Genomic DNA, 57,671 nt, shown 5'->3' on the forward strand with positions numbered 1-57,671 from the left:
CGGGGGCCCCCCGGGCCCCCGAACCCCCGAACAAACGGAACCGGGGCCCCCGCCCCCGGAGGGGACCGGGACCGGAGCCCCGGCCCCCCCCCCCCCCCCGGGGGGCGCCGGACGCGGCAACCGATGTCCCCGCAGTCGCCGATCCCGGGGAGGTCCCCGAGGAGACGCCTCGCCTCATGGTCAAGTTCACCGAACCCTCGGACGAACAGGGCAGCAAGGAGGCTCTGGTGGCGGAGGCCGCCGCGTCCGCCGGGGTGGCCGATGAGGCCGGACTGGCCGAGGCGGAGACTCCCACCACCGTGAACACCCTCGACGACGGCACCGACGTGCTGGCCTTCGATGAAGCACTGACCGCTGAAGAACAGGCCGACGTCATCCACGAGCTCGAGGCCGATCCCCGCGTCGAGTACGCCGAACCGGACCGGCTGGCCGTTGCTTCCGCTACGCCCGCAACCAATGACCCGCTGCTGAACCAACAGTTCGGGCTGCTCGGACGCAACGTTCCGGCGGCATGGTCCACCAGCACCGGAGCGGGGCAAACCGTGGCCGTGATCGACACCGGCCTGGCTTCGCACCCGGACCTCCGGGGCAAGACCGTTCCCGGTCGGGACATGGTGTCCAACTGGCCGGACACCTTCGCGATCGACGGCGACGGCCGCGACGCCGATCCCTCGGATCCAGGCGATCGCCCTGGTGTCTCCGGCTGCTCCGCGACCTGGCACGGCACCCACGTTGCGGGCATTGCGGCGGCCGGCACGAACAACGGAATCGGCATGGCAGGTGTGGCCAGGGACGCCAAGATCATGCCCGTACGCGTCCTGGGTTTCTGCACCTACGGCTACGAGTCAGACATTGCCGCGGGCATCCGGTGGGCGGCCGGCGCGACGATCGACGGCACCACGGCGGCAGCACCCGCCACGGTCATCAACATGTCCCTGAACCTGGAGGGACGGTGCAGCGCCACCATGCAGGGCGCCATCGACTACGCGACCAACCGCAGCATCCCCGTCGTGGTGTCCGCCGGCAACGCCAACAAGGACGCGGCCAACTACCCACCGGCCAACTGCACCAACGTCATCGCGGTCGGTGCAGCCGACCAGAACGGCGCCCGGACCGTGTATTCGAACTGGGGCCCCGCCGTCGACGTCCTGGCACCGGGCGGCACATCGACCGTGCCCGTCATCTCGACCATGAACTCGGGGAGCACCACGTACGCCACGGCAAACTACGGACACAAGTACGGGACCTCCATGGCCGCCCCGTTCGTCGCCGGGACCGTGGCCCTCATGAAGCAGGCAGATCCGTCGCTCACCCCGGCGCAGATCGAGTCGACGCTCAAGTCGACGTCGACCGGTCAACTGGGCTCGCGCCAAGTGGCGCCGGCGCGCGCGGTGGCCTCCGTGGCCCCCGAACCGCCGTTCCGGGACGTCTCCCTCAGCAACCAGTTCGCCACCGAGATCTCCTGGGTCAAGGACCGCGGCTACCTGAAGGGATGGCCCGACGGCACGTTCCGGCCCCTCACCAAGATCGACCGTGACGCGATGGCGGCAGTGGCCTACCGGATGAAGGGCTCCCCCGCCTTCACCCCGCCCAAGACCTCGCCCTACAAGGACGTGCCGACCACGCACCAGTTCTACAAGGAGATCACCTGGGCTCGGTCCAACGGGATTCTGACGGGATGGCCGGACGGCACGTTCCGCCCCCAGAACGACATCACCCGGGATGCCACGGCGGCGATCTTCTACCGGATGGCGGGATCACCGGCCTACACGGCGCCGTCGACCTCCCGGTTCACGGACCTGCACCCCGGTCAGCAGTTCTACAAGGAAGTCCACTGGTTGGCCTCCCGTGGTATCACCACGGGGTGGCCGGACGGCACGTTCCGGCCGCTGAACACCACCAACCGGGATGCCATGGCGGCGTTCATCTACCGCTACTACAACTGAGGGCCACCCCCACCTGAGTCCGCTCACTCTGGTGCGGTACCCCGGGATGGTGGGCCTCAGCGGCCCACCATCCCCATGTGGAACTCGTTGTACCGGTCCCCGTGTACTCCCACGCGGTTGGCCAGGTCGTCCAGATCGGCCTTCTCGTTAGCCGAGAGGGCGACCTGGGTGGCCCCGGCGTTCTCCTGGATCCTCTCGGTCCGGCGCGTGCCCGGGATCGGTACGATCCACGGCTGCTGGGCCAGCAGCCAGGCCAGCGCCACCTGCCCCGGGGAGACGCCCTTGAGTTCGGCCAGGTGGGACACATGATCGACCAGCGCCCGGTTGGCCGTCAGGTTCGCTTCGTCGAACCGCGGGATCGTCGAGCGGATGTCTCCCTCCGCCAAGGGCGTGTCCGTGGAGACCGTGCCGGTCAGGAAGCCCTTGCCGAGCGGGCTGAACGGGACGAACCCGATGCCGAGTTCGGCGAGGGTCGGCAGGACTTCGGCCTCCGGGTCGCGGGTCCACAGTGAGTACTCGCTCTGGACCGCAGTCACGGGGTGGACCGTGTGGGCTGCACGGATTGTTGCCGCGGAGGGCTCCGAAAGCCCGAAGTGCTTGACCTTGCCCGCCTGGACCAACTCCCCCACGGTCCCGGCCACGTCCTCAATGGGCACGTCGGGGTCCACGCGGTGCTGGTAGAAGAGGTCGATCCGATCCGTGCGTAGCCGCTTGAGGGATTCGTCGGCGACCTGACGGATCTGCTCCGGTCGGCTGTTGAGTCCCTTGACCTGCCCGTCCTGGATGTCCCACCCGAACTTGGTGGCGATCACGACCTGGTCGCGCAGCGGTTCGAGGGCTTCCCCCACCAGTTCCTCGTTGACGTACGGGCCGTACACCTCGGCCGTGTCGAAGAAGGTGACACCGGCGTCGACGGCGGAGCGCAGCACCGCGATCATGTCCTCCCGGCTCCCCGGGTTGGGTCCGTAGCTCTGGGACATGCCCATGGCCCCGAGGCCGACTGCTGAGACTTCCAGTCCTTGTCCAAGTGTTCTGGTGTGCACGGTCAGACCTCCTTGACGTCGTCGTGCACCCCAGGCTACGACGGCAGGCGCCGGTCGGCGTGGCCCTGACGGTGCCTGGATCAACTCCGGCGTCGGGAGCGCAGGAGCGCAACCATGAGCGCCAATCCCCAGAGCAGGAACAGGGGATCCCACAACCAGGCGTGGCCGATCATTGCGTTACGGTCGTAGCCGCCGACCGGATCCACGATGCCCGCGAGAACGGCGCCACCCGCGGTCGTGTTGAGACCGCCCCACAGGATGAGGACCACTGCGCCCAACCAACACAGACCGCGGCTGACCAGCGCACCTGGCCAATGCTTGACCGCCAGCCATACGGGTACCACGGCGGCCAAGAGCTTGACGACGGCGACCGGGTACAGGAGCCACAGACGGTCACCGAAGCTGTTGATGATGCGCTCGCCGAGGGTCCACAAGAGCCATTCGCCACCCGATGCCCAATGGAAACTCGCAGCGGAGTGGAGGACCCCCGCCGCCGCTGCAGCAATTGCCCAGGCCAAACCTTGCGGCCTCGGGCGGCGGCTGTCGGCGGGGTCATGCGTCCAGGAGCTTGAGGCTGACCGTGGCGTGTGCCTTACGTTGTAAGTCATCCTTACACTGTACGTGACACTGGCGGCTGGCGTCGGCAGCGATTGAAGGGAGAGCCCATGGTTCGTGTTCGCGAGCCCCTGACCCGTACGGCCGTCCTGGAAACGGCGATCCGGCTCATTGACCACGAGGGCCCGGGCGCGGTGACCATGAGGAGGCTGGCGGCCGAACTCGGTGTCGAGGCGATGTCGCTCTACCACCACGTGAAGAACAAGCAGGACATCCTCGACGGCATGGCCGCGCTGTTGATTTCCCGGATGCCGACACTCACCTCAGCGGATGATGCGTCTTGGCGTGAGATCTTGCACGATGTCTGCTGGTCCTATCGGAACCTCATGACGGCACACCCGAATGTGTTCGCGGCACAAGGTGGAGGGCGCCCGCTCATCTCCGGAGAGGACCAGCTGGCAGCCCAACGCATCATCGAGGTTCTCGAACGGGCGGGGTTTCCGCTGGAGATCGCACTGGATCTGTTCCAGGTCGGTTCCTCCTTCACGCGCGGATTCGCGCTCTCCGACGTCGCCTACCGGGACTCGGAGCGCACTGTGCCCGACGAGTGGGCTTCTGACCGCGCGTTCGACCGTGGATTGACCGCCATCATGGACGGATTTGCCCGCTGGTTGGACTAGGGGACGCCGTCGACGACCGCTGTGGTCACCGCGTTGCGTAGAAGGCCACAGCAGACGATGCCGCGACGTTGAGGGAGTCCACCCCGTGCATCATGGGGATCGTGACTCTCCGATCCAGCCGGCGGTCCGCCCGGTCGGTGAGGCCGTGGCCTTCGGTTCCGAAGACCAGGGCCAGGCGTTCGTGTTCCTCAGTCACCAGGTCGTCCAGGGTGATGGCGCCCTCCCCCAGGGTCATGCCCGCCACCACGTAACCGGCTTCCTGGAGCACGTTCAGCCCGGCGGGCCAGGGGTTGATGCGGGTCCAGGGGATCTGGAACACCGTGCCCATCGACACGCGGATGGACCGCCGGTAGAGCGGGTCGGCACAGCGAGGGGTCACCAGGACGGCGTGCACGCCCAGGGCGGCTGCCGAACGAAACACGGCACCCACGTTCGTGTGGTCCACCAGGTCCTCGAGGATCGCGATCCGCGGGCGGTCCGGCAGGCTCGCCAGCAAGTGACCCAGTTCCAACGGCTCCGGCCGTTGCATGGCAGCCAACGCACCGCGATGGAGGTGGAACCCCGTCACAGCTTCCAAAACGTCCTCACCGCCCACGAACAGCGGCACGTCCGGGTGCGCGTCGATCACGTCGGCCAGATCGGTGACCCACTTCTCCGCCATGAAGAAGGACCGTGGGCGGTGGCCCGCCTCCAGCGCGCGACGCAGCACCTTGGAGGACTCCGCCAGGTACATACCGCGTTCGGGCTCGAGTTTGCGGCGCAGTGCGACATCCGTCAGGGAGGTGTAGTCGGCCACCCGTGGATCGTCGGGATCGGTCAGCCGCAGGAGCTGCGGGAACCGTGCCTCGAGGGCGCCGTCGTCGTTGATGGTCACAGAAGCTGCCTCACCATGTTGGCCAGGGCGACCACACCCAGGATCACGATCACCGTGCGCAGGGCCACGGGTGACAAGCGCTGCCCGATCTTGGCCCCCATCCAAGACCCGACGGTCGACGAGACCGCGATCAGCAGCACCACCCACCAGTCGATACGGTCGGCGGCGAAGATGATGTAGGAAATGGCGGCCACGATGTTGACCACGGCCACCAACACGGTCTTGACCGCATTGGCCGACTGCATGGAGGCCAGGAGAAAGACACCCAGGATCCCCAGCAGCAACACTCCTTGGGCGGCCACGAAATAGCCCCCGTACACACCGGCCAGGAACACCAGGACGTAGAGGATGAACGGCTGCGACCCCCGGTCCGGGTCAACTGAACCCGGATCCTCTCCACGGGTGCGCGCAAGCTCCGCCGCACGTTCTGCCTGCCGGTCCTTCCGCGCTCGGACGGCCGCCTGCAGTCGTGGCTGGAAGACCACGAACGCCAACGCCACCACGATCAGCACGGGGGCCACGTAGGCGAAGACCTCTTCGGGCAACAACATCAACAGCGCGGCCCCGACCACACCACCCAGTACAGAGCACGGCACCAGTTTGAGGAGAGTGTGCTCCACGCCCTTGAGCTTGCTGCGGTAGCCCCACGCGCCGGTCAGGTTTCCGGCGATCAACCCCATGGCGTTGGACATGGTCGCGGTGACGGGGGGAACACCCATGGTCACCAGGACGGGGAAAGTGACCAGCGTCCCGGAACCCACGATCGTGTTGATCAGACCGGCCCAGAGACCGGCAAGCAGAATCAGCGCAACCTGCCACCACTCGAAGTGGAAGCCGGCGAGCGCGTCAGTGAACCATTCCACCTAGCGCCGGTCAGTCCTGCCGGAACGCAGCGAAGCGCTGGCCGACGCGCACGAGCTTGAGGGGAAGTCCGTAGGTCTCGGAGAGCACCTCGGGAGTCATGACCTCCCCGACGGGACCGGCGGCCACCACAGATCCCTCACGCATGAGCAGGGCGTGGGTGAAGCCCGGCGGCACCTCTTCCAGGTGGTGCGTGACCATCACGACGGCGGGCGCGGTCGGTGAGGCAGCCAGTTCGTTGAGGCGCTCCACCAGGTCTTCGCGGCCACCGACGTCCAGACCAGCGGCCGGCTCGTCGAGCAGCAGGAGTTCCGGATCGGTCATGAGAGCGCGAGCGATCAGCACTCGCTTGCGTTCGCCGGAGGAGAGGGAGCCGAACTTGCGGTCGACCAACTTCTGGAGGTCCCAGTCGCGGATGAGCTGGTTCGCACGCTGTTCGTCGTCGGAGTCGTACTGCTCGCGCCACCGGCCTGCCACGCCCCAGGCGGCGGTGACCACGGTGTCCAACACGGTCTCGCTCGCGGGAATCTGATCGGCCAGGGGCGCGGAGGTGAGCCCGATGCGCGGCCGCAGTTCGAAGACGTCCACCCGGCCGAGGGTTTCGTCAAGGATCTCCACGGCACCGCGGGTGGGATGCAGACGCGCCGCCGCTATGGAAAGCATGGTGGACTTCCCCGCCCCGTTGGGGCCCAGGACCACCCACCGTTCACTGGCGTTGACCGACCAGGACACCTGGTCCAGCAACTTCTTGGTGCCGCGGACGAGATCGACATCGGTCATGGTTAGAACGGTGCTCATGCGACCAACTCTAGTCGTCACCCAACCCCGTTCAGCCTGTGGCGCAGGCCGCGAGTCGGCGGCAGGGTTGAATTCGCGCTCACCGGAGCGGGCGATAGACTCCGCCCCATGACCGACGAACTCGCCGTGATCGCCCTGTCCAAGACTCCGCAACCCGAGGACGTCGAAGAGATCCTGGCAGAGGTCGAGGATTCGGGAGCCACCGTCGAGCAGCACGGCCGCGTCCGGGTGACCTCGACCGCCTCCGGCGGAGTCGACGAATCCGAAGCCACCGGGTACTCCGCCATGACCGTCCGCGTGACGGGCGCGGACCTGGAAAACCTGCGTACGCGGCTGCGTCCGGATCCCATGGGATTCCGCTGGCACAGTGTCGACGTGAACGTCATCCCCGGGCACCTCTTCGATCCCGAGGTCAAGAAGATGGTCATCATGGACGTGGATTCCACGCTCATCCAGCAGGAGGTCATCGAGCTGCTCGCCGCCCACGTGGGCAGGGAACAGGAAGTGGCCGAGGTCACCGAGCGCGCCATGCGCGGGGAGATCGACTTCGCCCAGTCGCTGCACGAACGCGTGGCGGTTCTCCAGGGGCTTCCGGAGAGCGTGATCGACGAGGTTGTGGCCCAGGTCCGTCCCAGTGTGGGCGCACGGGTTCTCATCGAAACCTTCCATCGCGCCGGTCACACCGTGGCCGCGGTCTCCGGTGGTTTCAACCAGGTGCTCGCCCCCCTGGCCGAGAAGCTCGGGCTGGACCACTACTTGGCCAACCAGCTCGAGATCGAGGACGGGCACCTGACCGGGCGCGTGACCGGCGCCGTCGTGGAGGCCGAAATCAAGGCACGAATGCTGGAGGAATGGGCCATCAACGACGGCGTCCGTCCCGAACAGGTCATTGCCGTGGGTGACGGTGCGAATGACCTCAAGATGCTGGCCCGGGCCGGGTTGGGGATCTCCTTCAACGGGAAGCAGGTCCTGCGGGAAGCCGCAGACGCGCAAATCAATCTGCCGAACCTCGACTCGGTGCGGTTCTTCGCCGACCTCTGAGTTCCGGAACCACGCCCCCCGTCGTCCTGGCGGCCGTGTTCAATGCCGAGAGGCCCGCTCGTCACAGGACGAGCGGGCCTCTCGGCCTCTGGCGGGTGCGGGCGCGACGGCCCGTGGCGGTCAGCCGACGGGCTGAGCGGCACCGCCGTCGGCAGGGAAGTCACCGGAACCGCCAGCCAGCTCCACGTGCCCCGTGGGGACGTCGGCGGTCACCATCTTGGCGATTTCCGTGGCGAACTCGTTGACGGACAGCAGTTTGCCGGCGGCCTCGCGTCGGGCTTCCAGAGCCCCCGGCTGCGCGCGGTTGAGCAGCGTGGCGGTCACCGTGCCTTCGATCATGTCCCCGGACACCACCACGAAGTCCACTCCGCGCTCGGTCATCTCGGGGATCCGTGACGTCAGCTGGTCCTCCCCCGCGCGCTTGGACTTGGCGACCTCCACGTAGGCGTCCATGGTCTCCACCTCGCGGATGAAGTGCGCCTGGTGGCTGGTCACGAACACCACGCGGCCGCCGTCGGACAGGTGCTTGAGGGCGGCGGTCAGGGCGGCGTCCTGGGCGTCGCGGTTCAGCCGCATGGCGTAGTCCTCGCCGAGGTCTGACTCCATGCCGCCGGAGGCGTTGAGGATCAGGACGTCCAGGGAACCGAAGGTGTCCACGGCCTGCTTGAACAGGTTCTCCACGGATTCGGTGTCCGTCAGGTCGGCACCCACCGCAATGCCCTTGCCGCCCGCCTCTTCGATCTCCTTGATGACCTTGTTGGCGCGCGGCGCCTTCTGTCGGTAGTTGACGACGACGTTGGCGCCCTCGCCCGCCAGGATCTTGGCGGTGTCGGCGCCCACGCCGCGGGAGGATCCGGTGATGACGACGGTCTTGCCTGCCACGGAATTCATGAACAGCTCTCCTTGCAATCGAGGGGGTTTTTCGACTGTGGGCGTTGGTGGTTTCGGGGTGCGGCGGTGTGGGTCACAGGCCCATGCCGAGGCCGCCGTCCACGCGGATCACGGTCCCGTTGACGTACCCGGCCCCGGGCGAGGCCAACCACTGAACGGCGCTGGCGACCTCGGCAGGATCGCCGAATCGCCCGGCGGGGATGCTGGCCATGTAGTCGGCCGTGACGTCCTCCGGCAGCTCCGCCGTCATGTCCGTGGTGATGTAACCCGGGGCAACCACGTTGGCGGTGACGTTCCGAGCGCCCAGCTCACGGGTGATGGCCCGCGCCATGCCGATCAGGCCAGCCTTGGAGGAGGCGTAGTTGGCCTGGCCGGGCGCACCCATGACCCCCACCACGGAGGAGATGAACACGATCCGACCGCGCTTGAGTTTGAGGAAGCCCTTGGTCGCGCGCTTGGCCACACGAAAGGCGCCGACCAGGTTGGTGTCAAGCACGGACGTGAAGTCGTCCTCGGTCATGCGCATGAGCAGGGTGTCCTTGGTGACCCCGGCGTTGGCGACCAGGACCTCCACGGGCCCCCAGGTACTTTCGATCTCCTTGAACGCTGCGTCCACGGACTCCGTGGAGCTCACGTCGCACCGCACGGCATCAACGCCCTCGGGTGCATCTCCGGTGCGGTAGGTGATGATCACCCGGTCGCCCTGCGCGCGGAAGGCATCGGCGATGCACTTGCCGATCCCGCGGTTGCCACCGGTGACCAGAACGACGCGAGGTTCTGCGGACTCGGAAGTTGCATCTGCCATGAGAGATGGTTGCCTTTCGATCAACGATGTCTGCAGTGCACCAGCGCCGCTGCGGGCTGCTGATGACCGGCTCAGACTACCCGCGAAACCGTCGGGACACCTTGGGCACGCCCAACCACGCAGGCCCGGCAGGCTTGTGTGAATCGTCGACCACCCATGCGCGATCAACGGTTGGGCGCCGCTTGAGACAGGTGCACAATGGAGGTCTGGCGTCCGGGGACCCGACGCCCATGAAAGGGAAGAGGTGGCTGCGTGGCGCATCGTTACCTCACCACCACGGACCTGGCCGACATGCAGCGAGCCGCCCGTTCCGCCGCTCCAGTCGGCACCGGTGACCTCCGGGGAACCCGGGACAAAGCGGCCGGGGGTCCCACCGTCCACTCCATCACGTCCACGCCGGAGGGCCGGTCGAAGGACATGGGGCGGCGGATGAAGGTCTACACAATCCAGATGGCTTTGCGCGTGGCCTGTTTCTTCGGATTCGTGCTGGTGGACAACTGGTGGTGGCGGATCGTCTGCGTGCTCGGCATGGTCCTGTTCCCGTGGTCGGCAGTTCTCCTGGCCAATGCCGGTGCCGACAAGTCCGAACGGGAGTCCAGCTACCTGGGACCGGAGCCCGTGCCGATGCTCACGAGCACACCCGAACCTGCCTCCGCTAACGCGGCCGAGGACTCCTGGGAAGACACGCGGGACGACAATGGCGAGTCCTCGAGTGAGGAGAGCGCCGCGGCGCACGGGCCGAGCGTCGTCGAAGGTCAGTGGAGCGAACACCCGGGAACGAACCCCGAGCGATAGGCTGGCCACCGGCCGTCAGGGCTGGATCAGCCCGAGTCGCCCCGTAGCGCCGGGTCAATTCGAAGTCAGTACGTCAGGAGCACCAGTTCCCCATGCCATTCGACCTCTTGGGTTCCCTGTCCCGGGGCGAAGACCACCCGTACGGAGAGTCCGAAAGTCATCAGGACGAGCGGCAAGTGGCCGCAGCCGGAGATGGCCAGAATGTGGATGCCGTCCAGTGCTCGCGCCGCGGTTGCAGGGACGCTGCGTCTTGGCTGTTGGAGTGGAACAACCCCAGGGTGCACACCCCTGACCGGCGCAAGACCTGGGCGGCCTGCGACGAGCACCGTGCGCACCTGGCGGCGTTCCTGACCGAGCGCGGCTTCCTCAAAGCCGTGCGCCCGCTCGAGCCGGAGTCCTCCACTGTCGCGAAGGAACAGAGCGGGGACCAGTCACCTGAGACCCGGCCAACCGGAGACCAACAGTGAGGCGCAATATCGCGGCCTACGCGTTCCTCCTCTCTGGGCGTTGGATCGCCTGGTTCCTTCTGTGCTGTGTGGCCGCCGTGCTCTGCCTGTACCTGGGCAACTGGCAGATGGGGCGCGCGGACGCGATGACCGAGCGCAACGACCTAATCACCGAGAACTACCAGGCCGAGCCCATCACCGGTCAGGCCGCGGTCACGGCCTTCACCGACACCGACCCCGGCCAACGGTGGCATCCGGTTGAACTGCGCGGCAGCTACCTGCCGGACGAGACCCTGTTGGTCCGCAACCGCGCCCACGACGGCGTGATCGGTTACGAAGTCCTGGTCCCCTTCAGGACCGCGCAGGGCACGACCGTGGTGCTGGATCGCGGCTGGATCGAGACCTCGGACGCGGGAAACGGGACTCCCAGCCAGGTGCCTGCCCCTCCTACGGGCGAGGTCACGGTCACCGCTCGCCTGCAACCGCCCGAGTCAACCGTCGCTCGGGACTCCCCCGACGGGCAGGTGGCCTCCATCTCGCTGGAGTCGATCGCGGACGTCTCGGGGCTGAACGTCGCCACGGGGGCCTACGGCCAGGTGGCCGACGAGGACCCTGCACCGCAGTCGGCCCCCGAACCGTTCTCGGAACCCGATCTGGACTACGGACCGAACCTCTCGTACGCGCTGCAATGGGACGCCTTCTCCGTCCTGGTGTTCGTGGCCTACGCCTTCTCCGCCCGGCAGAAGGTCCGCAACGATGCCTGGGACCGCGAGTACGCGGCCCAGATCGAGGCCGAACTCAGCCAGTACTACGACGACGACGGCAACTTCAGGTCCCGCGGCGACGGCATTACGGAGGAGGACGTGGTCCGACGTCTGGAGATGGTCGACGACATGCCGGCGCACCTGCGGGACATCATGCGGCCCAAACGCGTCAAGCGAACCTACGCGGTGCGTGACGCGGAGGAAGAGGACGCCCTGCTCGACGCCCACGGCGAACGAGGCTGAAACATGACTGTCGAGCCCGCCCCGCCCAACCTCGTCTTGGCCGTCGGACCGGACCGGTTCGAGGTGAAGGCCTCCGGACCCGAACTCTACGGGGCTCTGCGTCATCTCTGGGTGCGATGCCTCGCGCCCGGACAACCCGCGAGGTATTCCAACGGGAACTCCACCCGCGACTTACCCGATCACTCCGGAGGGAACGGGCGGGTGGACGGGAACGGGGCCGGAAATGGGTACGGCTCGGGTCCGGTTCTCTTGGAGAGCGAGGTCGGGGTGTCCCGCGTGACCAACGACGTCATCACGGCGCGACGCGGCCTGAGCATCGTGTTTCACGCCGCGGGCCTGGCGGATCGGGAGTCGGGATGCAGCGTGGCGCTCGTGGCCCCGAGCGGGACGGGCAAGACCATGGCCGCCCTGACCCTGTGCGACGAGTTCGGCTACCTCACGGACGAGGCGCTGGTGGTGGATCCGTCCACCGATGAGATCACGGCGTACCCCAAACCACTGGCAGTCCTGCCCCCGGACGGCACCAGGCCGAAGCACCTGGTGTCCCCCGACGACCTGGCACTCGAAATCGCCCCTCCCCACCCCGTCCTGACTGCGTTGCTCGTCCTCGACCGCGTCACCGCCGGCGATGGACAGGTCGAAGCGTCGGAACAACCGTTGGTCGAGCGGTTGACGCTGGAAAAGGCGCTCGCCGCCCTGGTCCCGCAGACCTCGGCACTCACGGCACTGCCCCGTGGCTTACGCGCCCTGTGCTCGCTCATCGATCGCGCGGGCGGGGTCCACCGCATTCGGTACACGACCACGGAACAGCTGCGTCCCGTGGTCCGTGACCTCCTGACGGGTCAGGACAAGGGGGCAGGCACCCGCGGGCACCCGTGGGAGCCCTACGACGTCGACCCGCCGAGGACCAGCCATACACCGGTGGAATCCGCGCTCCCGGTGCGCGTTCCGACCGCGTCGTCACGTCCAAGGGCGACGGGCGAGCCGGCCGCCGTTCAGCGAGCACCCGTGGACGACGCCGTCGTGATCGACGAACGGTATCTGGCCCTGCTGTGCGGTCAGCGGTTTGCGGTGGTGCAGGGACTCGGGTGGGCCCTGTGGGAGCAGGCCGCCGAACCGGTTGCCGGGGAAACCCTGGTGGACCGATTTGCCACCGATCCGGAGGCACCCGAGGACGCCGCCGACCGGGTGCGGTGGGCACTGGACGAACTTCTGCAACAAGGCGTGTTGACCGCGGTGCCCTGAACGCTGTGCTGGGCGAGGCCCGACAGCTCAGCCACGCCGCACGCGCCTCCTGCCGGGTGGGGAACGGGATCAGGCCAGGGAGATCAGGTCCCGGTACTCCTGCGACCACAGGTCTTCGATGCCGTCCGGCAGCATGACCACCCGCTCGGGATCGAGCGCCTCGACCGCACCCTCGTCGTGGGAGACCAGGACCACCGCACCCTCGTAGTTGCGCAGCGCAGCCAGGATTTCCTCGCGGGAGGCGGGGTCCAGGTTGTTCGTCGGCTCGTCCAGCAGGAGGACGTTGGCCGAGGAAGCAACCAGGGTCGCCAAGGCCAGGCGGGTCTTCTCACCACCGGAAAGGACGCCCGCCGGCTTGTCGACGTCGTCACCCTGGAACAGGAAGGAGCCCAGAATGGTGCGTGCCTGGGTGTCGGCCAGGTCGGGCGCAGCCGTCTTCATGTTCTGCAGGACGGTGCGGTCGGTGTCCAGTGTGTCGTGTTCCTGCGCGAAGTAGCCCAGTTTCAGGCCGTGACCGGCCTCGACCACACCGGAATCAGGGTCCGTGACGCCGGCCAGCATGCGCAGCAGCGTGGTCTTGCCCGCACCGTTCAGGCCCAGGATCACCACCCGGGAACCGCGGTCGATCGCAAGGTCGACGTCCGTGAAGATCTCCAACGAGCCGTAGGCCTTGGACAGGCCTTGGCCGCGCAGGGGGGTCTTTCCGCAGGCGGCCGGAGCAGGGAAGCGGATCGCGGCGACCTTGTCGGCCACCCGCTCTCCCTCGACCCCCGCCATGAGCCGCTCGGCGCGCTTGATCATCTGCTGGGCCGCCACGGCCTTCGTCGCCTTGGCACGCATCTTCTCGGCCTGGGACATCAAGGCCGAGGCCTTCTTCTCCGCGTTGGCGTACTCGCGCTTCCGGCGGTGTTCGTCCTGTTCACGCTGGAGCTTGTAGTGCTTCCAGTCCATGTTGTAGATGTCCACGACGGCGCGGTTGGCGTCCAGGTAGAAGACCTTGTTGACCACCATCTCCATGAGTTCGACGTCGTGCGAGATGACCAGCAGACCGCCGGCGTAGTTCTTGAGGAAGTCCCGCAGCCACGTCACCGAGTCGGCGTCCAGGTGGTTGGTCGGCTCGTCCAACAGCATGGTGTCCGCATCGGCGAACAGGATCCGCGCCAGTTCCACACGGCGCCGCTGACCACCCGAGAGGGTGCGCAGCGGCTGGTTGAGCACGCGTTCCGGAAGGTCCAGGTTGGCCGTGATGGTGGCGGCCTCCGACTCGGCGGCGTATCCACCACCGGCCACGAACTCCGCCTCCAGGCGGGCGTAGCGCTTCATGGCCTTCTCCCGGACCGCGTCATTGGGGTTGGCCATGTCTTCCTCGGCCACGCGCATCCGGGCAATGACCTCGGCCAGCCCGCGGGCGGAGAAGATACGGTCCCGAGCCAGCTGCTCCATGTCCTCCACCTTGGGATCCTGCGGGAGGTACCCGATGGTGCCGGTGCGCGTCACGGTGCCGTCGGCGGGGAGTGTCTGACCCGCCAGGACCTTGGTCATCGTGGTCTTGCCTGCGCCGTTGCGACCAACCAGTCCGATCTTGTCCCCGCGCTGGACCCGGAAGTTGACCTGGTCCATGAGCAGGCGTGCGCCTGCTCGCAGTTCAAGGTTGGACACGGTGATCACGGAGAGTTTGCCTTTCGCAGTACGCCCCTCCGCCATTCGGAGGACCGAGACAGTCTAGCGGCGCGTCACAGGGCCTGCAGTGTCCCCAAGCACTCCTCTGCCCAGTCGATCTCGGCCTGGGAACGGGCGCAGACTCCCCGGTAGGCCATGAGCTTGAACTCCACGACGCGGCGGGCCTCGGCGTCGTCGTACGTTTCCAGACGACGACGAAGGGTCGGGTGCGTGCGCCGGGTGATCTCCTCGATCTGCTCCTCGGCCATCTGAAGCACGCGCGAGTGATGTTCGATGTGTTCCTGGAAGTGCTGCCGGGCGGTGGCCGGGTCGGTCCATTCGAGGTACGCGGTACGAAGGCGTACCGGGTCCCTCTCCAAGGTGTACGTCAAGGGCGAGGCGACCCAGTCACCCAGTGCGGCCTTCCCGTCCTCGGTGACCGTGTACTCGGTCTTGGTGGTGCCTTTGCTTCCCCAGGGCACGGGGCGGGTGGACAGCAGACCGTCGGCCTCCATCTTGCGGAGTTCGGGGTAGATCTGCGAGTCCGAGGCGTACCAGATGTTGCCCACGGAGCCCGCGAAGCGCTTGGCGGCGTCGTATCCGGTCATCGGGCCGGCCGTGATCAAAGCGAGCAGGGCACTGCGCAGGCTCATGTGGCTCCTTGTACGGGAAAAGGTGCGAGAAAAGGTGCGAGAAATGGTGCGGGTCAGGATGAGGCGAAAAATGCTGGTTCTGCCGTTGAGGCAGGTCCTGCCATACAACCACGGAATCCCTGAGCACCGAGCGCGTTCGAAACGCGCGGCAACTGTTGCCAATAACTAAGCGCTTAGTTATTGTGTGAGCAGCCTCACAGTCTGATCTCGGACTGGTCGCCTCGTCCTTCAAGGAGGTCCCCGTGTCCATCACGACCGAGCAGAACGCAACCCAAGCCCCCGCCCCCGGCGTCACCGCCGATGTCTCTGAGAGCATCGCGGAACACACCACGCCGGAGCAGATCACCACGGCCAAGATCTTCCCCTACCCGCTGAACGCGTGGTGGGTGGCAGCCTGGGATCACGAAGTCACCTCCAAGGCCCTGCTGTCCCGGACCGTGGCCGACAAGTCCCTGGCCCTCTACCGCACGGAGGCCGGCGCCCCCGTGGCCCTGGCCGATGCCTGCTGGCACCGGCTCGCTCCCCTTTCGCAGGGCAAGCTCGTGGGCAACGATCAGGTCCAGTGCCCCTATCACGGCCTGCGGTTCAACCCGGCGGGACGATGCACGTTCATGCCCGCCCAGGACACGGTGAACCCCTCCGCGCGGGTTCCCTCCTACCCCGTCGTCGAACGTGATCGCTACGTCTGGGTCTGGCTCGGCGATCCTGAACTCGCGGATCCGGAGACCATCCCGGACATGCATCAGATGTCGAGTGAGGAATGGGCCGGCGACGGCGAGACCATCGCTGCCGAGTGCAATTACCAGTTGATCCTGGACAACCTCATGGACCTCACCCACGAGGAGTTCGTCCACTCGTCGTCGATCGGCCAGGATGAACTGTCCGAGTCCGACTTCGAGGTCACCCATGACGGCAACACGGTCACCGTGTCCCGCTGGATGTACAACCTGGATCCCCCGCCCTTCTGGCTCAAGAACATGCGGGACAAGTTCCCCGGGTTCTCGGGGAAGGTCGACCGCTGGCAGATCATCCACTACAGCTACCCGGGCACCATCTGCATCGACGTCGGCGTCGCCAAGGCAGGAACCGGGGCCCCGGAAGGCGATCGTTCCCAGGGAGTCAACGGCTACGTGATGAACACGATCACTCCGGAGACCAAGCGGACCAGCCACTACTTCTGGGCCTTCATGCGCAACTACCGGCTGGAGAGTCAGCTCATCACCACGCAACTGCGCAACGGGGTGCACGGGGTCTTCGGTGAGGACGAGACCATGCTCAAGGCTCAGCAGACGGCCATCGAAGCAAATCCGGACCACGAGTTCTACAGCCTCAACATCGACGCCGGAGGCATGTGGGTGCGGCGGATCCTCGAAAAGGCCTTGCGCGCCGAGGGCCGTGAGCAGGCGTGAACGCTTCCCAGCGCCCCGAATCCCGTACCGGCCATCCACGGCCTGCCCCGCAGCGCGGAAGGAGCTGACGACATGGCGGAATCACGGAACCGACGCTGGCAGAGGGCCACTGTCGCCGAGGCCGTCGACGTCGCTGACCGGATCATGCGGATCGTCCTCGCCCCGGAGCATCCCCGCAAGGTTCGAGCCGGCGAGCACATCGACCTCGAACTCGAACTGAACGGCCGGACCGAGATGCGGTCGTACTCGCTGGTCGAGGCGAACGACGACGGGTCGCGGCTGGCGATCACGGTGTTCCACACCCCGCACTCCCGCGGCGGGTCCGAGTACATGCACACCCTGGGGGTGGGCGACGTCCTGCGGATCACCGAGCCACTGCAGGACTTCCCGCTACGAGTGGGTGCTCCGCAGTACGTGCTCCTGGCCGGAGGAATCGGCATCACCGCGATCCTCGGAATGGCGCGCGTCCTGAAGGCGGTCAGGGCCGACTACCGGGTGATCTACGTGGGGCGCTCCCGTTCGGCCATGGCGTATCTCGACCAGGTGCGCGAGGAGCACGGTGACCGGGCCCGGATCCACGTGGACGACGAAGGCACGTCGCTCGACGCCGCCTCCGTCGTCGCCGAGCTGGCTCCCGGGACGGAGCTCTACATGTGCGGCCCCATCCGCCTCATGGATGCCGTCCGCCGTGCCTGGATCGAACGCGACCTGGAGATCTCCGACCTCCGCTTCGAGACCTTCGGCAGCTCCGGATGGTTTGATCCCGAGGAGTTCGAGGTGGAGATCCCGCGGCTGGGAGTGAACACGACGGTCGGGCGCGACGAATCGTTGCTCGAAGCCCTGGAGCGCGCGGGCGTGGAGATGATGTTCGACTGCCGCAAGGGTGAATGCGGGCTGTGCCAGGTCACGGTCCAGGAGATCCGTGGCGAGGTCGACCACAGGGACGTCTTCTTCTCGGAAGCCCAGAAGAGCGTCCGCCCGGCGGCCAAGTTGTGCAGTTGCGTTTCCCGCGTGGCCACGGAGCAGACCGACGACGCCGCCGCGGCCTCCGGTACCATTTCATCCTCCTCCCCCGTGGAAACGACGCATCCCGTTCCGCGCCTGCGCATCGACGTCAGCTGACGACAGTCCGAGCGGCCAATCGGTCGCCACGAGCCCCCAGTGAAGGACCCGACATGAATCTGCGCGAAGCCATCGACACCCGGCCCATGGTCGGATATCAGTGGGTGGTGGTGGGGCTCTGCACCCTCCTCAACGCCTTGGACGGATACGACGTCCTGGCCATGGCCTTCACGGCGAATGCGGTGACCCAGGAATTCGGCCTGACGGGATCCCAGCTGGGTGTGTTGCTCAGCGCGGGGCTGCTCGGCATGGCGGTCGGGTCCTTGGTTCTGGGACCACTGGCCGACCGGTTCGGACGCCGCCCGGTACTGATTGCGGCGCTGCTCATCAACGCCGTGGGTCTGTTCCTCTCCGTCACGGCGGGTTCCGTGTGGCTGCTCGGGCTCTGGCGCGTGGTCACCGGGCTGGGAGTCGGCGGCATTCTGGCAAGTGCCACGGTGTTGACCAGCGAATACGCCAACCGCTCTCGCCGCGGCATGGCCGTGAGCATCTTCACCGCGGGATACGGCCTGGGTGCCACCCTCGGTGGTCTGGGCGCGGCTGAACTCATCCCAAGTTTCGGGTGGCGTTCGGTGTTCCTGGTCGGTGGCCTGCTGACCTTGGCGGCCACCGCCGCCGTCGTCGCACTGTTGCCGGAATCCGTCGACTACCTGAGTACGGGTCGTGGCGCGAGTGCGGATCGCAAGGCTCGCGTGGTGGCCCGTCGGTTGAAACTGGAGGACTCCGCCGGGGTGGCCTCTGCCGCTGATTCGAGGTCCCCGGGCGCAGAGCGGGACATGGCGCGTGCGGTCGTGGGGGAACCCGCAGACGGTGGAAAGCCCCGTGACACCGTGTTCAGCCAGCGCTACCTGGTGCAGAGCCTCCTGCTGTGGGTGTCGTTCTTCGTGATCATGTTCGGCTTCTACTTCGCGAACACCTGGACCCCTCGCTTGTTGGTCGAATCCGGGATGTCCGAACAGCAGGGCATCGTCGGTGGTCTCCTGCTGACCCTCGGTGGCACCTTCGGTTCTCTGCTCTACGGCTTGCTGACCACGCGGATCAGTGAGAAGGGCGTGCTGATCGCGTTCGTTGTCCTGAGCTCGGTCTTCCTGGTCGTTTTCATCACCACCACGTCCATGGCGCTCGTGGCCTTTGCCAGCGGTGTGGTGGTGGGCATGCTCGTCAACGGGTGCATTGCCGGCATGTACACGCTGGCGCCCATGACCTACGAGCCGCACCTGCGCACCACGGGCGTCGGATGGGGTATCGGTATCGGGCGTGCGGGGGCGATCCTCGCGCCGATCACCGTCGGCGCGTTGCTGGACGCGGGATGGACTCCGGTCCAGCTCTACATCGGGGTCGCGGCGATCATGCTCCTGTCGGCGTTGGCACTGCTGCGGCTGCGGGCCGGCAGCTCCACGCGAAAGACGGTCGCGGCGTGATTCGCACCAGACTTGAACAGTGTTTAAGATACCGTCATGCCTACTTCACCTAGCGTCGGCCCCACGCCTGCTTCTGCCACCTCGGACCCGTCCCGCTCCCCGGGTGACCACCGCAGGGGGGCCTCCGGATTCGACGTCGCACTCGTCGGGGTCTTTGCCGCGTTCTGCGCGGTGATGTCCGTGCTTCCCGCCATCCCGGTCGGTCCGGTGGCGGTGCCCATCACGCTGCAGACCCTGGCCGTGTACCTCACTGGGCTCGTGCTGGGTGGACGGCGAGGTGGCGCGGCCGTGCTGCTGTACGTCCTCGTGGGCGTGGCCGGACTGCCCGTGTTCGCGGGATTCCGCGGTGGACCAGGGGTGCTGGCCGGCCCGTCTGCCGGATACATCGTGGGTTTTGCGGTCGCAGGCTTCCTGACGGGCGCGATCGCCTACCGAGTCCTTCGGCGTAGCCATGGATCCGGGGCGCGACTGCTCGGACTGCTGTTGGCGGCAGTCGTCGGTGGGTTCCTCGTCACGCGCTTGCTCGGGGTCCCGGGACTGGCCCTCAACGGAGGTCTCACCCTGCGCGATGCGTTCCTGGCCGACCTGATCTACTGGCCGGGAGACCTGGTCAAGTGCGTGGCTGCGGCCTTGGTGGCTGCCGCCGTTCACCGGGCCTTTCCGCGATTGGCGGCTCGTCGTTGATCTTCGGGCTTGGCCGCTCGAGGGATTCTGTGGAAGAGCGTCCCGGCTTGGACGCCAACGTCGATCGGACGGTGGGCGTCCTTCTGCAGGACCTCCACGTCCGGGTGCCTGGCGTCGACGGCCGGACCGGTGAAACCCCGATCCTCGAGGGCGTGACCGCCTCCCTCCGCGAGCCTCGCACCGCGGTTCTGGGCCTCAACGGGTCGGGCAAGTCCACCCTGCTCAGAGTTCTCAACGGGCTGATGCGGCCCAGCAGCGGCAGGATCAACGTACACGGGATCGACGTCGTCGCCTCCCCACGGCGTGCGCGGCGCGCCGTGGGATTCGTCTTCACGGACCCCACGGCGCAGTTGCTCATGCCCACGCCCCTGGAGGACGTCGAACTGTCCTTGCGGGACGAACTGGGCGATCCTGGTCGGCGGCGGCAACGAGCTATGGACTTGCTTGAGGAGATGGGGCTGGGACACCGGATGCACCATTCGGTGTACGATCTCTCCGGTGGACAGCGGCAGCTTGCCGCGCTGACCTCCGTGCTGGCCGTCGATCCGTCACTGCTGGTGCTCGACGAACCCACCACGCTGCTCGACCACCGCAATCGCGCCCGGTTCCTGGAACTCCTCGGTGACCTCCCCCAGCAGGTGGTCTTCTCGACGCACGATCTGGCTCTGGCGGCCGCCGCGGACCGGGTACTCGTGGTTCACGGGGGCCGGCTCGTGGCGGACGGCGGTCCCGAGCTGGTGGACCGATACGGGGCATGGTGCGTGGACGGCTTCCCTGGTGAGGGCACGCAGAACGACGACGGGGCGGCGGGCGCGTGACGGGCCGCCGAGAGATCTTCGGGTCCTACCGTCCCGGCGACACCTGGCTGCACCGGCTGCCACCGTGGGCGAAGACCGTGTCCGTGGTGGTGCTCTTCGTCGTCCTCTTCCTACCCCTGGAGCGCTCGGTACTCCCCAGAGATCAGGAATCGTGGCACCAGGCGGCCGGATGGGGCAAGCCGTTGGTCTGCCTCCTGGTCGTGATGGCGCTGGGCATGACGGCGGGGATCCGTTGGCGCAGTTGGTGGGAGACGGTGCGTCCCGCCCTGCCCGTGTTCCTCCTGCTGGCGCTGTACCACCTGCTCATGGGTACGGGAGCCCGAGGGGCAGGCGTTCTGCTGACCGTCGTGGCGGCGATGATCGCCACGCGAGTTCTGCTGGAAACCACGCCGCAAGCCGTGTTGTTGGACGGGGTGGTCAGGTTCCTGAGCCCACTTCGGCTGCTCGGTGTCGACCCCGCAAGGGTGGGACTGGCGTTGCAGATCATGATGCGCTCGGTCCCTTTTCTCATGGGTGTCACCAGTGACGTCCGGGAAGCCGCAGCGGCCCGCGGAGTGCGGGCGGGGCCGGTTCGACTCGCCACCCCCGTCGTCGTCGCCGCTGTCGCACACGCCCAACGCACGGGTGAGGCGCTGGTGGCGCGCGGCCTGGAATGACGACGGCGAACACCTCATCGTTGCCTGAAAGCACACTAGGATGCAGCTATGAGCTTTGAAGGTGGAGGGCGTTTGGACACGTCCCGCGTCCAAACGGGTGGTTCGGGTGGCGGCGGTGGCCGCGGCATGGTCGTCGGAGGCGGGCTCGGTGGATTGCTCCTGACGATCGTCCTGGGTCTGATCTTCGGCCAACCGGTTCTGGGCGGTCTGGACGGTGCGCTGAACCAGTCGACGTACGACGAGTACTCCACCGGTTCCGGCAATGACGCCGCAGCGCAGAATGAGCTGGCCGAGAAGTGCCAGACCAGCGAAGACGCGAACTCCCAGACGGACTGTCGTGTGGTGGCGACGGCGAACAGCCTGGACGCCATGTGGTCGACCTACCTGCCGGAGAGCGCGGGCGTTCAGTACAACATGCCGGGCCTGGTCCTGTTCAGCGGCTCCGAGTACTCCCCGTGCGGGACGGCCTCCTCCGCCACCGGTCCGTTCTACTGCCCGTCCAACCAGACCGTGTACCTGGACTCGTCCTTCTACTCCACTCTCCAGAGCGATTTCGGTGCCGAGGGTGGGCCGCTGGCCGAGGAGTACGTCCTGGCCCACGAATTCGGCCACCACATCCAGTACCAGCTCGGTTACCTGGGGGCAGCCAGCCAGGACCAGCAGGGTGAGGACTCGGGCGCGGTGCGCGTGGAGTTGCAGGCGGACTGCTACGCCGGTGTGTGGGCCAACCGCGCATCGAGCGACGACTTCACGGGTGGCGTCAACCTGGAGAAGCTGACCGAAGACGATCTACGCTACGCGTTGTCCACTGCCGAAGCCATCGGTGACGACCACATCCAGCAGACCACCTCCGGTCGGGTCAACCCGGAGGCCTTCACACACGGCACGTCTGATCAGCGCGTTGCCTGGTTCATGGCCGGGTACAACGACGGCGACATCGCGAAGTGCGACACCTTCTCCGCCGGGAACCTGGACGATCCCGCCTCGATCCGCGGCTGAGGCAGACGGGCCCGGAGCTGCGAACGGAACCGGGTCGGGGCGTCGTCGTCCGGGATCATGCCTCACCCGACCATGCCTCACCGGTGGAGGCCTGTTGAACGCTTGAACTAGGCTCGACTTGTCTTGATCGGACAACGACGTCAGGAGAAAGCGTCCATGAAGTTCCTGTGCCGCATGCAGGTCCAGTTCCCCGAGTCCATGTCGGCCGAAGAGGTTGCGCAGAAGCAGGCCCAGGAGAAGGAGTACTCCCAGGCTCTCCAGCGCTCGGGTGAGTTCGAGGCGATCTACCGCGTGGTGGGCAAGTACGCCAACGTCTCCATTTTCGACGTCGAGTCCAACGACCGCTTGCACGAGATCCTCTCGGGCTTCCCGATGTTCCCGTACATGAGCATCGAGACCACTCCCCTGAGCAAGCACCCGAACTCGATCCGCTGAGTGACGCACAAAACCCCCGCCGAGTGTCCGTTTCCGGTCGCCTCAAGGTGTCTGAGGCGACCAGAAACGGACACTCGGCGGGGGTTTCCTCCGCGAGGCGGATCAGATGTTGAAGCCCAGGGCCCGCATCTGGTCGCGGCCGTCCTCCGTGATGCGCTCCATGCCCCAAGGGGGCATCCATACCCAGTTGACGCGCCATTCATCGACCAGCGTGCCGATGTTCTGCTCGACCTGCTCCTCGATCACGTCCTGCAACGGGCAGGCCGCGGTGGTGAGGGTCATGTCGAGCTTGAGGGCCCCGTCGTCCATGTAGGACGCGCCGTACAAGAGCCCCAGGTCCACGATGTTGACCCCGAGCTCGGGGTCGATCACGTTCTTGAGCGCTTCCTCGATCTCCTCGATCTGCGGAGCACCCTGCGGAATGTCAGTGGTCTCGGTCATGACGGTTCCTTACCGGCCGGCGGCGGCGGCCACGTACTTGTCGTAGCCCTCTTCCTCGAGCTTGACGGCCAACTCCGGGCCGCCCTGTTCCACGATGCGCCCGTCATTGAACACGTGGACGTAATCGGGCTTGATGTAGCGCAGGATCCGGTTGTAGTGCGTGATGAGCATGACGCCCATGTCGTTGGATTCCTTGGCGCGGTTCACGCCCTCGGACACCACCCGGAGGGCATCGACGTCCAGGCCGGAGTCCGTCTCGTCCAGCAGCGCCATCTTGGGCTTGAGCAGTTCGAGCTGCATGATCTCCATGCGCTTCTTCTCACCGCCGGAGAAGCCTTCGTTGACGTTGCGCTGGATCATGGCCGGGTCCATCTTCAGCTGCTCCGCGACGGCCTTGACGTCCTTGGTCCAGGTCCGCAGGGACGGTGCTTCGCCGTCCACGGCGGACTTGGCCGAGCGCAGGAAGTTGGAGGTGGTCACGCCGGGGATCTCCACCGGGTACTGCATGGCCAGGAACAGGCCGGCTCGGGCGCGCTCGTCCACGGACATGTCCAGGACGTTCTCCCCGTCCAGGGTCACGGAACCGGAGTCCACGCGGAACTTGGGGTGACCGGCGATGGTCGAAGCAAGGGTGGACTTGCCGGAGCCGTTGGGGCCCATGATCGCGTGCACCTCACCGGAGTTGATGGTGATGTTCACGCCCTTGAGGATCTGCTTGCTGTTCTCGTCGTCGAGCAGGACCGATGCTTGCAAGTCCTTGATTTCCAAAGTGCTCAATGTGTCTCCTGAAGTGCTTCGAAAGGTGGTGTGGGCCCTCGGTCCGTGACCGGGGCTCAGTGATCGGCGTTGGACAGTTCAGCTTCGACGACGTCGCGCAGACGCGCCTCGATGCCCTCGTCCTCGATCTGCTGGAGAATCTCGAAGAGGAAGCCGCGAACCACCAGGCGGCGGGCCTCCACCTCCGGGATACCGCGCGACATGAGGTAGTACAGGTGCTCGGAATCGAGCTGGCCGGTGGTCGACGCGTGGCCGGCACCGGCGATCAGCCCGGTCTCGATCTCGAGGTTGGGGATGGAGTCCATCCGCGGCCCGTCGTTGAGAATCAGGTTGCGGTTGAGTTCGTAGGTGTCCGTGCCCTCTGCCTCGGGGCGGATCAGGACATCACCGACCCACACGCCGTGCGCCCCGCGACCCTGCAACGCCGACTTGTAGGTCACGCGCGAGACGCAGTTCGGCTGCGAGTGGTCCACGAACAGGCGCGACTCGAGGTGCTGGTCGTCGTCGACGAAGGTCAGACCGTACATCTCGACCTCGGCACCTGGCCCGGTGTAGCGCACGGCCGGGGTCACGCGGACGGTGTCGCCGCCGAGGTTGACGGAGACGTGCTTGAACCGGGCGTCCCGTCCGAGCTTGCCGTGCTGGGCCGAAGCGTGGGCGGTGCCCTGGTCCTGCCACTCCTGCAAGGTCACCACGGTCAGGTTCGCGGAGTCCCCCACCAGGAACTCGATGTTCTGGCTCACGACGGCGGTACCGCTGTGATGCAGGACGATCCGCGCCTTCGAGAACGCCTGGGCGTCCACGATCAGGTGCTGAGCGGCGGGGTCCGTGTGGGACCCCTTGATCTCGACCAGGACGGTGTCCGCGATCTCGGCTTCCCGGGGAACGGTGATCACCGTGGCCTCGCGGAAGTGTGCCCACGCGTTGGCCGACAGCCGGTCCTCGGGAATGCCGGCGGAGCCGACGCGGGCGTCGTCGCGACCCACGGTCTCCACCCTGACCAGATCCGAACCGGAAACGGTCACGGCCGGAGCTTCTGCCGTCAGTTCGTCCGAGTGCAGGCCCTTGAGACGCTTGAGCGGGGTGAAGCGGAAGTCCTCCTCACGGCCCGTCAGCTCGGGAAAGTCCGCCAGGTCGTAGGACGCGGTGCGCTCGGCGCGGGAGTTGCCGGCGGGCTTCTTGGCGCCCTTCGGCAAGGAGACCTCGACCTCGCGCTCGTCCGTCGCGGTGCTGTGCTCGGTGGCCAGCTTCTCGCCCTCCTGGGTCATACCCGGAATGGCGATGCGTGCCTCGTCGGTACGGACGCCTTCGACCAGGTCCTCCTCGGCGGTGGTGGTGCCGGGGGCGGCGTTCGTGGCGGTGTTGGACATGTCAGCCAACGGATCCCTCCATCTGCAGTTCGATCAAGCGGTTGAGCTCCAGCGCGTATTCCATGGGCAGCTCGCGGGCGATCGGCTCCACGAAGCCGCGCACGATCATGGCCATGGCCTCTTCCTCGGCGATGCCGCGCTGCATGAGGTAGAACAGCTGCTCCTCGGACACGCGAGACACCGTGGCCTCGTGGCCCATGGACACGTCGTCCTCGCGGATGTCGACGTACGGGTAGGTGTCGGAGCGGGAGACGGTGTCGACCAGAAGGGCGTCGCAGACCACGTTGGACTTGGCGTTCTTGGCGCCTTCGCGGACCTGCACCAGCCCGCGGTAGGCCGAGCGGCCACCGTTACGGGCCACGGACTTGGACACGATCGACGACGACGTGTTGGGGGCGATGTGCACCATCTTGGAACCGGTGTCCTGGTGCTGCCCCTCTCCCGCGAAGGCGATCGAGAGGGTCTCACCCTTGGCGTGCTCCCCGGTCATGTAGACCGCCGGGTACTTCTGGGTGACCTTGGAGCCGATGTTGCCGTCGATCCACTCCATGGTGGCGCCCTCGTGCGCGATCGCGCGCTTGGTCACCAGGTTGTAGACGTTGTTGGACCAGTTCTGGATGGTCGTGTAACGAACGCGGGCGTTCTTCTTGACCACGATCTCGACCACCGCGGAGTGCAGCGAATCGGTCTTGTAGATCGGGGCCGTGCAGCCTTCGATGTAGTGGACGTAGGAGTCCTCGTCGGCGATGATCAGCGTCCGCTCGAACTGACCCATGTTCTCGGTGTTGATGCGGAAGTAGGCCTGCAGCGGGATCTCCACGTGAACGCCCTTGGGGACGTAGACGAACGATCCACCGGACCAGACGGCGGTGTTGAGAGCACCGAACTTGTTGTCCCCGACGGGGATCACGGTGCCGAAGTACTCCTCGAAGAACTCGGGGTGTTCGCGCAGCGCGGTGTCGGTGTCCATGAAGATCACGCCCTGCTCCTCCAGGTCCTCACGGATCTGGTGGTACACGACCTCGGACTCGTACTGTGCGGCCACACCGGCCACCAGGCGGGAGCGCTCCGCCTCCGGAATGCCAAGCTTCTCGTAGGTGTCACGGATGTCCCCGGGCAGGTCCTCCCAGGACTGCGCCTGCTTCTCGGAGGCACGGACGAAGTACTTGATGTTGTCGAAGTCGATGTCCGACAGGTCCGCACCCCAGGTGGGCATGGGCTTGCGGTCAAAGAACTTGAGCGCCTTGAGCCGCATGTTGAGCATCCACTCAGGCTCGTTCTTCTTGGCCGAGATGTCGCGGACCACGTCCTCGTTCAGGCCGCGTCGAGCGGAAGCACCCGCGACGTCGGGGTCGGCCCAGCCGTATTCGTAGTTCCCGATCCCCTCCAGCTCAGGGTTCTTCTCCAGAATGTCGCTGATGACGGTGTCATTCGCGTTCGTCACGTCAGTCATGACGGCCTCCTCTTGTCGAGCAGTGTGTCGGGTGGTTCAGGTCGGCAACGGGCTGGGGCCCGCGCTCACACCGTGGTCGGTCGGTTGGTCTTCTGACCTGCCGCGGGACGCGACAGGGGAACATGTGTGTTGCAGACGTGGGCCCCGGCAGCGAGGGTCGACAGTCGACGGATGTCGACATCGAGCAGGGAGCTGATCATTCGGGTCTCGGCATCGCAGAACTCCGGGTGCCTGGTGGCGATTTCCTGCAGCGGGCAGTGGCCTTGGCACAGTTGGGCGGACAGCACCTTGTGTCGTGCAGGCCCGACCTTGACGATGGTCGCAGAGGCTGCGTACCCGTCGGCCGACAACAACTGGGCCAAGACATCCAGGCGCTCTGCGACGTCGTCGCCCGCGGCTTCCACGGTGGGCCGGTAGCGCCGCTCCATCCGCTGGAACTGCGCCGCCACGAACTCCCGCAGCGCCGTCTCTCCCCCGAGGTCCCGGATGGCACCGAGCGCGTCCGCGGCGATCCCGAGGTAGTCGTTGCCGATCCGCTCATGGCCTTCGGGAGCCACGACGTAGCGACGTGCGGGTCGCCCGGCACCCGCACCGTGACGGCGGACCATGGTCACCTCGATGAAGCGGTCACGTTCGAGGGCATCGAGATGCCGGCGGATGGCAGCGGGCGTGAGGTCGAGCAGTCGCCCGAGGTCGCGGGCCGAAACGGGGCCGTGCTCCAGAACTGTGTTGAGCACCCTGGATCGGGTGTTGGACTCCGCGGACTCCTCAAGGTTGAGCGGGGTACGGACGGAACCTGAATCGGTGTCGGTCATGACTTCCCTCCCTCTGCTTACCTCGGCCTGGGTTCTGGTGGTCTCAGCGGCATGTTCGCCGGAATGCCTCGGCGGAAGCTCCTGCGCGCTTGGCTGGCCACGTGGCGTGACGCCGCAGGGTTCTGCTGCACGTCGTCGTCACGAACGCTCCGACACCGAGACCTTGCCCGGGTGCTTCGCTGCACCCCTGAAATACACAACCAAAGTATGACGCAATTGATTCCGTGTGCCTAGCAAGGGTGACCTCACCTGGGATGCGCGACAGCGCCACGCTTAATGTGACTGGTTCAGAATAACTCAGTGTGTCGGGTCCGTGACCGGGCTGGTCGTGACGGCAGCCGGGTCTGCGGTGAGGGCAAACGCCTTCTCCACCGCGAAGGCGACGACGGCCACCAGCGTGGCGGAACCCACCAGGTGCAGGCAGACCGCCACGATCGGCAGTCCGTTGAAGTACTGGTAGAAGCCGACCGCGGCCTGGAACACGAGTACGCACAGCACCGTGGCGTAGGCGTTCCAGATCGGTCGAGGCCACCCGTTCCTGCCCACGATCCTGCCCGCGATCAGGGACAGGACGAGGAGTGCCACCAGCACGTAGACCGGCAGCGCATGGGCGCGCGCAATGACGACGGCGTCGAAGGCGTGCCGGGCGATCTCACCGGAATCCCCGGAGTGGGGCCCCGTACCGGTGACAAGAGTTCCCAGGTACACGATCAACAGTGTGAGGAACGCCATGCCCAGGGCTGTGGCTCGGATGATTCCCCTGGCGTGTCGTGCCTGGCCGGGTTGTTCCTTGGCGTCCACTTCAGGCAGCCCGGCTCGCCGGCAGCGGTTCACGAGGATTGCGGAGAGGTAGATCATGGCCGCCGAGAGCATGAAGTGAATGCCAACGATCCAGGGATTCAGGCCCGTACGGACGGTAATTCCACCGACCACGGCCTGCAGGGGGATACCGAGTCCGAGCACCAGGGTCAAGCGGAAGAGATCCGGGCGTTCCTTGCGCATGCGGATCACGGCAAGGAAGGCAGCGATCGCCACGAGGGTCAGCACGAACGTGAGTAGCCGGTTACCGAATTCGATCGCACCGTGGATGCCCATCGCAGCGGTAGAGGTCCAGGAGTCGTCCGTGCATCGCGGCCACGTGGGGCATCCCAGTCCGGAACCCGTCAGGCGGACCAGGCCGCCGGTCAGGATCAGCAGTGAGTTGGCGAGCAGTGAGGCCCATGCGGTGGCACGTACCCACCCGTCCACCTGCGTGCGGAACAGGAAGTCACTGATCTTCCGTCGAACGTCCTTGGCCTCCCTGCCGCCCTTCACCGGCTTGGTCCCTGTGCCTGGTTCACCACGCGACGTGTCGTCGGCGGGAGTCGAAGCGGGGTCGGTCGGTGCGAAGCTCACGTGGTCACGTCCAGAACGGAATTTGGAGGGAGAAAGGGAAAAGATGTCTCCGTCAGTCTAGCTCCACCGGAACCACCGGGCCGTTGCGGCCCACGCAGCGACCGCCCAGACAGCAAGGATCAGGAGCGGTCCCGCGAGACCCGCGGACGCTCCCGGCACGAGCACAGCCCGCAGGGCGTCTCCCAACGCAGCCGAGGGCAACAGGGCCACGACGGGTGCAACCCACTCCGGAAGCGCCGCGGCCGGTGCCAAGGTACCCCCGGCGACCGCCAACAAGACCCAGAGGAGATTGACGACAGCCAACGTGGCTTCGGCGCGCAGCGTTCCGGCCGCCAGCATTCCCAGTCCGGTGAAGGCAACGGCCCCGAGCACCAGGACGGCCAACGCCGCCAGAACCCCCGGCAGGGACGGATGCCAACCGAGGACCATGGCGACGACGCCGATGAGCAAGCACTGAAATCCCAGGACCAGTAGGATCGCGCCCAGCTTCCCCGCCACCAAACCGCTGCGACCCAAGGGCGTGGTGGCCAGCTGGCGGAGCACCCCGTACCGCCGGTCGAAACCCGTCTGGATGCCCTGACCGGAGAAGGCGTTCGAGATCACGCTCAGGGCCAGGACGCCGGGAACCGCGTAATCGATGCGGGTGGTGCCCGGTAGCAGGACCGTGTCCAGCAGGTCCATCTTCGTGAGGGCGACCAGGGCGATCACGGGAAGGATCACCAACAGGAGCAGCTGCTCACCGTTGCGCAGCATGGTGAGCGCTTCGTACTTGGTCTGGCTCGCCACGCGTCGAGGCATGGGGGCCGCCCCGGCCGCTCTCGCATGACCAGCTACTGCGCTTCGTGCGTGGTGTTGTTCCTTTGTGGTCATCGGATCTCCCGTCCGGCAATTGCCAGGAACACGTCTTCAAGGGTCCGGGGCTGCAGGGTCATCGACGTCGGCAGCTCGCCCGTGTCCGCCAGCCACGATGTGATGTGGGCCAAGACTTCAGGACGGATGTCACCGGTCACCGTGACCCGGTCGTCTTCGAGGGTCACGTTCAGCCCGATGGATCTCCCGAATGAACTGACTCCGGTTGGCGGCTCCTCGGACTCAGATGTGGACCGGCCCGACGAGACCGGTGGAGCCGACTCCCAGGCCCTCCGCTGGCCCGCCGTCAATCCGATGCGCAGCGCGCCGGGGCGTCCGCCGTCATCCCCGGCGATGAGTTCCGCCACAGTCCCCGAGGCACGCACCGTGCCTCGGGCCACGATGACGACGTGGTCGGCCAGACGCTGGGCGTCGTCCAGGAGGTGCGTGGTCAAGACCACCGCGGTGCCCTGTTCGCGCAACTGGGCGATCAGTTCGAAGACCACGGTTCTGGACTGTGGGTCAAGGCCGGCCGACGGTTCGTCCAGGAAGACGATCTCCGGGTTCCCGGCGAGGGCGGCGGCCAGCGCCACGCGCTGACGCTGCCCGCCCGAGAGACGACGTAGCGGGGTCCGGGCAAAGGAATGGATGCCGAGTCGGTCCATGAGCCCGGACATGTCCGCGGGCTGCCGGTACATGGAACTCACGTGCCGTAGGAACTCTCCGGGTCGGGCGGACTGCGGCAGGCCGCCGTCCTGGAGCATGACACCCGCCCGGGACCGGAGCAGAGGTCCCGCGTTCCAGGGGTCCTCCCCCAGCAGTCGGACAGTGCCTCCGGTGGGCTTGAGCAGGCCCTGCGCGCATTCCAGCGTGGTGGTCTTCCCGGCACCGTTGGGACCCAACAAAGCCGTAACCTGGCCGTGGGCCGCGACGAAACTCAGTCCGTTGACGGCCCGCACGGCGTGGTGCCCCCGACCGTGGGAGACGTTGAACTCCATCGAGAGGGCGCGTACTTCCAGCGCGGGCAGCTGCTGGTCGGCATCCGTTGGGGTCAGGGGGTGGTCCATCGGCACTCGGTCAGTCTAGGTTCTGCCGACCGACTAATCGGTCATGGCGTGCCGGACCACGCGCACGGCAGCTTCGATCCGTTGCCTGCTCTGCGTGGTCACCGGGTGCAGCGGACGCCGCGGCGCCGAGGTGCGAACCCCGCACACGTCGTTGAGGGCATAGATCGAACTCAGGGGACGTTCCCAGCGCAACACTTCGATCAGGGGACGCAGTGCCTCCTGCCAGCGCCGGACCGCGTCCTCATCTCCTGTGACCGCGGCGGTCCGGAAAGCTGTGAACTCCCGCGGCAGCGCGGCGGCCAATCCGGTGTGCCATGCGGCGCTCGCGATTGCGTCGTCGACGATCAGGTGCGCACTGGCCACACCGTAGGTGGTTCCTGGGTCACAGAGTTCGTCGAAGAGGTGCCGCCGGTTCTGCAGAGCACGCGCGGAGTCGGCGGTGTCCTTGAAGGCCACCACGTTCTCCAGCCGGGTGAGCTCAGCGGCCAGGTCCACGGGGTACACGAACCCCGTGGTGGCGGGATTGTTGTCCAGGCACAGCGGCAAGCTCACCGAGGAGGCCACGGTCTCCACCTGATCGGCAATCTCCGGCGACCGGAGTGCCACGTAGGACAGCGGGTTCACCACCAAGCCGTCGGCACCCGCGTTCTCCGCGTCCCAACCGAGTTCAAGGACACGTTGAGTGGTCAGGGCGGAGATGCCGACGCCCACGGGCACGCCGGAGCCCTTGGCGGCGGCCACGGCGGTGCGCACGACATTGCCACGTTCCTGGTGATCGAGGTACGCGAAGGACCCCGCCGTACCCAGGACGCAGATCGCTTCCACACCGGAATCGGCCAGACGTTCGATCTGCTCGGCGAAGGTGACCAGATCGATCGCCCCGCCGGGAAAGAACGGAGTCACGGGGTAGGCGACCAGGCCGGAGAACTGCATGGTCAGCATGATGTGCCCTGCACTGTGGTCACAGGATGGGGCCGCCGATGAAGGGGTCCACGGCCACGGACACGAAGACCAGCGTCAAGTAGGTGATGGAGCTGTGGAACACCCGCATGGCCTGCTTGTCCGTGGGCTCCCCGGCGTTGGCGGTGTGGAGCAGGCGGTGGCACTGGTAGGCGAACCATGCCCCGGCGGCCAGGCACACGGAGGCGTAGAACCACCCGGCGCCGCCCACGGGCACCAGCAGCAGGGAGCAGATCACGGTGGCCCACGCGTAGAGGACCACCTGGGACGCGACCTTGCCCGCCGGGGAAATGGCACCCAGCATGGGGATTCCCGCGCGCGAGTAGTCATCCGCGTACTTCATGGACAGCGGCCAGTAGTGCGGTGGAGTCCACAGGAACACGACGGCGAACAGCACCATCGCGGGCCACGCCACCGTGCCGGTCACCGCGGCCCAGGCAATGACCACGGGCATGCAGCCGGCGACTCCACCCCAGACGATGTTCTGGGGTGTGCGGCGCTTGAGAATGATCGAGTAGAAGACGGCGTAGAGGAAGATCGCCAACGCCGTCAGGACCGCCGACAGGACGTTGACGAACACCAGGAACCAGGCCACGGAGACGATCGCGACCACCCAGGCGAACACGAGAGCCTCGCGGTCCCCCACGACCCGCGTGACCAGCGGGCGCTTGGAGGTGCGCTTCATGAGCCGGTCCGACTCGCGGTCGATGTAGGAGTTGAAGGCTCCGGCCGCGCCGGCGGACAGGGTTCCGCCGATCAGGGTGTTGAGGATCAACCAGAAACTGGGCATCCCCTGCTGAGCGAAGATCATGGTCGGCACGGTTGCAATCAGCAACAGCTCCACGATCCGGAGCTTCATGAGCTGCAGGTACGCACGGACACGCTCGGTCAGGGTCGTGGAGCGAGGAACACCGGCCGCCGGGCTGTGGCCGGGCCCGCTGTCGGGTACCACGGCATGCTCCGAGGCCTGCGCTGAGCTCACGTGTTCGCTCTCCCTGAGTAGTTGCTGTCGACCGCTCCGCCCGCCCGAGGTCATGAGCGTGACACCCGAAAACGTGGGGTTCGCACGGCACGAACGGAGACTTTCCTGCCACTCTACCGCCCGCCCGCCCGGAACGAAGAACCCTCGCGACAGAAGCGAGAACCGCGCACCGTCCGTGATCGGCGGTGATTATGCCGGGGGCGCAATGATGACGAAACCGGCCGTCGGCGTGTGCTCAGGCCTGCCCGGTTGACCTAGGCTGAACCACGGACAGCCCCGCGTGTCGCCGGTGTCTCGAACTCAGGCGCCACGCGCGTATCGCCTTAGGAAAGGACACCGTTCCCGTGCCACACGCTGAGCAGCTCACCTGGACCGATTTGGATCGCCGTGCCGTTGACACCGTGCGGGTCCTGGCCGCGGACGCCGTCGAGAAGGTGGGCTCAGGTCACCCCGGCACGGCCATGAGCCTGGCGCCGGCCGCGTACCTCCTCTTCCAGAAGGTCATGCGCCACGACCCCACGGACGACCGCTGGACCGGCCGCGACCGGTTCATCCTCTCCCCCGGGCACACGTCCCTGACGCTCTACCTCGAACTCTTCCTGGGCGGCTTCGGGCTCGAGATGGGTGACATCGAATCGTTGCGCACATTCGAGTCCAGGACACCGGGCCACCCCGAATACCGCCACACCAAGGGCGTCGAGATCACCACCGGGCCGCTCGGCCAGGGCCTGGCCTCCGCCGTCGGCTTCGCCTACGGACAGCGTTACACCCGCGGGCTCTTCGACCCCGAGGCTGCTCAGGGCGAATCCCCTTTCGATCACCACGTGTTCGTGATCGCCTCCGACGGCGACCTTCAGGAAGGCGTGACCTCCGAGGCGTCGTCGCTGGCGGGGCACCAGGAACTGGGGAATCTGGTGGTGATCTACGACCAGAACCAGATCTCGATCGAGGACGACACCGACGTCGCCTTCACCGAGGACGTCGCCAAGCGCTACGAGGCCTACGGCTGGCACGTGCAAACCGTGGACTGGACCAACGGCGGTGACGGGGAGTACGTGGAGGACGTTCAGGCCCTCTACGACGCGATCCAGGCCGCAAAGGCCGAGACCGGTAAGCCGTCGTTGATCTCACTGCGCACGATCATCGGCTGGCCTGCTCCGAACAAGCAGAACACCGGTGGAATCCACGGGTCCAAGTTGGGTGCCGAGGAATTGGCCGCCACGAAGGAGGTCCTGGGCTTCGACCCCGAGGCGCACTTCGCCATCGACGACGAGGTCCTGGCTCACACCCGTGAACTCGTCCAGCGCGGTGCTGCGGATCGTGCCGAGTGGGAGGAGTCCTTCAAGGCCTGGCGCGAGGCCAATCCGGAGCGCGCAAAGCTCTACGACCGGTTGCGTGACGAACAGTTGCCGGAGAACTACGCGGCGGTCTTCCCGACCTTCGAACCGGGCAAGGACGTTGCCACGCGGTCTGCCTCCGGCAAGGTCATCAACGCCATCGCCGACACCTTCCCCGAGCTGTGGGGCGGTTCCGCGGACCTGGCAGGTTCGAACAACACGACCATCGAGTCGGCGGCGTCGTTCATCCCCGCCGAGCGGTCCACGTCCAAGTGGTCCGGCAACCCGTACGGACGGGTGCTGCACTTCGGCATCCGCGAGCACGCGGCGGCTTCGATCGTCAACGGCATCACGATGTCCACCCAGACGCGCGCCTTCTCGGGCACGTTCCTGATCTTCTCGGACTACCAGCGTCCCGCGGTCCGCCTCGGTGCACTCATGGGCGTCCCGTCGATCTACGTCTGGACGCACGACTCCATCGGTCTGGGTGAGGACGGCCCCACACACCAGCCCGTCGAACAGCTCTCGGCCTTGCGCGCAATCCCGGCGCTGGACGTGGTTCGACCGGCCGATGCGAACGAGGTCTCCGTCGTCTGGCGCACCATCCTGGAAGGGCGGGAACGGCCTGCGGGCATCGCGCTGACGCGCCAGAACGTGCCCACGTTCCGTCGTGAGGACATCGACGACGACGGCCAGGGTGAGAAGTTCGCGTCAGCCGAAGGAGCTGCCCGGGGCGGGTACGTCCTGGCCGATTCGGAAGGCACCCCGGACGTGGTGCTGATCGGTACCGGCTCCGAGGTCCAGCTGGCCGTGGCCGCCCGCGAACAACTGGCGGCCGAAGGGATCAAGGCACGCGTGGTTTCCATGCCCTGCCGTGAGTGGTTCGACGCCCAGGATGCGCAGTACCGCGAGTCCGTGATTCCGTCCGGGGTCCGGGCGCGCGTGACGGTCGAGGCCGGCTCGGCGATGTCCTGGTACGACCTGTTGGGGACCTACGGCCGTGCCGTCGCGCTGGATCACTTCGGCGCCTCCGCCGCGTACGAGAAGCTGTACGAAGAATTCGGGATCACCGCCGAGGAAGTCACGGCCGCGGCGCGCGATTCGATCGCCGCCGTCGCCACCGACCGCGTGTGAACCCCACGAGGACCGCCAAGACTTGGCCCACCGCCCCCGGACCGGGCCGACCGCAGCTAGCACGTTAGGAACTGAGGATGACTACCTCCACCAAGAAGCTCTCCGAGGCCGGAGTCTCCATCTGGCTCGACGACCTCTCCCGTGAACGTTTGACCAGCGGGAACCTCCAACAGCTCATCGACGAGAAGGATGTCGTCGGTGTGACCACGAACCCGACGATCTTCGCGGGTGCGCTGTCCAACGGCGCCGCCTACGCGGAGCAGGTCAAGGAACTGGCCGCCGAAGGCGTCGACGTCGACGAAGCGGTTTTCCGCATCACCACCGACGACGTCCGGGACGCCTGCGACGTCTTCGCCTCGATCGCCGAGGCCACACAGGGCGTGGACGGACGCGTCTCGATCGAGGTCGATCCCCGTCTGGCCAACGACCCCGAGGCAACGGCCACCATGGCGCGTCGCCTGGCCGAAACCATCGACCGGCCCAACGTCCACATCAAGATCCCCGCAACCGAGGCCGGACTGCCGTCGATCACCGAGACCCTCGCCGAAGGTGTGTCGGTGAACGTGACGTTGATCTTTTCGCTCGAGCGGTACCGCGCCGTCATCAACGCCTACATGGCGGGACTCGAGAAGGCACTCGAGAACGGCAAGGACCTCTCCACCATCCACTCGGTGGCCTCGTTCTTCGTGTCGCGCGTAGATTCCGAAGTGGACAAGCAGCTCGAGGCCGTCGGCACCGACGAGGCCCTCTCCCTCAAGTCCAAGGCCGGGTTGGCCAACGCCCGACTGGCCTACCAGGTGTACGAGGAAGCCATCGGTACGGAGCGGTGGAAGCGTCTGGAGTCCGCCGGAGCGAACGTCCAGCGTCCCTTGTGGGCCTCGACCGGCACGAAGGACCCGGCCCTGCCGGCCACGCTCTACGTCGACGGACTGGTGGCACCCAACACGGTGAACACCATGCCGGAGAAGACCCTGGATGCGACCGCCACGGACGCCGAGATCACGGGCGACACGATCACCGGCACGTACGCGGAGTCGAACGCCCACCTGGATCGTCTCGCCGCCCTGGGCATCGACTACAACGACGTCGTGGCCAAACTCGAGTCCGAGGGCGTGGAGAAGTTCGAGGCCTCCTGGGCCGAACTGCTCGAAACGGTGCAGACCGCACTGGACCAGGCACGCTGACACGGCGGCGGGCGTCGTGGGCCCACCCGGGCCCCGCGGCGCCCGTCACCATCTGCCGCCCGCAAACTCACCCATCACCCAAGAGGCGCACCAGAGACGTGCGCACAGAGAGGACGTCATGAGTTCACTGTCCGTCATGCTCACCGGTGCGGCACGCGAAGCCGCTGAACGTCACGTTCCGACCCTCGTCCAGGAGAAATTCGCCTCCAGGCTCTTCGCCAAGGACCACACCATGTGGGGCGCGGCGGCCGAGAACGAAGCCGGAAAGCGTCTCGGCTGGGTGGATGCGGCCGAGGTGTCGCGGCCCCTGGTGGCCCAGATCAACGAGCTCCGAGATTCTTTCGCGGCTGAAGGCGTGGACCGATTCGTCCTGGCCGGCATGGGTGGCTCCTCGTTGGCCCCGGAGGTCATCACCAGGACCGCGGGGGTCGAACTGTTCGTACTGGACTCCACGGACCCCGTCATGGTGCAGGCGGCCCTGTCCAAGGACATCGCGCGCACCGCCGCGGTCATCTCCTCCAAGTCGGGATCCACGGTCGAGACCGACTCCGCGCGTCGTGCCTTCGAGAAGGCCTTTGCCGACGCCGGTATCGACGCCGCACGCCGCATGGTCGTTGTAACCGATCCGGGATCGCCGTTCGACGAGTCCTGCCGTGCCGCCGGGTACCGGGCTGTGTTCACGGCTGACCCCACCGTGGGTGGGCGGTTCTCGGCCATGACGGCTTTCGGGCTGGTTCCCTCCGGTTTGGCGGGCGTGGACCTGGACGCGCTGCTGGACGAGGTGGACGAGGCCGCGGAGGCTCTGCGCGAGGATGATCCGGACAACCTCGGCTTGTTGCTGGGCGCGGCCATGGGCGGCACGTCGCCCCTGCGCGACAAGCTGCTGATCCAGGATCTGGGCTCCGGCATCGTCGGCTTCGCCGACTGGGCCGAACAGCTCATTGCTGAGTCCACGGGCAAGGACGGAACGGGTATTCTCCCCGTGGTCGTGGCTCAGGACGTTCCTGAACTCAAGGCACCCGTGGCCTCGGACTTGCTGCCGGCGTTCCTGGTTCCGGTGGATGCGGACACGGTGCCCGACGGTGACGCCGTCGCAGTGGCGGGGTCACTGGGTGGCCAGATGCTGCTCTGGGAGGTTGCAACCGCGGTGGCGGGCAAGCTGCTGGGGATCAACCCGTTCGATCAGCCCGACGTGGAGTCGGCCAAGTCCGCAACGCGCGCGGTCCTGGCGGACAAGCCGGAGCAGACCGCCGCGGACCTGGTGGACGGCTCCGTGGAGATCCGTGGCGACGCCGGACTGCTGGGCGTGGCACAGAACCTGACGGAGGCCCTGGAAGCCCTCTTGCAGCGGCTTCCCGCCGACGGCTACCTGGCTGTGCAGGCGTACTTCGATCGTCTGACCTGGGCGGAGCTCGAAGAGGCGCGGCCGCTTCTGGCGAAGGCCACCAGGCGACCTACGACCTTCGGCTGGGGACCCCGGTTCCTGCACTCGACGGGTCAGTTCCACAAGGGCGGCCCGGGCGTGGGTGTGTTCCTCCAGATCACGGCAGAGTCGGACACCGATCTGGAGATCCCCGGCATCCCCTTCACCTTCGGGGAACTGATCTCCGCCCAGGCCGACGGCGACGCGCAGGTGCTCTCCGAACACGGGCGCCCGGTGCTGCGCTTGCGTCTGAAGGACCGCGAGACCGGCGTCTCCCAGGTGCTCGACGTCCTACACGCACTCGCCCAGTCCTGAACGTGAGGACCGTCGCGTCGGTGGCTTCGAGCGAAGCCACCGACGCGACCCCTCCCCAGGCCTAGGATGTTCCCCTCACGTATGCCAAACCCGCGGGTGCTCGCCCGGCCCGATGAGGGGCGCCGACGCCACCGGCCCATCCGGGTCTGAAGCCTGACCAGAGGAGTTTCGTGCCAACCTCGAATGTGCACACCAATCCGTTGCGAGACGATCGTGACAAGCGCCTCGTCCGAGTCGCTGCGCCGTCGGCGCTCGTCCTGTTCGGCGTCACCGGAGACCTGGCTCGCAAGAAGCTGCTGCCGGCCATGTACGACCTCGTCAATCGTGGTCTTCTGCCGCCCTCCTTCTCCCTCGTGGGATTCGGGCGTCGGCCGTGGAGCAAGACGGACTTCCAGGACTACGTGCGCGAGGCCGTGACCGCCAACGCCAGGACCGAGTTCCAGGAAGCCGTGTGGGAGCAGTTCGCCGAAGGCCTCCGCTTCGTGCAGGGCGAGTTCGACGACACGGAGGCCTACAGCAACCTGCAGGACGTGCTGCGTGAACTCGATCAGGAGCGCGGCACGAGCGGGAACCACGCGTTCTACCTCTCAATCCCGCCCAAGGCCTTCGAGGTCGTGTGTCACCAGCTGGCTGAGAACGGCCTGGCCGAGCACGAGAATGCTTCAGGTTGGCGTCGTGTGGTGATCGAGAAGCCCTTCGGCCACGACCTCGCTTCCGCGCAGGAACTCAACGAGATCGTGGAGTCCGTGTTCTCCCGGGACGCGATCTTCCGTATCGACCACTACCTGGGCAAGGAGACGGTGCAGAACATCCTGGCGTTGCGCTTTGCCAACACGATGTTCGAACCGCTGTGGAACGCCAACTACGTGGACCACGTGCAGATCACCATGGCCGAGGACATCGGCATCGGAACCCGCGCCGGGTACTACGACGGCGTTGGCGCGGCCCGGGACGTCATCCAGAACCACCTCCTGCAGCTGCTCGCCCTGACGGCCATGGAGGAGCCCTTCGACTTCACCGCACGGGCCCTGAGAGCAGAGAAGGCCAAGGTGCTGGACGCCGTCCAGCTTCCGGAGGATCTGGGGCAGGCCTCGGCCCTGGGCCAGTACCGGGGCGGCCTGCAGGGCGGTTCGGAGGTCCGATCCTTCTTCGAGGAGGACGACATCCCCGAGGACTCCCGCACGGAGACCTACGCCGCCCTGCGCCTCGAGGTCTACAACCGGCGGTGGGCGGGCGTCCCGTTCTACCTACGCGCCGGAAAGCGCCTGGGTCGCCGCGTCACGGAGATCGCCGTGGTCTTCAAGGACAGCCCAGACCGTTTGTTCCCGTTGCACGACACGGACGAGTTCGGCAACAACGCGATCGTGATCCGCATCCAGCCCGACGAGGGCGTGACCATCCGCTTCGCGTCCAAGGTGCCGGGCACTCAGTCCGAAATCCGGGACGTGACCATGGACTTCGGCTACGGGCACGCCTTCACCGAGTCATCGCCTGAAGCCTACGAGCGACTGATCCTCGACGTCCTGCTGGGCGAACCCCCGCTGTTCCCCCACCACGAAGAGGTCGAGCTGTCCTGGAAGATCCTCGACCCCTTCGAGGAGTACTGGGCCGAGAACCAGATCCAACCCGAAGGGTACGACCCCGGTTCCTGGGGTCCCGAGTCCGCGGACCGCCTGATGCAACGAGATGGAAGGACGTGGCGCCGGCCATGATCGTGACGCTTGAGAACACGACCACTTCCGACATCGACAAGCAGCTGCACCGACTTCGTGACGAAGGTGGTGTAGTCACCCTCGGTCGTGTGTTGACCCTGGTCATCATGGCGGAGGCCGGTCATTCGGAACGCGCCCTGGACGCCGCCGTCGTGGCCTCCCACGAGCACCCGTGCCGCATCATCATGCACGTGTCGCACTCGGCCTCGGAGGAGACTCGTCTGGATGCCCAGCTGAGGATCGGCGGCGACGCCGGAGCCTCCGAGGTCGTTGTCCTGCACGGGTACGGTGCATTGGCGGAACCCTCCGAAATGCTGGTTTCCGCCCTGCTGTTGCCAGACGCACCCATCGTGGCATGGTGGCCGCATCGGGTTCCGAACAAGCCGTCCGACTCCTCGATCGGCAAGATCGCGCACCGGCGCATCACGGACTCCTCCAACTCGGACGACGTCTGCGCCACCCTGGTGCACCTTGCCCAGCAGTACGCTCCCGGGGACACGGACATCTCTTGGACCCGTCTCACGCATTGGCGGGTGCAGCTCGCTGCGGCCCTGGACCAGGCTGAACCCGGGCCGGTCAAGGAGGTGGTGGTGACCGGCGCGGCCGATTCCTCCCGCGTGCACCTCCTCGGTGCGTGGCTGGGCGGGCGGCTCTCGGCTCCGGTGCGCTTCGAGCACCCTGGACAGAGTGAGCACGGGCTGAGCAGCGTGAGGTTGGTTCGCGACAACGGGGACATTGTGCTGGAACGGCCAGGTCATTCCTTGGCGCGTTTGACCCAGCCTGGCCAGCCTGATCAAAGGGTTGCAATCCCCCACCGTGAGCTCAGTGCCTGCTTGGCGGAGGAACTCCGCCAGTTGGATCCTGACGAGGTCTACGGCGAGGTGTTGGCTTCCGCCGTGCACGTGCTCCCGTGCGGAGTCTGTGGTGAAGGCGTGACCTCCGAGTCGGAGGACTCCGCGGGAACGGACGCCGATTCCGCTGCCGCAACGCCGGAGACCAACCCGGCGTCATGACCCTGCTGGTCGAGACCGAGAGCACCGCGGATCTCCTGGCGGAGCACGTGGCCGCCCGCATCAATGAGGTCTTGGTCGAGGCACAGGAGCGGCGAGGCCGTGCGTCCGTCGTGCTCACGGGCGGCTCCATGGGCGTTGCCACGATCCGCGCCCTGGCCGGGGCGACCCGGACCGCGGAGTACGTTCCGGACTGGTCCGAGGTCGACATCTGGTGGGCCGACGAACAGTTCCTGCCCGAGGGGCACCCGGAACGCAACATCCAACAGGCGGCCGACGCTGCCGAACCATTTGCGTTGATGACCGAGCTGCCACCCGAGAACGTGCACGTGATCGGTGCCTCCGACCGGTTCGAGAACGCAGAGGCCGCCGCCGCGGACTACGTGGCTGAACTCGAGACGGCGGCACGCGCCCAGGGCAGCCCGACGGGCCTTCCGTGGTTCGACATCGCGTTGTTGGGTGTGGGTTCCGACGGGCACGTGGCCTCCATTTTCCCGCACCATGCGGACGCTGCCATGCGGGAGGCGACCGTGATTGCCGTGTACGACTCCCCCGAGTCACCACCCACGCGCGTGTCCATGACGCTCCCCCTGATCTCGACCGCTGAGCACGTCTGGTTCGTCGCGTCCGGAAGTGAGAAGGCCGACGCGATCGGGCGCCTCCTGGGTGGCACGCCGGACGAAGGGACGTCGGCCGAAGAGACCCCGGCCGGCGAGGTGGTCGGCCGTGTCTCCACGGTGCTGTTCACGACGCCCGAGACGCTCTCCGCGGGGTCTCACATCCACTGCGCGTAACTCCTCGACACCTGACGGGACTCGACGGCCCGTCGCACCACGCAAGCGGCAACCATGAAACCGGCGGGACCGGAACCACTGTGGGTTCCGGCCCCGCCGTTTCAACCCCTCACGGGGTCGGAAGAGAATGCTTGAAGTCCTGCGTCGAGCTCACAGCCCCGGCACGCCCGGGGTGGCGGGCGCAAACCGCATGGTCAGGGCATACCCGATGATGCACGCTGCCCACACCACGATCACCGTGGTGGTCAGACGAACCAGGTTCTTCTGCGCCACACCGGAGGTGTTGAGCGACTGCGTCATGCCGCCGCCGAACATGTCCGACAGGCCTCCACCCTTGCCCTTGTTCAGGAGGATGAGGACCACGGCCATCAAGCTGGTGATCACGATCGTGGCCAGCAGGATGTTTTGCAGAATCGTCATGGTTCATTGCCTCGCAGAATGCGTCGGAGGTTGTGACCTGGTTCAGTCCGTCACCAGGTGCTGCTCGAACTTCGCAATGTTAGCAAACTCCTCCGGATCCAGGCTGGCGCCGCCAACCAGGGCGCCGTCGACGTCCTTGCCCTTGAGGATCGCCCCGACGTTGCCGGACTTGACCGAGCCGCCGTAGAGCACCCGAACCTTGTCCGCGGTCTCCTGGCCGTACTGCTCGGCGAGGTCCTTGCGGATCGCGTCGGCCATTTCCTGCGCGTCCTCCGGTCCGGCGACTTCACCGGTGCCGATGGCCCACACGGGCTCGTAGGCCACGACGACATTGCCCACCTCCTCGGCGGCCAGGCCTTCGAGGGAGCCGCGCAGCTGCGCCAGCGTGAAGTTCACGTGCTCCCCGGCCTTGCGCGATTCGAGACCCTCACCGACGCACAGGACGGGCACCAGGTCGTGACGGAAGGCGGCCTGGATCTTGGCCAGGCACTGCTGGTCCGACTCACCGTGGATGGTACGCCGTTCCGAGTGGCCGACCAACACGTAGGTGCAGCCGAGCTTGTTCAGGAACTCGCCGGAGATGTCGCCCGTGTAGGCCCCGGAGTCCTGGTCGGACAGGTCCTGACCGCCGTAGACGACCTTGAGGTCGTCGCCGTCGACGATGGTCTGGACCGAGCGGATGTCCGTGAACGGCGGGAACACGGCGACCTCGACGCGCCCGAAGTCGTGCTTGGCGTCCTGGAGGGTCCAGGCGAGCTTCTGCAGCAGGGCCACGCCCTGCTGGTGGTCCATGTTCATCTTCCAGTTGCCCGCGATCAGCGGGGTGCGGTCGAACTGGCCGTTGGTCTGTGACGTCATGGGGGTGTTGCTCCTTCGTGAGACGGGAGAGACGTGCGGAAAAGGTGGGTTTCGGTCAGCCGATGACGGAGACGCCCGGCAGGTCCTTGCCTTCGATGAACTCCAGGGACGCGCCACCACCGGTGGAGATGTGCCCAAACTGGTCGTCGGAGAAGCCCAGGGTGCGCACGGCGGCAGCGGAGTCGCCGCCACCGATCACGGACATGCCCGAGCCGTTGGCCAGAGCTTCTGCGACTGCCTTGGTGCCACCGGCGAAGGCTTCCATCTCGAACACGCCTACCGGGCCGTTCCAGAAGATGGTCTTGGCCGCCGAGATCTCCTCCGCGAAGGACTTCGCGGAGTCGGGGCCGATGTCCAGGCCCATGCCGGATGCGCCCAGCTCGCCACCCTCGATGTCCTCGACCGGGCGGACCTCGTTCTTGGCGTCGGCCTTGAACTCGGCGGCGTAGACGACGTCGGTAGGCAGCACGATCTCGGTGCCTTCCGCCGGGGCCTTCTCCAGGTAGCCCTTCACGGTTTCAACCTGGTCATCCTCGACCAGAGACCCACCGATCGAGTAGCCCTGCGCCTTGAGGAACGTGAAGACCATTCCGCCGCCGATCAGCAGCTTGTCGGCCTTGCCGATCAGGTTCTCGATGACCGCGAGCTTGTCGGAGACCTTGGAGCCACCCATGACCACGATGAACGGACGCTCGGGGTTGGAGATGACCTTGGTCAGAACGTCCACCTCGGTCTTGACCAGATCCCCCAGGTAGGCGGGCAGGATCTTGGCGACGTCGTACACGGACGCGTGCTTGCGGTGGACGGCGCCGAAGGCATCACCCACAAATGCACCGTTCGAACCGGTGAGTGCAGCGAGTTCCTTGGCGAGTTCGGTGCGCTCCTCCTCGACCTTCGAGGTCTCCCGCGCATCGAAGCGCACGTTCTCCACGACCAGGACCTGTCCGTCGGTCAGGGCAGCGGCCTTGGCCTGGGCGTCGGGGCCGGTGACGTCCGTGGCGGTCACGACGTCGAGGTCGGAGAGCTCGGCGAGCTTCGCCGCGGCGGGTGCGATCGAGTACTTGGGGTTCGGCTCACCCTTGGGACGCCCGAGGTGAGCGGTGACGATCACGCGCGCTCCGGCGTCGGAGAGCTTCTGGATCACGGGCAGCGAGGCGCGGACACGGCCGTCGTCGGTGACGGTGGATCCGTCGAGCGGAACGTTGAGGTCGGAACGCACCAGGACGGTACGGCCGGCAACACCTTCGTTGAGGAGATCGTCCAGAGACTTGGCCATGGGAGCAGATCCTTTCGATGGGGACTCACTGGTGCCAGTGGGCCGTGCCCGGTTCGCGAGGCGGGAGCTCGCGGTGGGCGATGGGTGGGGTGAGTAAAGCCGGTGGATACGACTGACGCGCGGGGTGCGCACAGCGGTGCTGCGCACACCCCGCGCGTCAGTCGTGGGTGTCACCGTGAATCACGGGCCGCATTCGGGGTCAGTACCCCTCCGGCCGGATTCGACGGCGACGGAACCGCGGGATCAGAACTTGGATGCGACGTAGTTGACCAGGGAGACCAAGCGGGAGGTGTAGCCCCACTCGTTGTCGTACCAGGCGATGACCTTGACCTGGTTGTCGATGACCTTGGTCAGCGGTGCGTCGAAGACGGTCGAGACCGGGTAGCCCTCGATGTCCTTGGAGACGATCGGGTCCTCGGTGTACTCGATGATGCCCTTCATGTCGCCCTCGGCAGCTTCCTTGAGTGCCGCGTTGACGGACTCGACGGAAACTTCCTGCTCGGCCTCGAAGGTCAGGTCGACCATGGAACCGGTCGGGGTGGGGACGCGGACGGCGAATCCGTCCAGCTTGCCCTTGAGTTCGGGGAGCACCAGGCCGACGGCGGCTGCGGCACCCGTGGTGGTCGGGACCATGTTGAGGGCCGCGGCGCGCGAACGACGGAGGTCGCTGTGCGGGGCGTCCTGCAGGCGCTGATCGGCGGTGTACGCGTGGATGGTGGTCATCAGACCGGCCTTGATGCCGAACTTGTCGTTGAGCACCTTGGCCAGCGGGGCCAGGCAGTTGGTGGTGCAGGAGGCGCCGGAGATCAGGTTCATGCTCGCGGCGTCGTAGTCCTTCTCGTTCACGCCGTACACGAACGTTCCGTCAACCTCCTTGCCGGGGGCGGAGAGGATGACCTTCTTGGCGCCGGCGTCGAGGTGAGCCTGCATCTGCGGGCCCTTGGCGAAGCGACCGGTGGACTCGATCACGATGTCCACACCCAGATCGCCCCAGGGCAGCTTGGTGGGGTCGGGCTCGGCCAGGAACTTGACTTCCTTGCCGTCCACGGTCATGGCGTCGCCGTTGAGGGCGACCTCGCCCGGGTAGCGGCCGTTGATGGAGTCGTACTTGAGCAGGTGAACCAGGGTCTCCGGATCGGTGAGGTCGTTCACCGCCACGATCTCGATGCCTTCGCCCTGCTGCTGCACGGCGCGGAAGAAGCTGCGTCCGATGCGGCCGAAACCGTTAATGCCAACCTTGATGGTCACTTCGATCGATCTCCTATGTCTTCGGTGACGTCGTTCGACAAGTGCGTTGCCAGTCTGCCCGGCACGCCATGTGAACGACACCTGATGGTCGGAAGTTGCCGTGTTGTTTCGTGAGGGATCGCAACTGATCGTCCATCCCCCGTCCGGTGACCCCGTGGGTTGCCCGGACCGTCACAACCTGCAACTCACCGCTGGGAATTAGTCTAAACGGAGGATGGGCAGTGCGCCAGAGAAACGCGAGGTTACACAGAATGAACTCGGCAAAACACAACCAAACCCACATGGTCGCACTGTTTCCGAGAAGTGTGTTCGCTCTCAGCGGGCACCTGGGCGGGTCAGTTGCGGGGAAGCATGTCGGTCGAGACATTCGCCTCTGTCCCGGGGACGCCCAGTTCCTCGGCGCGGCGATCGGCCATGGCCAGCAAACGGCGGATCCGGCCCGCGATCGCATCCTTGGTCAGGATGGGATCGGAGAGGCGGCCGAGTTCGTCCAAGCTGGCCTGCTTGTTGGCCAGTCGCAGTTCGCCGGCGGCGCGTAGGTGATCCGGCACGTCGTCACCCAACAGTTCCAACGCGCGTTCGACCCGAGCCCCGGCGGCCACCGCGGCCTGCGCTGATCGACGCAGGTTCGCGTCGTCGAAGTTCGCCAGCCGGTTGGCCGTCGCGCGGACCTCCTTGCGCATACGGCGGTCCTCCCAGGTCAGGAGAGTCTCGTGTGCGCCCATGCGGGTGAGAAGGGTTGCGATCGCGTCGCCGTCGCGGATCACCACGCGATCGCCGCCGCGGACCTCCCGGGCCTTGGCAATGACGTCCAACCGTCTGGCTGCACCCACCAGCGCCAGGGCAGCCTCCGGGCCCGGGCAGGTGAATTCCATGGCGGCCGAGCGGCCCGGTTCGGTCAGGGAGCCGTGGGAGAGGAAAGCCCCGCGCAGAACGGCCTCGGCGTCCCCGATGGTGCCGTTGACCACGATCGGCGGCAGGCCACGGACCGGGCGTCCGTGGGAATCGAGCAAACCGGTACGGCGCGCCAGGGCCTCGCCGTCGCGCACCACACGCAGGACGTAGTGGTTACCGCGCCGCAACCCTCCCCCGCTGATGACGCCGAGTTCACACACGTGGCCGAACTCTTCGATGATCGTTGCCCGCAGCCGCCGCGCCACGGCCGCGGAGTCGAGTTCGACTTCGACCACGATCCGGCCCGAAACGATGTGGAGGCCGCCGCAGAACCGCAGAACCGTCGAGAGTTCAGCTCGACGCTCGGAGGCCTTCTTGGTCTCCAGCCGGGCAAGCTCATCCTTGACCGATGCCGTCAGGGACATCTGCATCCTTTCCGCAAGGTGTTCGCGTGCGTTCCACGGGGTTGGAACATGCTCGAGTGGAGCATGACTGAACCCCATCGGATGCTGAACAGGGTACCCCGACGTGCTCGCGGGCGTTTTTAGACGGAACCCAGCACTTCCTGGTATGCGGCGGCCAGCTTGAAGGACGAATGCACCCGTTCGCCTCTGGCACGGCGCAGGTCGGCGAAGTGTACGGAGGCGCCCATCCGGGAGGCGACGGCCTCCAGATGGCTCTGGTCCTCGACCGCTGAGGGATCAGCAATCACCGAATCGATCCGGAGGTTCGGCGCGTGTTCGTGCAGGACCTCGAGCTCCTGGGCGCTGGTCTTTCCCTCGGTCTCCGTGTCCCGGGAAAGATTCATGGTGATGACTCGCTGGCCCTCCGTGGTTTCCAGGGCCTGACGCAGTTCGGGCAGCAGCAGATGAGGCAGAACCGAGGTGTGCCACGAGCCCGGTCCGAGAATGACCGCGTCGGCTGCCTCGACGGCGTCCAGGGCCTGCTTGCACACCACCGCTCCCGGCGGCTTGAGCCGGACGTTGCGGACGTAGGGTTCCTTGGCCAGGGCCACCTGCCCGCTGACCGTGCGGAATCCCTGATCGACGGAGTCGTCGGCCACGTCCCCTTCGATGACGAGCGGGGTGACGGACATGGGAAGGACCTGGCCCTGGGCGCCCAGCAGGGCGCCGGCCCACCGCAGGCCCGCGACCGGATCCCCCAACAATTCCCACAGGGTCACGATCAGAAGGTTCCCCAGTGCGTGCCCGTCCAACGACGACGGCCGGTGCGGCAAGGAACCGAACCGGTGCTGCATGACGTCACGCCAGGTCAGCCCCCAGTCCGAGTCGTCACACAGGGCCGACAGTGCCATTCTCAGATCCCCCGGCGGCAGCACGGCGAGCTCCTCGCGCAGGCGGCCGGAGGACCCGCCGTCGTCGGCCACGGTCACGACGGCGGTCAGGTGGTTCGTCAGGAGTCGCAGGGCCGAGAGCGAGGCCGAGAGCCCGTGTCCGCCGCCCAGGGCGACCACGGCCTTTCCGGAGCTCCGCCGAGGTCTGGCAGGTGCGTCGTCGTTCGAACCCCGTGATTGGTCCTGGCGACCCGCGAAGGGTCCGGGCGGAAGGTCCGGTCGCATCGGCCCGCCCGCAGCCGGAAAGCCTGTGGGAGCCCCCGAAACCGGGGACGGTCGGTGTTGGTCGGTCATGTCAGTCCCGCGTCACTCGCGCCCGATGTCCCGGTGCTCCACGTTGACGGTCACGCGTGGGAACTTGGAGAGGCGCCGTGCCACGTCCTCGGTCACGGCCACCGACCGGTGCTTGCCCCCCGTGCAGCCGATAGCGATGGTGGCGTAGTGCTTGTTCTCCGTCCGGTAGCCCTCGAAGACGGGCTCCAACATGGACGTGAAGCGCTCCACGAAGGTGCGCGCCCCGTCCTCCTTGAACACGTAGTCGCGGACTTCGATGTCCTTGCCCGTCCTGGGACGCAACGCCGGAACCCAGTGGGGGTTCGGAATGAAGCGAACGTCGGCAACGTAGTTCGCGTCGGCCGGTACGCCGTACTTGAAACCGAAACTCATCACCGTCAGGCGTAGGACAACAGGCCCGTCGGTGGTGTAGAGATCCGCGACGGCCTTGGACAATGCGTGCACGTTGTAGGACGAGGTGTCCAACACGATGTCCGCGGATTCCTTGAGGTCCTTGAGCAGTCCCCGTTCCGCGGCAATTCCGTCCAAGATCCGTCCGCCAGCCTGCAGCGGGTGGGGACGACGCTGGTGCTCGTAGCGCGCCACCAGCACCTCGTCGGAGGCGTCCAGGAACAACACGGAGAAGTCCACGCCGCTGGCCTCCATGGCGGCCAAGGTCTCCTTCATGTCGTTGAACAACGCCTTGCCGCGCACGTCGATGACGACGGCCAGACGCGGAATCGCCTCGGGAGTCCGGGACACCAGGTCCGCGAGGGTCTGCAGCATCTGGGGTGGCAGGTTGTCCACCACGTACCAACCCTGGTCTTCGAGGGCGTTGGCTGCCGTGGACCGGCCCGCTCCCGACATGCCCGTGACCACGAGCAGTTCTGACTTGCGTTCCGGCTGGGGGACGTTGTCACCACCGCGGGGCGGTTCGGCGGACTGGAGGCGCGAGAACGGGTCGTCGTGCGTGGGTGGCTGCGTCATCTCTGTCTCTCGGCCGATCACTCGTGGAACGCGATCGGGGCGCCCGAACAGTCGCGCCGATCTTGCTTCAAGCCTATCGGGCGGGGTGGCCTAGTCGAGGATTTCCCCGGTGGCCGTATTGACGGTGAGTCCCCCGGTGGGGTCATCCTGCCCGGTCGTGGCGGCTGGTTCCTGCAGTGCCGCCGCCACCTTGGCAGCCAGGGCTGCACCGAACCCCGGAACTTCCTGGATCTCTTCGACGCGGGCCGCGCGGAGCTTCTTGGCGGACCCGAAGTGCTTGAGCAGCGCCTTCTGTTTGGCCGGCCCGACGCCCGGGAGGTCGTCGAGCACCGAGGAGATCATGGAGCGACCGCGTTTGGCCCGGTGGAACGTGATGGCGAACCGGTGCGCTTCATCGCGGATCCGCTGCATCAGGTACAGCGCTTCGGAGGCCCGTGGCAGGATCACGGGGAACTCGTCATCCGGCAGCCAGACCTCTTCCAGGCGCTTGGCCAACCCGACCACCGCGACGTCCACGACTCCCAGGTCCTCCAGGGCCCGGGCAGCCGCGGCCACCTGGGGCGGTCCGCCATCGACGACGACGAGGTTGGGCGGGTACGCGAACCGCTTGCGTGCCGCGGGGTCGGCGTCCAGGTCCTCCGGCGACAGGGCCCCGGTCCGTGTACCGGCTTCGGCCGTCTCGGCCTGCTGCGCCAGGTGGCGGCTGAACCGTCGATGGATGACGTCGTACATGGACGCGGTGTCATCGCGAGCCGCGTCCCCCGTGATCGAGAACTTCCGGTACTCGGACTTACGTGCCAACCCGTCCTCGAACACCACCATGGACGCCACAACGTCCGTGCCCTGGACGTGGGAGATGTCGTAGCACTCGATCCGCATGAGGGCTTCGGGAAGGTCCAACGCCTCCTGCAGCTGTTGCAATGAGGCCGAACGCGTGGTGATGTCACCGGCCCGCCGGGACTTGTGGAGGGCGAGGGCCTGGCGGGCGTTCTCCCGCACCGTTTCCATGAGCTGGGCCTTCTCACCGCGCTGCGGAAGGCCGATCGACACCCGGGACCCGCGCAGCCCGCTGAGCCAGTCCTCGAGCTGGTCGGCGTTCTCGACGGGTTCGGAGACCAGCACACTGCGGGGCACCTGGTTCTCACGGTAGGTCAGTTCCTCGGACCAAGGCCGGTGGTGGGAGCCGCGCTCCTCGCGACGCGCGTGGGCGCGCAGTTCGTCACCGGAGGCCCCGTCGGCGGTGCGTTCTCCGTAGACCTGTTGAAGCAACGCTTCGAGCAGGTGGGCGCCGTCGGTCTCCTCGACCTTCTCCGTGACCCACCCGCGTTGGCCGCGAATACGACCGCCGCGGACGTGGAAGACCTGGACGGCTGCTTCGAGTTCGTCGTCGGCCAGGGCGAAGAAGTCGGCGTCCACGGCGTCCGAGAGCACGACGGCGTTGCGTTCGAAGGCCTTGCGCAAAGCCTCCACATCGTCACGGCGCGCGGCGGCAGTCTCGAAGTCCTGCACCGCGGCCGCAGCGCGCATCCGGTCCTCGAGCTCCTTGATGAACGGTTCCGGGTGCCCGGACATGAAGCGACACAGGTCATCGGCCAGGGCTCGGTGGTCCTCGACGGAGATCTCCCCCACGCACGGCGCCGAGCACTTTCCGATGTAACCCAGCAGGCACGGGCGCCCCGACCGCTCGGCCCTCCGGTAGACACCGGGGGCGCAGGAGCGCACGGGGAACACACGTAGGACGGCGTCCAGGGTCTCGCGGATGGCCCATGCCTGCGAATAGGGACCGAAGTACCGGGTCCCCTTCTTCTTGGTGCCGCGGGTGACCAATGCGCGGGGCACGTCCTCGCCCATGGTCACTGCGAGGTACGGGTAGGACTTGTCGTCCCGGTAGTCGATGTTGAAACGCGGTTGGAACTGCTTGATCCACGTGTACTCGAGCTGCAGGGACTCCAGTTCGGAGCCGACAACCACCCATTCCACACCCGCGGCGGTCGTGACCATGGTGCGCGTCTTGGGCGCCAGCGTGTGCAGTGGCGCGAAATAGGAGGAGACCCGGTTCCGCAGGTTCTTGGCCTTGCCCACGTAGATCACGCGCCCCGCGGCGTCCCGGAAACGATAGACCCCGGGATCCGTGGGGATCTCCCCGCGTGCGGGGCGGTAGATCGACGGGTCAGCCACGGGCGGCGTCTCGCTCCACCGACGGCGGGACGTTGTAACCGTCCGCGCGTTCCTGGCCGGAGAGTGCGGCGATCGCGTCCATGACCCGGTCCACCACCTCGCGTCGTTGAGCCCCGGTCTGACGCCCGTCGACCCGCTGGACCTCGAGCGGCGTGCCGATGTGCAACTCGAACTTGCGGGGCCGGATGATCCGGGACCCGGGCTTCTGGAGCCGTTCGGTCCCCTTGAGCGCGACGGGGACGACGGGCGCTCCCGTGGACAGGGCAGAAAAGGCCACCCCGGTGCGGCCACGGTACAGGCGACCGTCACGGGAACGGGTGCCTTCCGGGAACACGCCGAACACGCCGCCTTGACCCAACAGTTTCAGCGCAGGTTCCAGCGCCGCGACGGATTCCGACTGCCGGGACCGGTCGACGGGGATCAGCCCGAGGACGTCGTAGACGAAGGTCATCACCTTGCCCTTGATCCCGGGCGCATTCGCCAGGGAGGCCTTGGTGATGAATCCGACCCTCCGCGGCATGAGCGCGGAGAGGATGATCCCGTCCAGGAAGGACAGATGGTTGGAGGCCACGATCACCGGGCCGGTGGCCGGGAAATTTTCCTCCCCCGTGATCACCGGGCGGCAGGTGACGCGAAACAGGGTGGCGACCGCTTCCTGTGCCAGCCGGTAGAGCTTCACCGTGCCCCCTCGAAAATCTCCTTGAGGAACATGCCCGTGTGGCTGGCGGGATTCTGTGCCACGTCCTCCGGCGTTCCTTCCGCGACCACCAGGCCACCGCCCGATCCGCCGTCGGGGCCCATGTCGATGACCCAGTCGGCCGTCTTGATGACGTCCAGGTTGTGTTCGATCGTCATCACGGAGTTCCCCTTGTCCACCAGACCCTGCAGAACCTTCAACAGTTTGTTGATGTCCTCGAAGTGCAGTCCCGTGGTGGGTTCGTCGAGGACGTAGATGGTGTCGCCGTGAGAGCGCCGTTGGAGTTCCGCCGCGAGCTTGACCCGCTGGGCCTCTCCCCCGGACAGCGTGGTCGCGGGCTGGCCGAGCCGGACGTACCCGAGACCGACGTCGACCAGGGTGTCGAGGTGACGGGCGATGGCCGTGTAGGCCGAGAAGAACTCGGCGGCCTCCTCGATCGGCATGTCGAGGACCTCGGCGATGGACTTGCCCTTGTAGTGCACGTCCAGGGTCTCGCGGTTGTACCGGGCACCCTTGCAGACTTCACAGGGAACGTAGACGTCCGGCAGGAAGTTCATCTCGATCTTCAGGGTGCCGTCGCCGGAGCAGGCCTCGCAGCGGCCACCCTTGACGTTGAACGAGAACCGCCCCGGCTGGTAGCCCCGGATCTTCGCCTCGGGAGTGTCCGCGAAGAGCTTGCGGATCCGGTCGAACACGCCGGAGTAGGTGGCGGGATTGGACCGGGGGGTTCGGCCGATGGGCGACTGGTCCACGTGCACGATCTTCTTGAGCTGCTCCACGCCCTCGATGCGCTTGTGCCTGCCCGGGACCTGCTTGGCGCCGTTGAGTTCGTTGGCGAGCTTCGTGTAGAGGATCTCGTTGACCAGCGACGACTTTCCGGAGCCGGACACACCGGTCACCGCCGTGAACACTCCCAGGGGGAAGGTCACGTCGATGTTCTGGAGGTTGTTCTCCTGGGCCCCCACGACGCGCAGGACTCGCTCGGGGTCCACGGGTCGCCGGGTGGCCGGGACGTCGATCGCCTTGCGGCCGGACAGGTAGTCGGAGGTGATCGAGTCCTTGTTGGCCAGCAGCTCCTGGTACCCGCCGGAATGCACCACCCGGCCACCGCGCTCACCGGCGCCGGGGCCGACGTCGACGATCCAGTCCGCCTCGCGGATGGTGTCCTCGTCGTGCTCGACGACGATCAGGGTGTTCCCCATGTCTCTGAGCTTGGTCAACGTCTGGATCAGACGCCTGTTGTCACGCTGGTGCAACCCGATCGACGGCTCGTCCAGGACGTAGAGGACGCCCACCAGACCAGCCCCGATCTGGGTGGCCAGTCGGATGCGCTGGGCTTCACCGCCGGAAAGGGTCGCGGAGGCCCGTTCCAGATTCAGGTAGTCGAGCCCGACGTCCAGGAGGAAGGTCAGCCGCGCTTCGATCTCCTTGAGCACCTGCTCCGCGATGCGCGTTTCGCGTTCGGTCAGTTCGAGGCCCTGAAAGAAGGCCAGGGACTCCCGCATGGGCAGAGCCGTGGCCTGGGCGATCGACAGCCCGCCGACGGTCACCCCCAGCATGGTCGGGTTCAGCCGTTGTCCCTGGCAGGCCGGACAAGGCACCTGCCGCATGTACTGCTCGTAGCGGTCCTTGGCGTTCTCGGACTCGGTCTCCTCGTGCTTGCGGCGGATGTAGGTGTAGACACCTTCGAAGCCCTGGGTGTACCGGCGCTCCCGGCCCCACCGGTTCCGGTAGGAGACGGTGACCTTGTAGTCCTTGCCTTCCAGCAGGGCCTTTCGTCCCGCCGCGGGGAGGTCCTTCCAAGGGGTCACCAGGTCGAAGTCGAGTTCCTCGCCGAGCCCCGCCATGAGCCGGTTCCAGTAATCGCTCGTGGACTTGCCGAGAGACCAGGGCTGGATCGCACCCTCCACCAGACTCAGGTCGGGATCCGGGACCACCAGGTGCTCGTCCACCTCGAGGCGGGTGCCGATGCCGTCGCATTCGGGGCACGCGCCGAAGGGAGCGTTGAAGGAGAAGGCGCGCGGTTCGATCTCGTCGGTGCCCAAGGGGTGTTCGTTGGGGCAGGCGAGGTTCTCGGAGAAGGTCTGTCGTTGGTCGATGCCCTCCGGGGCGTCCTCGCCGTCGCGCAGCACGAGCTCTACCACCACCCGACCATCGGCCAGGCCGAGCGCGGTCTCGATGGAATCCGTCAGGCGGCGTTCCATCCCGTCCTTGATGACCAGACGGTCCACGACGACGTCGATGTCGTGTTTGTACTGCTTCTTGAGCTTGGGCGGGTCGTCCAGGGTCACCTGCTCACCGTCGACGACGGCACGGGAGTACCCCTGCTGTGTCAGGCTCGCGAAAAGGTCGGCGAATTCACCCTTCCGGCGCCGCACCACGGGTGCCAGCACCTGGAACCGGGTCCTTTCCGGCATGGTCAGCAGACGGTCCACGATCTGTTGCGGGGTCTGCTTGGTGATGGGCTCCCCGCACACGGGACAGTGGGGATGCCCGATCCGCGCCCACAGCAGGCGCATGTAGTCGTAGATCTCCGTGATGGTGCCCACCGTGGAGCGGGGGTTCTTGGAGGTCGACTTCTGATCGATCGACACGGCCGGAGACAGGCCTTCGATGAAGTCCACGTCCGGTTTGTCCACGCGTCCCAGGAACATGCGCGCGTAGGAGGACAGGGACTCGACGTACCGGCGCTGTCCCTCCGCGAAGATGGTGTCGAATGCCAGGGAGGACTTGCCGGAACCGGAAAGCCCGGTGAAGACCACCATGGCGTCACGCGGGATGGTGAGGTCGACGTCGTGAAGGTTGTGTTCACGGGCGCCCTGCACGACGATCTCGGTCAGATCGGTGGGGGCTGTCGCTTGTGCTTCAGGCACGGTGAGCATGGGGGCAAGACTCTGTTCGGGCACGCCGTGCAGTTTATCGCCCGGCTCCGACAGCCTGGCTCACGTGCGCCCCGGGAAAAGTGCCCGCGGTCCAGTTGACGGGGCTGTTCACCGCCGTCGTTCGCTAGATGCGATCACGCCTGTAGGCCAGGACCAGCCAGGCGATGTTGGTCACCACACCGGCCAGGGGCACTACCCCCAGCCTCCAGTTCCACAGGAGCCCGGTGGCCGCCGACAGCGCGAAGACCACCGCGCCCAGGACGCACAGGCCCGCCATGAAGTGCAGCAGGAACGGCACCTTCTTCCACCACAGCGCCAACGGGATTCCGTAGAGCAGGCCGAGCCCGCCGATCGTCGACCAGCCGGGGCCCGGAGTGAGCTCGAAACCGAGTGACGGGTCAGAGGCAACGGCCTTCACCTCCGGATCGTGTGTCTGCACCCAAATGGTGGCCAGCAGGAGCACGTAGGACCCGACGGTCAGCAGAAGCAATCGACCGGGGCGCTTGCGTTCCCACGTCTGATCCGCGGGGGGAAGGAATCCGGGCATGATGACTGGATACCACGATGAGGTCACGAGCGGGTGACCCAAGGTGAACGAAGCCTGCTAACAGTCTTAGAATCGTGGGCATGTTCGTCACCGACACGCAGAGTGTTGATCTGGCCGAGGTCACGATTCGTTCCATCCAGGTCAGCGACATGCAGAACAACGTGTACCTGCTGACCTCAAAGACCCACGGCACGCAGGTACTCATCGACGCCGCCGACGATCCCCGTGCCATCGCCGGGTTGGTCGGCGCCGGCTGCGGCGACTGCACGCTGTCGGGCAGCCTGCAGATGATCATCACCACGCACTCCCACTGGGACCACGTCCGGGCCCTGGCCGAGGTGAAGTCCCGCTCCGAGGCGGTTACGGCCTGCGGTACCGCCGACGCTGACGCCATCGATGTGTCCATGGACGTGACCTTGGACAACGGGGACGTCGCGGAGTTCGACGGGTTCGACCTGGAAGTCATCGGGCTGCGCGGACACACCCCGGGTTCCATCGCCCTGGTCTACCGGGACCCGTCGGGTCCCGTGCGGATCTTCACCGGCGACTCACTGTTCCCCGGGGGCGTGGGCCGCACGGAGACCGACGCGAACTTCCAGAGTCTCTACCAGGACGTGGTGACGCGCATTTTCGACCGGTTCGACGACGACACCGTCATCTACCCGGGTCATGGCGCGCCCACCACCCTGGGAGCTGAGCGGCCGCACCTCGAGGAGTGGCGCGAACGCGGCTGGTAATCGCCCGAGGGTAGGTTGCCACGGCCGCGGACGCCTCCGCATGGCGCCCCTGGCTGTCTGCGGCCGCGGCTAGTCTGGTGGCGATGTCACTTCTGGAAGTTCTCACCCCCGGCCTGTCCTCCCCCGGACGGCACTATCTCCGCGGGGACTTCGCCCGTAATCCCCTCACCGCGGACGAAATCTTCGAAGGCTTCGTCGGCTGGTCCGCCGGACGGGGTCTCGAGTTGTACCCGCACCAGGAAGAAGCAGTCCTGGAAGTGGCCAACGGCGCCAACGTGATCCTGGCGACCCCCACGGGTTCCGGCAAGTCCATGGTGGCGTTGGCCGCCCACTTCACCGGCTTGGCCCAGGGCCAACGCTCCTACTACACGGCGCCGATCAAGGCCCTCGTGTCGGAGAAGTTCTTCGCGCTGTGTGAGGCCTTCGGGGCCGAGAACGTCGGCATGGTCACCGGAGATTCGGCGGTGAATCCGGACGCGCCCATCGTGTGTTGCACGGCCGAGATCTTGGCGAACATCGCCCTGCGGGAGGGTCCGGGAGCGGATCTGGGGCCGGTGGTCATGGACGAGTTCCATTTCTTCGCGGACCCGCAGCGCGGCTGGGCGTGGCAGGTCCCGCTGGTCGAACTCCCCCAGGCACAGTTCCTCCTGATGTCGGCCACCCTCGGGGACACGTCCGCCATCCGCAAGCGCCTGACCGAGGCCACGGGGCGAGAAACCGCCGTCGTCGACGACGCCGAACGGCCGGTCCCCCTGAGCTACTACTACTCCGAACTGCCCGTCCACGAGCAGATCGACGAATTGGTCTCCACCCATCAGGCCCCGGTGTACGTGGTGCACTTCTCCCAGCTCCAGGCCATGGACCAGGCGCAGTCGCTCATGAGCGTCAACGTCCTGAGCAAGGAGGAGAAGGAACGGGTGTCGGAGGTCATCGCCGACTTCAAATTCGCCGCCGGCTTCGGCAAGACCCTCAATCGTCTGGTCCGGCACGGCATCGGTGTGCACCACGCCGGAATGCTCCCCAAGTACCGGCGACTGGTGGAACAGCTCGCCCAGGAGGGCCTGCTCAAAGTCATCTGCGGCACGGACACCCTGGGTGTGGGGATCAACGTGCCGATCCGCACCGTCCTGATCACCGCGTTGTCGAAGTTCGACGGGCAACGCACCCGGCGGTTGCAGTCCCGGGAGTTCCATCAGATCGCGGGACGTGCGGGGCGCGCAGGGTTCGACACGCAGGGCACCGTCGTCGTGCAGGCCCCAGAACACGACATCGAGAACAACCGCGCCATGGAGAAGGCCCGTCGTAAACACGGCAACGACGAGAAGAAGCTGCGGCAGGTTCCCAAGAAGAAGCCGCCCCAGGGCTTCGTGTCCTGGTCGCGCAAGACCTTCGACGCCCTGATCGCCTCCGAACCCGAGCCGTTGCGCTCGGGATTCTCGGTCACGCACGCCATGCTGCT

At 66.6% G+C, this 57,671-nt stretch carries 53 protein-coding genes (1 of these 53 running past the window's edge); 23 read left to right on the plus strand and 30 right to left on the minus strand.

Annotated elements, in window-relative coordinates:
- Positions 1–176: 176 nt before the first annotated feature.
- Positions 177–1,946, plus strand: coding sequence for a S8 family serine peptidase (locus tag GWK18_RS12985; RefSeq protein WP_245192664.1), 1,770 nt, complete (start codon positions 177–179; stop codon positions 1,944–1,946).
- 56 nt (positions 1,947–2,002) lie between these two features.
- Here GWK18_RS12985 and GWK18_RS00010 read toward each other — a convergent pair whose 3' ends face one another.
- Positions 2,003–2,989 carry an aldo/keto reductase gene (locus tag GWK18_RS00010; protein WP_166832381.1) on the minus strand — a complete coding sequence of 329 codons (987 nt, stop codon included), beginning with the start codon at positions 2,987–2,989 and terminating at the stop codon, positions 2,003–2,005.
- Between the two features lie 80 nt (positions 2,990–3,069).
- Positions 3,070–3,507, minus strand: coding sequence for a DUF3995 domain-containing protein (locus GWK18_RS00015; RefSeq protein WP_245192665.1), 438 nt, complete (start codon positions 3,505–3,507; stop codon positions 3,070–3,072).
- 147 nt (positions 3,508–3,654) lie between these two features.
- On the opposite strand from GWK18_RS00015, the gene GWK18_RS00020 reads away from it, so the two are divergent.
- Positions 3,655–4,224: a TetR family transcriptional regulator gene (locus tag GWK18_RS00020; RefSeq protein WP_166832385.1), complete on the plus strand. Its 570-nt coding sequence runs from the start codon at positions 3,655–3,657 to the stop codon at positions 4,222–4,224.
- A gap of 25 nt (positions 4,225–4,249) precedes the next feature.
- Here the strand turns inward: GWK18_RS00020 and GWK18_RS00025 are convergent, their stop codons facing one another.
- From GWK18_RS00025 to GWK18_RS00035, 3 genes are read right to left on the minus strand one after another with little or no spacing between them, the layout of a single operon-like run.
- Positions 4,250–5,092, minus strand: coding sequence for an RNA methyltransferase (locus GWK18_RS00025; protein WP_348535794.1), 843 nt, complete (start codon positions 5,090–5,092; stop codon positions 4,250–4,252).
- A 2-nt stretch (positions 5,093–5,094) separates the two neighbouring features.
- Entirely contained in the window at positions 5,095–5,961 is an 867-nt protein-coding gene (locus tag GWK18_RS00030) for a sulfite exporter TauE/SafE family protein (protein ID WP_166832387.1), read from the minus strand.
- Between the two features lie 10 nt (positions 5,962–5,971).
- Positions 5,972–6,757 (minus strand): ABC transporter ATP-binding protein, encoded by a 786-nt coding sequence (locus GWK18_RS00035; protein ID WP_166832389.1) that lies wholly within the window; start codon positions 6,755–6,757, stop codon positions 5,972–5,974.
- A gap of 108 nt (positions 6,758–6,865) precedes the next feature.
- On the opposite strand from GWK18_RS00035, the gene serB reads away from it, so the two are divergent.
- Positions 6,866–7,798 (plus strand): phosphoserine phosphatase SerB, encoded by a 933-nt coding sequence (serB, locus tag GWK18_RS00040; protein ID WP_166832391.1) that lies wholly within the window; start codon positions 6,866–6,868, stop codon positions 7,796–7,798.
- 120 nt (positions 7,799–7,918) lie between these two features.
- Here serB and GWK18_RS00045 read toward each other — a convergent pair whose 3' ends face one another.
- Positions 7,919–8,689, minus strand: a complete 771-nt coding sequence (locus GWK18_RS00045; RefSeq protein ID WP_123824779.1) for an SDR family oxidoreductase — start codon at positions 8,687–8,689, stop codon at positions 7,919–7,921.
- A gap of 73 nt (positions 8,690–8,762) precedes the next feature.
- A complete protein-coding gene (gene fabG, locus GWK18_RS00050; protein WP_166832393.1) occupies positions 8,763–9,494 on the minus strand; it encodes a 3-oxoacyl-ACP reductase FabG in 732 nt (243 codons plus the stop codon).
- A 252-nt stretch (positions 9,495–9,746) separates the two neighbouring features.
- Here fabG and GWK18_RS00055 point away from each other — a divergent pair, with 252 nt between their 5' ends.
- From GWK18_RS00055 to GWK18_RS00070, 4 genes are all read left to right on the plus strand, one after another.
- Positions 9,747–10,289 (plus strand): DUF3099 domain-containing protein, encoded by a 543-nt coding sequence (locus GWK18_RS00055; RefSeq protein ID WP_166832395.1) that lies wholly within the window; start codon positions 9,747–9,749, stop codon positions 10,287–10,289.
- A 92-nt stretch (positions 10,290–10,381) separates the two neighbouring features.
- Positions 10,382–10,756 carry a hypothetical protein gene (locus GWK18_RS00060; protein WP_245192666.1) on the plus strand — a complete coding sequence of 125 codons (375 nt, stop codon included), beginning with the start codon at positions 10,382–10,384 and terminating at the stop codon, positions 10,754–10,756.
- Complete coding sequence (locus tag GWK18_RS00065; protein ID WP_348535779.1) at positions 10,753–11,742, plus strand: SURF1 family protein; 990 nt, start codon at positions 10,753–10,755, stop codon at positions 11,740–11,742. The genes GWK18_RS00060 and GWK18_RS00065 overlap by 4 nt, the downstream gene beginning before the upstream one ends.
- A gap of 3 nt (positions 11,743–11,745) precedes the next feature.
- Entirely contained in the window at positions 11,746–12,987 is a 1,242-nt protein-coding gene (locus GWK18_RS00070) for a hypothetical protein (RefSeq protein ID WP_166832397.1), read from the plus strand.
- Between the two features lie 69 nt (positions 12,988–13,056).
- Here the strand turns inward: GWK18_RS00070 and GWK18_RS00075 are convergent, their stop codons facing one another.
- Positions 13,057–14,655: an ABC-F family ATP-binding cassette domain-containing protein gene (locus GWK18_RS00075; RefSeq protein WP_123824784.1), complete on the minus strand. Its 1,599-nt coding sequence runs from the start codon at positions 14,653–14,655 to the stop codon at positions 13,057–13,059.
- A gap of 65 nt (positions 14,656–14,720) precedes the next feature.
- Positions 14,721–15,299 carry a PadR family transcriptional regulator gene (locus tag GWK18_RS00080; RefSeq protein WP_123824785.1) on the minus strand — a complete coding sequence of 193 codons (579 nt, stop codon included), beginning with the start codon at positions 15,297–15,299 and terminating at the stop codon, positions 14,721–14,723.
- Positions 15,300–15,640: 341 nt separating this feature from the next.
- Between GWK18_RS00080 and GWK18_RS00085 the strand changes: the two genes are divergently transcribed.
- The 8 genes from GWK18_RS00085 to catC all read left to right on the plus strand — a co-directional run bounded on the left by GWK18_RS00085 (position 15,641) and on the right by catC (position 22,843).
- Positions 15,641–16,708, plus strand: a complete 1,068-nt coding sequence (locus GWK18_RS00085) for an aromatic ring-hydroxylating dioxygenase subunit alpha (RefSeq protein ID WP_123824848.1) — start codon at positions 15,641–15,643, stop codon at positions 16,706–16,708.
- A gap of 72 nt (positions 16,709–16,780) precedes the next feature.
- The gene (locus GWK18_RS00090; RefSeq protein WP_123824786.1) at positions 16,781–17,830 is read left to right on the plus strand and encodes a PDR/VanB family oxidoreductase; all 1,050 of its coding nucleotides are present in this window, start codon (positions 16,781–16,783) and stop codon (positions 17,828–17,830) included.
- Positions 17,831–17,883: 53 nt separating this feature from the next.
- Complete coding sequence (locus GWK18_RS00095) at positions 17,884–19,251, plus strand: MFS transporter (RefSeq protein WP_166832401.1); 1,368 nt, start codon at positions 17,884–17,886, stop codon at positions 19,249–19,251.
- Positions 19,252–19,287: 36 nt separating this feature from the next.
- On the plus strand, positions 19,288–19,935 hold the full coding sequence (locus GWK18_RS00100) for a biotin transporter BioY (RefSeq protein WP_123824788.1): 648 nt from the start codon (positions 19,288–19,290) through the stop codon (positions 19,933–19,935).
- A gap of 29 nt (positions 19,936–19,964) precedes the next feature.
- Positions 19,965–20,753 (plus strand): ABC transporter ATP-binding protein, encoded by a 789-nt coding sequence (locus tag GWK18_RS00105; protein WP_233568706.1) that lies wholly within the window; start codon positions 19,965–19,967, stop codon positions 20,751–20,753.
- On the plus strand, positions 20,750–21,409 hold the full coding sequence (locus GWK18_RS00110; protein ID WP_123824789.1) for a CbiQ family ECF transporter T component: 660 nt from the start codon (positions 20,750–20,752) through the stop codon (positions 21,407–21,409). The genes GWK18_RS00105 and GWK18_RS00110 overlap by 4 nt, the downstream gene beginning before the upstream one ends.
- 48 nt (positions 21,410–21,457) lie before the next feature.
- Positions 21,458–22,408 carry a neutral zinc metallopeptidase gene (locus tag GWK18_RS00115; protein WP_166832403.1) on the plus strand — a complete coding sequence of 317 codons (951 nt, stop codon included), beginning with the start codon at positions 21,458–21,460 and terminating at the stop codon, positions 22,406–22,408.
- 156 nt (positions 22,409–22,564) lie between these two features.
- Positions 22,565–22,843 carry a muconolactone Delta-isomerase gene (catC, locus tag GWK18_RS00120; RefSeq protein WP_123824791.1) on the plus strand — a complete coding sequence of 93 codons (279 nt, stop codon included), beginning with the start codon at positions 22,565–22,567 and terminating at the stop codon, positions 22,841–22,843.
- A 102-nt stretch (positions 22,844–22,945) separates the two neighbouring features.
- Here the strand turns inward: catC and GWK18_RS00125 are convergent, their stop codons facing one another.
- The 10 genes from GWK18_RS00125 to GWK18_RS00170 form a co-directional block, all read right to left on the minus strand.
- Positions 22,946–23,284, minus strand: a complete 339-nt coding sequence (locus GWK18_RS00125; protein ID WP_123824792.1) for a metal-sulfur cluster assembly factor — start codon at positions 23,282–23,284, stop codon at positions 22,946–22,948.
- A 9-nt stretch (positions 23,285–23,293) separates the two neighbouring features.
- On the minus strand, positions 23,294–24,061 hold the full coding sequence (gene sufC, locus GWK18_RS00130; protein WP_166832405.1) for a Fe-S cluster assembly ATPase SufC: 768 nt from the start codon (positions 24,059–24,061) through the stop codon (positions 23,294–23,296).
- Between the two features lie 56 nt (positions 24,062–24,117).
- Complete coding sequence (gene sufD, locus GWK18_RS00135; RefSeq protein ID WP_209280888.1) at positions 24,118–25,329, minus strand: Fe-S cluster assembly protein SufD; 1,212 nt, start codon at positions 25,327–25,329, stop codon at positions 24,118–24,120.
- A 103-nt stretch (positions 25,330–25,432) separates the two neighbouring features.
- Positions 25,433–26,884, minus strand: a complete 1,452-nt coding sequence (sufB, locus tag GWK18_RS00140; protein WP_123824794.1) for a Fe-S cluster assembly protein SufB — start codon at positions 26,882–26,884, stop codon at positions 25,433–25,435.
- A gap of 65 nt (positions 26,885–26,949) precedes the next feature.
- Positions 26,950–27,699 (minus strand): helix-turn-helix domain-containing protein, encoded by a 750-nt coding sequence (locus GWK18_RS00145; protein ID WP_123824795.1) that lies wholly within the window; start codon positions 27,697–27,699, stop codon positions 26,950–26,952.
- A gap of 297 nt (positions 27,700–27,996) precedes the next feature.
- A complete protein-coding gene (locus tag GWK18_RS00150) occupies positions 27,997–29,094 on the minus strand; it encodes a COX15/CtaA family protein (protein WP_233568707.1) in 1,098 nt (365 codons plus the stop codon).
- A 57-nt stretch (positions 29,095–29,151) separates the two neighbouring features.
- The gene (locus GWK18_RS00155; protein ID WP_233568708.1) at positions 29,152–29,892 is read right to left on the minus strand and encodes an ABC transporter permease; all 741 of its coding nucleotides are present in this window, start codon (positions 29,890–29,892) and stop codon (positions 29,152–29,154) included.
- 68 nt (positions 29,893–29,960) lie between these two features.
- Positions 29,961–31,010: an ABC transporter ATP-binding protein gene (locus GWK18_RS00160; protein WP_325049536.1), complete on the minus strand. Its 1,050-nt coding sequence runs from the start codon at positions 31,008–31,010 to the stop codon at positions 29,961–29,963.
- Positions 31,011–31,043: 33 nt separating this feature from the next.
- Positions 31,044–31,952: a dihydrodipicolinate synthase family protein gene (locus tag GWK18_RS00165; RefSeq protein WP_233568709.1), complete on the minus strand. Its 909-nt coding sequence runs from the start codon at positions 31,950–31,952 to the stop codon at positions 31,044–31,046.
- Positions 31,953–31,971: 19 nt separating this feature from the next.
- Positions 31,972–32,862 (minus strand): heme o synthase, encoded by an 891-nt coding sequence (locus GWK18_RS00170; protein WP_267900141.1) that lies wholly within the window; start codon positions 32,860–32,862, stop codon positions 31,972–31,974.
- A gap of 434 nt (positions 32,863–33,296) precedes the next feature.
- Here GWK18_RS00170 and tkt point away from each other — a divergent pair, with 434 nt between their 5' ends.
- The 6 genes from tkt to pgl all read left to right on the plus strand — a co-directional run bounded on the left by tkt (position 33,297) and on the right by pgl (position 41,861).
- Positions 33,297–35,423, plus strand: coding sequence for a transketolase (gene tkt / locus GWK18_RS00175; protein ID WP_166832407.1), 2,127 nt, complete (start codon positions 33,297–33,299; stop codon positions 35,421–35,423).
- 77 nt (positions 35,424–35,500) lie between these two features.
- Complete coding sequence (gene tal / locus GWK18_RS00180; RefSeq protein WP_123824798.1) at positions 35,501–36,607, plus strand: transaldolase; 1,107 nt, start codon at positions 35,501–35,503, stop codon at positions 36,605–36,607.
- A 118-nt stretch (positions 36,608–36,725) separates the two neighbouring features.
- Positions 36,726–38,345, plus strand: a complete 1,620-nt coding sequence (locus GWK18_RS00185) for a glucose-6-phosphate isomerase (protein ID WP_166832409.1) — start codon at positions 36,726–36,728, stop codon at positions 38,343–38,345.
- Positions 38,346–38,515: 170 nt separating this feature from the next.
- Positions 38,516–40,057, plus strand: coding sequence for a glucose-6-phosphate dehydrogenase (gene zwf, locus GWK18_RS00190; RefSeq protein WP_166832411.1), 1,542 nt, complete (start codon positions 38,516–38,518; stop codon positions 40,055–40,057).
- Positions 40,054–41,070: a glucose-6-phosphate dehydrogenase assembly protein OpcA gene (locus GWK18_RS00195; protein WP_166832413.1), complete on the plus strand. Its 1,017-nt coding sequence runs from the start codon at positions 40,054–40,056 to the stop codon at positions 41,068–41,070. Before zwf ends, GWK18_RS00195 begins: the two co-directional genes overlap by 4 nt.
- A complete protein-coding gene (pgl, locus tag GWK18_RS00200) occupies positions 41,067–41,861 on the plus strand; it encodes a 6-phosphogluconolactonase (RefSeq protein WP_166832415.1) in 795 nt (264 codons plus the stop codon). Before GWK18_RS00195 ends, pgl begins: the two co-directional genes overlap by 4 nt.
- Positions 41,862–42,011: 150 nt before the next feature.
- On the opposite strand, the gene secG is transcribed toward pgl, so the two are convergent.
- The 11 genes from secG to GWK18_RS00255 form a co-directional block, all read right to left on the minus strand.
- Entirely contained in the window at positions 42,012–42,281 is a 270-nt protein-coding gene (gene secG / locus GWK18_RS00205; RefSeq protein ID WP_166832417.1) for a preprotein translocase subunit SecG, read from the minus strand.
- A 42-nt stretch (positions 42,282–42,323) separates the two neighbouring features.
- Positions 42,324–43,139: a triose-phosphate isomerase gene (gene tpiA / locus GWK18_RS00210; RefSeq protein ID WP_123824804.1), complete on the minus strand. Its 816-nt coding sequence runs from the start codon at positions 43,137–43,139 to the stop codon at positions 42,324–42,326.
- Positions 43,140–43,194: 55 nt separating this feature from the next.
- Positions 43,195–44,415, minus strand: a complete 1,221-nt coding sequence (locus GWK18_RS00215; protein ID WP_123824805.1) for a phosphoglycerate kinase — start codon at positions 44,413–44,415, stop codon at positions 43,195–43,197.
- 243 nt (positions 44,416–44,658) lie between these two features.
- On the minus strand, positions 44,659–45,663 hold the full coding sequence (gene gap / locus GWK18_RS00220; RefSeq protein WP_123824806.1) for a type I glyceraldehyde-3-phosphate dehydrogenase: 1,005 nt from the start codon (positions 45,661–45,663) through the stop codon (positions 44,659–44,661).
- A 335-nt stretch (positions 45,664–45,998) separates the two neighbouring features.
- Positions 45,999–46,982 carry a DNA-binding protein WhiA gene (gene whiA / locus GWK18_RS00225; RefSeq protein ID WP_123824807.1) on the minus strand — a complete coding sequence of 328 codons (984 nt, stop codon included), beginning with the start codon at positions 46,980–46,982 and terminating at the stop codon, positions 45,999–46,001.
- A gap of 119 nt (positions 46,983–47,101) precedes the next feature.
- Entirely contained in the window at positions 47,102–48,136 is a 1,035-nt protein-coding gene (gene yvcK / locus GWK18_RS00230; RefSeq protein WP_199732539.1) for a uridine diphosphate-N-acetylglucosamine-binding protein YvcK, read from the minus strand.
- 81 nt (positions 48,137–48,217) lie between these two features.
- On the minus strand, positions 48,218–49,171 hold the full coding sequence (gene rapZ, locus GWK18_RS00235) for an RNase adapter RapZ (protein WP_123824809.1): 954 nt from the start codon (positions 49,169–49,171) through the stop codon (positions 48,218–48,220).
- 90 nt (positions 49,172–49,261) lie between these two features.
- The gene (uvrC, locus tag GWK18_RS00240; RefSeq protein ID WP_123824810.1) at positions 49,262–51,349 is read right to left on the minus strand and encodes an excinuclease ABC subunit UvrC; all 2,088 of its coding nucleotides are present in this window, start codon (positions 51,347–51,349) and stop codon (positions 49,262–49,264) included.
- Positions 51,342–52,028, minus strand: a complete 687-nt coding sequence (locus tag GWK18_RS00245) for a lysophospholipid acyltransferase family protein (protein WP_123824811.1) — start codon at positions 52,026–52,028, stop codon at positions 51,342–51,344. The genes uvrC and GWK18_RS00245 overlap by 8 nt, the downstream gene beginning before the upstream one ends.
- The gene (gene uvrA, locus GWK18_RS00250) at positions 52,025–54,928 is read right to left on the minus strand and encodes an excinuclease ABC subunit UvrA (protein WP_123824855.1); all 2,904 of its coding nucleotides are present in this window, start codon (positions 54,926–54,928) and stop codon (positions 52,025–52,027) included. The genes GWK18_RS00245 and uvrA overlap by 4 nt, the downstream gene beginning before the upstream one ends.
- Positions 54,929–55,052: 124 nt before the next feature.
- Positions 55,053–55,475 carry a hypothetical protein gene (locus GWK18_RS00255; RefSeq protein ID WP_123824812.1) on the minus strand — a complete coding sequence of 141 codons (423 nt, stop codon included), beginning with the start codon at positions 55,473–55,475 and terminating at the stop codon, positions 55,053–55,055.
- 80 nt (positions 55,476–55,555) lie between these two features.
- On the opposite strand from GWK18_RS00255, the gene GWK18_RS00260 reads away from it, so the two are divergent.
- Both GWK18_RS00260 and GWK18_RS00265 read left to right on the plus strand, forming a co-directional pair.
- Complete coding sequence (locus GWK18_RS00260; protein WP_123824813.1) at positions 55,556–56,212, plus strand: MBL fold metallo-hydrolase; 657 nt, start codon at positions 55,556–55,558, stop codon at positions 56,210–56,212.
- A gap of 83 nt (positions 56,213–56,295) precedes the next feature.
- Positions 56,296–57,671, plus strand: partial view of a DEAD/DEAH box helicase gene (locus tag GWK18_RS00265; RefSeq protein WP_123824814.1) — the 5' portion only. Its footprint extends 1,240 nt past the window's final position; the window shows 1,376 of its 2,616 coding nt (coding positions 1–1,376); the start codon lies at positions 56,296–56,298; the stop codon falls past the right edge of the window.

This window comes from Kocuria sp. JC486 (assembly GCF_011602805.1).
In the GTDB taxonomy this organism is placed as follows: Bacteria; Actinomycetota; Actinomycetes; order Actinomycetales; family Micrococcaceae; genus Kocuria; species Kocuria soli.

What these genes read in the sequence shown, in the direction of transcription:
- GWK18_RS00020 (WP_166832385.1), top strand. Translation starts at nt 3,655, where the DNA reads ATGGTTCGTGTTCGCGAGCCCCTGACCCGTACGGCCGTCCTGGAAACG.
- fabG (WP_166832393.1), bottom strand. Translation starts at nt 9,494, where the DNA reads ATGGCAGATGCAACTTCCGAGTCCGCAGAACCTCGCGTCGTTCTGGTC.
- GWK18_RS00095 (WP_166832401.1), top strand. Translation starts at nt 17,884, where the DNA reads ATGAATCTGCGCGAAGCCATCGACACCCGGCCCATGGTCGGATATCAG.
- uvrA (WP_123824855.1), bottom strand. Translation starts at nt 54,928, where the DNA reads ATGCTCACCGTGCCTGAAGCACAAGCGACAGCCCCCACCGATCTGACC.
- tal (WP_123824798.1), top strand. Translation starts at nt 35,501, where the DNA reads ATGACTACCTCCACCAAGAAGCTCTCCGAGGCCGGAGTCTCCATCTGG.
- GWK18_RS00185 (WP_166832409.1), top strand. Translation starts at nt 36,726, where the DNA reads ATGAGTTCACTGTCCGTCATGCTCACCGGTGCGGCACGCGAAGCCGCT.
- GWK18_RS00145 (WP_123824795.1), bottom strand. Translation starts at nt 27,699, where the DNA reads ATGACCGACACCGATTCAGGTTCCGTCCGTACCCCGCTCAACCTTGAG.
- whiA (WP_123824807.1), bottom strand. Translation starts at nt 46,982, where the DNA reads ATGTCCCTGACGGCATCGGTCAAGGATGAGCTTGCCCGGCTGGAGACC.
- GWK18_RS00080 (WP_123824785.1), bottom strand. Translation starts at nt 15,299, where the DNA reads ATGAGCCTGCGCAGTGCCCTGCTCGCTTTGATCACGGCCGGCCCGATG.
- secG (WP_166832417.1), bottom strand. Translation starts at nt 42,281, where the DNA reads ATGACGATTCTGCAAAACATCCTGCTGGCCACGATCGTGATCACCAGC.
- serB (WP_166832391.1), top strand. Translation starts at nt 6,866, where the DNA reads ATGACCGACGAACTCGCCGTGATCGCCCTGTCCAAGACTCCGCAACCC.
- GWK18_RS00165 (WP_233568709.1), bottom strand. Translation starts at nt 31,952, where the DNA reads ATGCTGACCATGCAGTTCTCCGGCCTGGTCGCCTACCCCGTGACTCCG.
- tpiA (WP_123824804.1), bottom strand. Translation starts at nt 43,139, where the DNA reads ATGACGTCACAGACCAACGGCCAGTTCGACCGCACCCCGCTGATCGCG.
- GWK18_RS12985 (WP_245192664.1), top strand. Translation starts at nt 177, where the DNA reads ATGGTCAAGTTCACCGAACCCTCGGACGAACAGGGCAGCAAGGAGGCT.
- GWK18_RS00160 (WP_325049536.1), bottom strand. Translation starts at nt 31,010, where the DNA reads ATGGACCACCCCCTGACCCCAACGGATGCCGACCAGCAGCTGCCCGCG.
- GWK18_RS00255 (WP_123824812.1), bottom strand. Translation starts at nt 55,475, where the DNA reads ATGCCCGGATTCCTTCCCCCCGCGGATCAGACGTGGGAACGCAAGCGC.
- GWK18_RS00125 (WP_123824792.1), bottom strand. Translation starts at nt 23,284, where the DNA reads ATGACCGAGACCACTGACATTCCGCAGGGTGCTCCGCAGATCGAGGAG.
- rapZ (WP_123824809.1), bottom strand. Translation starts at nt 49,171, where the DNA reads ATGACGCAGCCACCCACGCACGACGACCCGTTCTCGCGCCTCCAGTCC.
- sufB (WP_123824794.1), bottom strand. Translation starts at nt 26,884, where the DNA reads ATGACTGACGTGACGAACGCGAATGACACCGTCATCAGCGACATTCTG.
- GWK18_RS00195 (WP_166832413.1), top strand. Translation starts at nt 40,054, where the DNA reads ATGATCGTGACGCTTGAGAACACGACCACTTCCGACATCGACAAGCAG.
- GWK18_RS00070 (WP_166832397.1), top strand. Translation starts at nt 11,746, where the DNA reads ATGACTGTCGAGCCCGCCCCGCCCAACCTCGTCTTGGCCGTCGGACCG.
- GWK18_RS00060 (WP_245192666.1), top strand. Translation starts at nt 10,382, where the DNA reads ATGCCATTCGACCTCTTGGGTTCCCTGTCCCGGGGCGAAGACCACCCG.
- catC (WP_123824791.1), top strand. Translation starts at nt 22,565, where the DNA reads ATGAAGTTCCTGTGCCGCATGCAGGTCCAGTTCCCCGAGTCCATGTCG.
- GWK18_RS00045 (WP_123824779.1), bottom strand. Translation starts at nt 8,689, where the DNA reads ATGAATTCCGTGGCAGGCAAGACCGTCGTCATCACCGGATCCTCCCGC.
- yvcK (WP_199732539.1), bottom strand. Translation starts at nt 48,136, where the DNA reads ATGCGACCGGACCTTCCGCCCGGACCCTTCGCGGGTCGCCAGGACCAA.
- GWK18_RS00155 (WP_233568708.1), bottom strand. Translation starts at nt 29,892, where the DNA reads ATGCCTCGACGCGTGGCGAGCCAGACCAAGTACGAAGCGCTCACCATG.
- pgl (WP_166832415.1), top strand. Translation starts at nt 41,067, where the DNA reads ATGACCCTGCTGGTCGAGACCGAGAGCACCGCGGATCTCCTGGCGGAG.
- GWK18_RS00100 (WP_123824788.1), top strand. Translation starts at nt 19,288, where the DNA reads ATGCCTACTTCACCTAGCGTCGGCCCCACGCCTGCTTCTGCCACCTCG.
- GWK18_RS00115 (WP_166832403.1), top strand. Translation starts at nt 21,458, where the DNA reads ATGAGCTTTGAAGGTGGAGGGCGTTTGGACACGTCCCGCGTCCAAACG.
- GWK18_RS00090 (WP_123824786.1), top strand. Translation starts at nt 16,781, where the DNA reads ATGGCGGAATCACGGAACCGACGCTGGCAGAGGGCCACTGTCGCCGAG.
- GWK18_RS00215 (WP_123824805.1), bottom strand. Translation starts at nt 44,415, where the DNA reads ATGGCCAAGTCTCTGGACGATCTCCTCAACGAAGGTGTTGCCGGCCGT.
- GWK18_RS00035 (WP_166832389.1), bottom strand. Translation starts at nt 6,757, where the DNA reads ATGAGCACCGTTCTAACCATGACCGATGTCGATCTCGTCCGCGGCACC.
- sufD (WP_209280888.1), bottom strand. Translation starts at nt 25,329, where the DNA reads ATGACCCAGGAGGGCGAGAAGCTGGCCACCGAGCACAGCACCGCGACG.
- GWK18_RS00260 (WP_123824813.1), top strand. Translation starts at nt 55,556, where the DNA reads ATGTTCGTCACCGACACGCAGAGTGTTGATCTGGCCGAGGTCACGATT.